This window comes from Massilia rubra (genome assembly GCF_011682065.1).
Taxonomy (GTDB): Bacteria; Pseudomonadota; Gammaproteobacteria; order Burkholderiales; family Burkholderiaceae_D; genus Telluria_A; species Telluria_A rubra.
Genome location: NZ_VUYU01000004.1, coordinates 344,970 through 400,153, shown reverse-complemented (window position 1 = coordinate 400,153; position 55,184 = coordinate 344,970). Strand labels below are relative to the sequence as shown.

Below are 55,184 nucleotides of genomic sequence, written 5' to 3'. Positions count from 1 at the left end.
GCACACCCATTCCCGACGCTCACTGGGCGCAGACGCCACAGCGCGTCAAGGAACGCTTTGACAGTGTCGACTCGGTTGAACTGCTCACCTTGATCAAAGCGCGCCAGGTAAAGAAACGCAATCCGCAGGACGACGAGTACAGTGTCGAGGAGGCGACGTTCAGGGTCGAGCGCGTCTTCAAAGGCAGCTCCCGGCCGGGCGACACGCTGGTGATCACGGCCCACAGCATGTGTGCGGTCAGCGTGGTCAACAAGCCGGCATGGTTGCTTGACGGGCGCACCCTCAAGCCCGCCGTGTTGCCGAAGCAATGGCTGATGTACCGGCATTCGGATGTCGACACCGAAATCACAGAGTCGGATTACACCATGCCAATCGATCGTGCCTCGTATGACCTTCCTATCCTCGCCCAGCTTGCCTTGGCCCATCAACGTGCGGACGGACGCCGCCCCGCAACGGCGCCGCGTGCTTCCCGCTGAACTGGCGCAAGGCCGGTACGCGGGCATGGCGAAAGGACTGCTGCGACTCAATGGCCAGCATGCCGGGCTGGCTGTGCCCGGCCCCGCTCATCAGACGATGTCGGCCGGTCCCTTGCTCTCGCTGCCCTTGTCGGCCACGGTGCTGCCGTCATCGGCCCAACTGTCGAAGGCAGCCATGATGGTGCTGCGGGTCTTCTCGCTCAGTTCGGGCAAGGTGCCGCCGAGCGCCTTGGCGGCGTCCTCGAAGCCCTGCTCCACGGCGGCCCGGATCGACGCCAGCTTGGACGGATCGTCGCCAATCGCCGCTTTGGCGAAGTCGAGAATGCGTCCGGACACCTTGGCGACGCTGAACTCGCCCTCGTCGCCGGTGGCCGCCTTAGCCTCCGCGATCGTAGCCGGGTCGGCAGTAAGTTTTTGCTCGCCGCTGATCACCTTGGCCAGGTTCAACCCTTGCTGCTCGACCGCCGGCAGGATCAGGTTGATGACTTCCTGCGCCTGGCGGTCGGATTCGGCCAGCAGGGCGTCAAGGTCGGGCGGGGCCTGGACCGTCGCCGCGCGCGGGGCGCCGTAGGTCAGGGGCGGCTCGGACGGTCCGCTCAGGGTGACCTTGTCGCTTTTGACAGCCTGGTCGGCCCCGGCGCCCTCGCCGGAACGACGTCCGGCCTCGCGTAGTACGATCGGCGCGGCGCCTGACGGCGCTGTGGTGTTGGGAATGGTAATGCTCATGACCTCTCCTTGTTGGCGCGGTGCGCGCCGTGAATGTGCGATCTTGACGGGAATGGACGGTTATTCACCGTGCTCGTCATTCATTAACGGCAGGAGTGGGGAAAAGTTGAATGAATTGAATATGGCCGGCATGAACAAGCCCCGGCCATTGGAAAATGCGTCAGTCCTGATAATCAGTCCTGCTAATACAGGCCGCCTGATCAACATCGTCCGGCTTACGCCAGATTCAGCGTCCAGGTGGTCACGCCTTCATCGGCATCGGTGGACATGGGCACGTCCTGATTCCAGCTGGCGATATATGTCCATTCCGTATCTTCCAGCCAGGCCAGCGTATCAAAGCTGGTGGCGCGCAGGCGAATGAATTTGACGTACAGATCGACACTATCCTTGATCCACATATCGTCGCCATTAATGCGCAATTGAATTTGCAGGTGACCGCTCAGGCCTTCCGAAAATTCGAATCCATAGCCCGGATAGGGCATCGGAATCATGCCGATTCCAGGTGGCAGTACCGGCGTCAGGTCGTTCCTGCGCGGCAGTTTGGCCGGTCCGCTGTACACGTAGCTGCGGTCGTCGCCGCGTTCGTGGTCATCCAATTCCGCATAATCCAGGTTCAACACCCGGATGACGGTCCCGTTTCTTAAAATGCTGGCTTGCACCAGGTTATCGGTGCCGGCATTGGCAACATCTTTCGTCGCTGCGACCAGCCCGATGGATCCGATCCACATAATAGCCTCCTGAGAATAAATGGCGATGAGCATGGCGTTGAAGGCCACGCCGCAATACATGCGCTGCCGCATTCCATAAAACATCAGGAAGCGAGGTACAGCGCCATCCCATTATTCTGCCGAAGTCAAGCGGTCTGTTTGCGCTAAACTAAGCGCGAACCTGCCATATCGGGAGGCCGGAAGCGAAACTATTTCCATTCGATTTCTTGCGAAACCGAAAATGGCGCCGGAACGCCGTCGACCAACCTCGGTTCAAATCGCCCGTCGCTGAAATAGGCGCTGAGCACCGGCAAAACCAAGTCCACGGCCGTGAAACTGTCGCCGTTCGCGCTGGTAACATATCCAGGACGCAAGCTATTCCACGCGATCTTCACGTCGGAAACCTTGCCCGTCGAATCAACCAGGATGGTCACGCCCATCGCGCCACTGACCTTGCGGCGCGCCAGCAACAGAGGCCGGTGGACGAACGCCTTGCCGGGGGTAAATCCAGGCGGGGTCGGACGCGATACGCGCGACGCGGCGACGCCCTGGAAAGCCCTTGTATATTCAAAATGCGTCACCGCCATCCTGAGCCAGCGCGCATCCTCCACTGTCGCGTCGACGATGGCATGGCTGGTGGTCCAGACGCTGTCGCAGATCACCTGTTCAGTTCGCTCCGGAAGTGGTTTGCCGTCGGAAAAGACGTTCTCGACGATCGCTGCGTCCGCTGCGGGCAAACCCTGTTTCATCTTCTGAAACGCCGCGTGGGCGCGCTCCAGGTATCCCACGGCCACGGGATGGTCGGCCGGCGCCCGCATCCTTGCCAGTTCACTGACATAGGCACGCGCAATGGCGCCGGCGAGCTGATCCTTATGCTCATCGATCAGCGCCTGTTTGCGTACCCGGACCAGCTCGTAGGTCTGGTCGGGCGTGCGGGTCTGGCAGCCCTGGCGCTCGGTTCAGTACAGTGCATTCAACCTGCTCAAGCGAAACAGGACGGAAACGGTCCGATCATCGAGAAACTCGTAGCATGCGGCGCCACGTGCACCGATCAGGGCGTTCCGACCGGCACCACCCGCCCCTTGACGGCATCGATCGGGCATACCATCGGCAAAAACGCATGCTGGCGCGCCGAATAGCCCATCAGCGCGCCGCTGTCGATATCGAAATACCAGCCGTGCAGCACCAGCTTGCCCTCCTCCACCCGGCGCTTGAGCCAGGGATAGGTCAGCAGGTTGTCGAGCGACTGCAAGATGCTGGCTTGCTCGCAGGCCTTGTGCCGCTCTTCCGAACTCTTGTGCGCCAGGTCGCGCATCACGCGCACCCGCACCGGTTCGGCGATGCGCATCCAACGCTCGACGAAGCCGGTCTCCTGCTGCTCCGGCGCGAGCGGTTGCGGCGCCAGCAAGGCGCGGATGCCGCCGCAGCGCGCATGCCCGAGCACGATGACCCGCGCCACTTCGAGGTTGCAGATGGCAAACTCAATGGCCGAACTGACGCCCGGCGGCGCATCCGGCGTGCACGGCGGCACCAGGTTGGCGATATTGCGCACCACGAACATGTCACCCGGCCCGCTGCCGGTCAGCAGCATCGGATCAACCCGCGAATCGCAGCAGCCGATCAGCAAGGTGCTGGGACGCTGTCCACCGCGCAAGCTTTCATAGACGCCGTGTTCGTCGCTGAAGTACTGTTCCTGGAAGCGGCTGAAGCCGCGTACGAATTTTTCGATGTCTTGCATGTCCTGCTCCGTTCAGCCCGCGTACTCGCGCAAGCCGTCGATATTCATGATGGTCACGTTGCGCCCCTGCACGCCGATCAGGCCGTGCACGCTCAGGTCCGCCAGAATGCGCGAAAAATGCTCCGGCGTCAGGTTCAGGCGCGAGGCCACCACCGCCTTGCTCACCGGCAGTGTCAACTGCGCGCCCTGCCCGGTCGCCTCGTCCTGCAACAGGTAGCCGATCACCCGCTGCGTGCCCGATTGCAAGGCCACCGATTCCAGGTCACAGATCAGGCCATGCATGCGCCGGCTCAGGCCGGCCAGCATCTTGCGCGCGAAGCCCGGGTCGTGCGCAATGCCGTCGAACACCGCTTCCTTGGTCACATGCAGCAGCAGCGAGTCGGCCAGCGCCGTGGCCGAGACGATGTAGGGCTTTTCCATGAACATCAGCGCTTCGCCGAAACTGTGGCCGGGGCCGATCAGTTCGATGATCTTTTCGGCCCCGTTGGCCACCCCGGCCGCCAGCTTCACCTGGCCGAAAATGACCAGGTGAAAGCCGCGACAAGCATCGCCGCGCTGGAAGATGATCTCGCCGCGTCCCACATGGCGCTCGCTGGTGCCGGCCGCGATGGCCTCCAGTTCCTCCGGAGACATGGCGTCGAACAGCGGCAGCCGCGCCAGGAAGGTCTGGGGCGCGAATCGGGTCTTTTCCATGACCGCTCCCATCATTAGCAAGGCATGTCGGCGTTGCGCCGCGCGTAGCACCACCACGTGACCGCAATGCACGAGACATAAAACCCGACGAAGCACCACAGCGCCGCGTCCGGACCGCCGGTCATGGCGATCGAGGTGCCGTAGCACTTGGGAATGAAGAACGCGCCATACGCGGCCACCGCCGACGTAAAGCCGAGCACCGCCGCGCCTTCCTTGTTGGCGTCGACGATTGCCTGTTCCTTGGCGGCATGGCCCTTGCCCTCGGCCGCGCGCTGGCGTTCAGTGAGAAAGATCACCGGAATCATGCGGAAGGTCGAGGCATTGCCCACGCCCGTGCCGGCGAACAGCAGCATGAACATCCAGAAGAAGCCGGTAAAGTTGCCGGCCACGTCGCCATGCGGCAGGAACTGGATGACGCCGACCGCAGCCGCGATCATCAGCACGAAGGTCCACAGGGTCACGCGCGCGCCGCCGAGCTTGTCGGCCACGATGCCGCCCACCACCCGCGCCAACGCGCCGACCAGGGGGCCGAGGAAGGCGTAGTCGAGTGGATTAACGTCCGGAAACTGGGTCTTGATCAGCAGCGGAAAGCCGGCCGAATAGCCGATAAACGAACCGAAGGTGCCCGTGTACAGCCAGCACATCAGCCAGTTATGCTTGCGCTTGAAAATGATGGCCTGCTCCGAGAAAGACGCCTTGGCCGAGGCCAGGTCGTTCATGCCGAACCATGCTGCGATCGCGGTCAGCGCAATGAAGGGCACCCAGATGAAGCCGGCGTTCTGCAGCCACATGGCCTTGGTCGCGCCACCCTTGACCCACTGCTGCGCCTCGCCGCCGAGACCACCGAACACGCCGGCGGTGATCACCAGCGGCACCACGAACTGCACCGCCGACACGCCCAGGTTGCCCAGGCCGGCATTCATGCCGAGCGCGTAACCTTTTTGCGCCTTCGGATAGAAGAAGCTGATGTTGGCCATCGACGAAGCGAAGTTGCCGCCGCCAAAGCCGCACAGCAAGGCCAGGATCAGCATGACCGGATAGCTGGTGTTGACGTCCTGCACCGCGAAACCGATGCCGACGGCCGGAATCAGCAGCGAGGCGGTCGAGATCGTTGTCCACTTGCGCCCGCCGAAAATCGGCACCATGAAGGAATAGAAGATGCGCAAGGTCGCGCCGGACAAGCCCGGCAGCGCGGTCAGCCAGAACAGCTGGTTGGTGCTGTACTTGAAGCCGATATTGGGCAGGTTGACCACCACCACGCTCCACACCATCCACACGGCGAACGCGAACATCAGCGCCGGGATCGAAATCCACAGGTTGCGGTTGGCGGTCGCCTTGCCGCTGCTTTGCCAGAAGGCCGGCAGTTCCGGCTCCCACGTGGCGATCACATATTTACTCATTTTGATTTCTCCTTTGAATTAGGGGGCGACCGGGCGTGCACTGTCTTTGAAGCTGAAATGCATCCACACCAGCGACACGCATACCGCGCCGTAGAGCAGCATGAAAGCGGAGGAACGCACCCCGGTCAGGTCGACCAGGGCGCCGAACATAATCGGCAGCACGAAGCCGCCCAGGCCGCCGGCAAGGCCCACCACGCCCGAGACGGCGCCGATGTTGTCGGAAAAATCGTCGCCGATGAACTTGAAGACCGAGGCTTTGCCGACCGCCATGGCCACGCCGACGACGAACAGGAGCACGGTAAACATCACGGGCGTGACGCCAATCTGCAAGGTGGTGCTGCCGGTCACGGTCTTGATGATCATGTTGGTTTGCGGGTACGACAGCAGGAAGAAGCAGACCCAGCACACCCACATGACCCACCAGGTCACCTTGTAGGCGCCGTATTTGTCCGAAATCCAGCCGCCCAGCGCGCGCAGCACGCCGCCCGGCAGCGAAAAGCATGCCGCCAGCAGCGCGGCCAGGCGCATGTCGAAGCCGTATTCGCTGACGTAATACTTGGTCATCCACAAGGCCAGGCCCACATAGCCGCCGAACACGACCGAGTAATACTGGCAGTAGCGCCACACGCGCGGGTCCTTGAGCACCTTCATCTGCTGGGTGAAGGACACCCCGGCCGGCATCTTGTGGCTCGGGTCGCTGAACGAACACAGCCAGAAAGCGACGGCGGTGACCAGCATCGCCACCGCATACACCTTGGGCAGCATCTGCCAGCCGAAGGCGGCGATGATGGCCGGGGCCACGAACTTGGTCAGCGCCGAACCGGAGTTGCCGGCGCCAAAGATACCCATCGCCAGTCCGCGCCGCTCCTTGCCGAACCAGCGCGCCACGTAGGGCGTACCGACCGAGAACGAGCCGCCGGCCAGGCCGACGAACAGGCCCAGCACGAGAAAATGCCAGTAAGCGGTGGCGTACGAAATGAGCCAGATCGGCAGCACGGTGGCCAGCATGAGGATGAAGAACACGATGCGCCCGCCAAAGCGGTCGGTCCAGATGCCGAGCGGCACCCTTACCAGCGAGCCGCTCAGCACCGGCGTGGCCGCCAGCAGGCCGAATTCGGTCTCGTTCAGGCCCAGTTGCGCCTTGATGGGGATGCCCAGTACCGCGAACATCATCCAGATGGCGAAGCAGATGGTGAAGGCGAACGTACTGCTGGCCAGCACCGCGATTTGTTGCTTATTCTGTTGTTGATTCTTGCTAGACACGCTCTTCTCCCGGACCGATGACCTGATACAGGAAGCTTACGTGGTGCCGTAGAGCACGACTATTAGCCTGAGGGCGGGTTATGAAAGGCAATCTGGCTAGAGGACTAGCCCAAAAGAACTAGGGTGCATAGGCGCGGCAAGTCGTGTTGATACAAATCAACGATGCGTTCGCGCGTTTTGAGGTATAACAACAGACCCAGAAACCGTGAGGCAGCATCATGCAAGACTTTGCAACACCCGATTCCCACTGTGACCCAAGCTGCGCCACCCAAGATGCGGCCGGCCTGAACGCCAGTTGCTTTTGCGCCGGACCGTCGGCCGAAGCGCTGGCCGAGGCGCTGCGCAACGACCATGCGGGACCGGAGGTGTACGACCTGATCAGCGAGCGTTGCCCGCATTTGTTCGCGACGCTGCCGGTGTTCGTGTCGCCGGCCCAGTCGGCGCGCATGGCGCAGCTGATCGACGCGGTGCACGCCGTGGTGGCGCTGCCGGCCTACCAGGCTGCGGTACTGGCCGACGCGCCGGCCATCGCCCGCCACGATCCCGGCGCGCGCGGCGTGTTTTTCGGCTACGACTTCCACGTGGGCGACGACGCGGTCGGCCTGATCGAAATCAACACCAACGCCGGCGGCGCCCTGCTCAACGCCGCGCTGGCGCGCGCCGGCCGCGGTTGCAGCGCCATTGGCGACGCCGGCGACGGCGCCGCGCGCGCGCAAGCGCTGGAAGAGGCCATCGTCGCCATGTTCCGCAACGAGTGGCGCCTGGGCGGGCGCAGCACGCCGCTGCGCACGATCGTCATTGTCGACGACGAACCGGAGAACCAGTATCTCTATCCGGAGTTCCTGCTGTTTCAGCAGCTGTTCGCGCGCCACGACATCGAAGCGCTGATCGTCGACCCGTCCATGCTGCGCTGGGAAGCGGGCAGCCTGTGGCGCGGCGACCTGATTGTGGACCTGGTCTACAACCGCCTGACCGACTTCATGCTCGACGCGCCCGAACACGCGGCCCTGCGCGACGCCTACCTGGCCTGCGCCGTGGTGCTCACGCCGCACCCGCGCGCGCATGCGCTGTACGCCGACAAGCGCAACCTGGCGCTGCTGTCCGACGACGTCCGCCTCACTGAGCTGGGCGTGCCCGAAGCGACGCGCGCGATCCTGATCGGCGCGATACCGCATACGGAACTGGTGCGGGCCAGCGAGGCCGAACGCCTGTGGCGCACGCGCCGCGCATGGTTCTTCAAACCGGTGGCCGGCTACGGCGGCCGCGCCGCCTACCGTGGCGACAAACTGACCAGGCGCGCCTGGGAAGACATCCTGGACGGCGACTATGTGGCGCAGGCGATCATGGCGCCGCCGGCCCGCACCGGCGGCAGCGCCGAAGCGCCGGACCGGCTCAAGTTCGACATTCGCAGCTACACCTACGACGGCGCGGTGCAGTGGACCGCTGCGCGCGTGTACCAGGGCCAGACCACCAACTTCCGCACGCCCGGTGGCGGCTTTGCGATGGTGTATACCGCCAATACATAGCTGACGCGCGTAGCTGACGCGCGTAGCTGACGCACGGTCTCCGGCAGCGCCGGGGACGACTTGCCGCGCCAGGACGGCCTTCGCCGGAACCTGCGTCCGGCGTGTCGCCACCGCCCTACTTCCACACGATAATCGCCTTGTCGGCCCGTCCGCCCGGCTTGGCGCTGTGCTCAATCAAGTTCGCCAGCGTCACCCCATCGAGCACCTTTAAATATGCCGCCGTCGCCGCTCCCAGCACGCCCTTGAGCGCGCAGGCCGGCGCCAGCGTGCAGGCGTTACTGCCCGGGTCGAAGCACTCGGCCATGTAAAAATCGGTCTCGCTGTGGCGCACCACGGCGCCGATATTGATCATTTCCGGCTCCAGCTTGAGCCGCAGCCCGCCGTTGCGCCCCCTCACCGTCTCCACCATGCCCGACAAGCCAAGCTGGTAGACCACCTTCATCAAGTGATTCTTCGAGATCCCATGCACGTCGGCGATGTCCTGGATGGTGGCCAGGCGATCGCGGTGCATGCCCAGGTAGATCAGGGTGCGCAAGGTGTAATCGGTATAAGCGGTCAGTCGCATGGCGTTGGCGGATGGTTGGGTGACGGGTCTAATGAGGCATTCAGTATACATGTATTGATCCAGATGGCGTCACACTGCGCAAAAGAAGTATTTAACTTGCTTGTTTAAATAGATGTATCTAGAATCCTTCTTTAACGGAGCGGACTGTACCGCTTCGTTCTAATAACAAGGAAACCACGCCATGCACGCCTCACGCAAACTATGGACCTGGCTCGCAGTCATCTGTGTCCTGTCCTTCGCCGTTCTCGGCTGGGTCGGGACCGAGATCTACCTGAGCGCTCCCCCGATTCCCCAACAAGTCACCAGCCGCCAGGGCGAGGTGCTGTTCTCCGAAGGCCAGGTCCAGCGCGGCCAGCAAGCCTGGCTCTCGGCCGGCGGCCAGCAACTCGGCTCGGTCTGGGGACACGGCAGCTACCTCGCGCCCGACTGGTCGGCCGACTGGCTGCACCGCGAAGCGCTCGCCCTGCGCGAGATCTACGCCACCAAGCAATTCGGCAAGCCGTTCGCGCAGCTCGACTTCGAACAACAGGCAGCCCTGAGCGACCGGCTCAAGCGCGAGATGCGCGCCAACACCTGGGACGCGCGCACCGGCATCATCACCGTCTCGCCGGAACGCGCCCAAGCCGTGCGTGAAGTCGCCGCCCACTACAGCGCCCTGTTCGGCAACGATCCCAAACTCGACGCCCTGCGCGAGCAGTACGCCATGAGCGCGGGCAGCCTGGTCGATCCCGACGACCTGCGCGCCCTGCCGGCGTTTATCTTCTGGTCCTCCTGGTCGGCCGCCGCCGACCGTCCGGGCGAAACGGCCATCAGCTACACCAGCAACTGGCCGCACGAACCGCTGGTCGGCAACGGCCCCACCGCCGGCGCCGGCATGTGGTCGATCGCCAGCGTGATCCTGATGATCGCCGCCATCGCCGGCATGATCTTCTACCACGGCCGCGCCCACGAAGGCGACGACCCCGCGCCCCCCAAGGCCGACCCGCTGTTCGACATGAAACCGACCGCCTCGATGCGCGCCACCCGCAAGTACTTCTGGGTCGTCATCGCCCTGGTGCTGGTACAGGTCGGCATGGGCGTCGTCACCGCCCACTACGCGGTTGAAGGCCAGAGCTTCTTCGGTTTCCCGCTCGGCCAGATCTTGCCGTTCACCGTCAGCCGCACCATCCACACCCAGTTCGCCGTGCTGTGGATCGCCACCGCCTGGCTGGCCACCGGCCTGTATATCGCTCCCGCGATTTCGGGGCATGAACCGAAATACCAGGCGCTCGGCGTCAACGTCCTGTTCTACGCGCTGCTGTTCATCGTGGCCGGCTCCACCATCACCGGCTGGCTCGGCACCCTGCAACACCTGGGCAACGACTTCAGCTTCTGGGTCGGCAACCAGGGCCTGGAATTCACCAGCATGGGGCGCGTGTGGCAAATACTGCTGTTCGTCGGCCTGCTGTTCTGGGTCCTGCTGCTCGGACGCGGCCTGATGCCGGCCCTGCGCACCCCATCGGAAAGCCGCGGCCTGATCGCCATGGTGTTCCTGGCGGCCCTGTGCATCGGCGGCTTCTACGCTACCTCGCTGACCTGGGGTCCGCACACCCACTACGCCATGGTCGAATACTGGCGCTGGTGGCTGGTCCACCTGTGGGTCGAAGGCTTCTTCGAAGTGTTCGCCACCGCCGTCATCGCGCTGCTGTTCACGCGCCTTGGCCTGATCGCCGCGTCCACCGCCAACAGCGCCATCATCCTGGAAACCATCGTGTTCCTGTTCGGCGGCATCCTGGGCACCCTGCACCACCTGTACTTCACCGGCACGCCTACTTTTGTGATCGCCATCGGCGCCATGTTCTCCGCGCTGGAAGTGGTACCGCTGGCGATGATCGGGGTTGAAGCATGGCGCAACTACCAGCGCTCGAAAGCGGCGCCGTGGGTGCAAGCCTACAAATGGCCGATCCTGTGCTTCATCGCCGTCGGATTCTGGAACGTGGTCGGCGCCGGGCTGCTCGGCTTCTCGATCAACACCCCGATCGCGCTGTACTACATGCAGGGCATGAACATGACGGCGGCGCACGGCCACGCAGCGCTGTTCGGCGTGTACGGCATGCTCGGCATCGGCCTGATGCTGTTCTGCCTGCGCGGCCTGACCGAGCGCGCCGCCTGGTCCGACAAGCTGCTCGCACCGATGTTCTGGTGCCTGAACATCGGCCTGGCGATGATGGTCTTCATCTCGCTGGTGCCGGCCGGGATCTACCAGGCCTGGGCCAGCGTCACGCAAGGCACCTGGTTTGCGCGTTCGCCGGAGGTGGTCCACTCGCCGCTGATGGAAACGCTTGTCTGGCTGCGCGTGCCGGGTGACGTGGTGTTTGCGGTCGGCTGCATGTTCCTCGCGCTGTTCGCCCTCAAGCTCGCCACCGGGGCACGCGGCAGCAATGTCGTCATCGGCTCGGTCGCACCAAACAGGCGCTAAGGCGGTTTTCCCCGGCGGGCACTTCCTGCCGGGGTTCGCATCGATTACACTAACAGGAGTAGCAACATGACAAACGCTGTTTTCTCGACCGCCTCCATTGGTCTTTACCCGTTCGACGCGCGCGGCGTCGCCAAGCGCTTCCGGCACGCCGCCATTTTCGGCGCGCTGTCCGCCCTGGAGCCGGGAGAGACCATGCGCTTTTATAACGACCACGATCCGCTGCCGCTGCTGGCGCAGATCGAGGCCCATTTCGGATCGCGCGTGACGATCGCCTACGTGGCGCGCGCGCCGGGCGAAATCATCATCGACTTCGGGATCGCCTGAAGAGAAGGACAAGCATGGGCTACCTCGCCGTCAAACACCTGCATATGAGCTGCGCGGCGCTGAGCATCTTCCTGTTCCTGCTGCGCGGCGTGTGGATGCTGCGCGACTCGCCGCAACTGGGGCGGCGCTGGGTGAAAAGCGCGCCGCATATCGTCGACTCGGTGCTGCTGGCCAGTGCGATTACCATGGTGGTGTGGAGCGGCCAGTACCCGTTTGCCCAGCCCTGGCTGGGCGCCAAGGTGGTGGCGCTGGTGCTCTACATCGGGCTGGGCGTGGTTGCGCTCAAGCCGGGCCGTCCCAAACAGGTGCGCGCCATCGCCTTCGGCGCGGCGCTGCTGACCGTCTCCTACATCGTCGCCGTCGCCCTCACTCGACACGTCTTCATCGTCGGGTAGCGGCCGGCCTGAGCGCCAATCTGACTGCGCTGCCGCCGGATTCGGCAAGCCATCGCGTCGTTGGTTTGCGCGCTCGACATTGCGCGTGACGTAGAGGGTGTAGATATGAAAAAGGCGGTATCGGGATATCGATGCCGCCTTTTGCGTTTCAGGCCTGAGCTTCAGCCAGTGCCTATCAGCAAGTCAGATTAGGACCGGTGGGTACGCCCAAGTTCTGGGTGAAGGTCGTGTAGTAATTCACCCGGGTCTGCATCTGTGCCGGCCCCTGGTACTCGGTGCCGCCTGCGCATTCGCGATTGCCGTTAATGGCATTGATGGTCTGGCCGAAACCGTATCCGCCCACCATCGAGTCATGCGCCGACCTGCCGGCGCGGCCCGGTTGGGTCATCCAGTACCAGACCGCACTTCTCCAGGCGATGGTGGCGTTGGTGGCCAACAGTTCCGGATTGGTCACCAGTTGCTCGCCCAGGCCCATGGCGTTGCCCAGACTGCGGTAGTTCGAGGTCCAGCTGATCTGGATCGGGCCGCGACCGAAGTACTGGTCGACCATGTTGGTGCTCTTACAAGGGACTCGTACCCAGTTCACGTCGCAGTACAAGGGCCAGTTGGCGGTGTTGTATTCCCTGACTGCCCTTAGGTTGTCCGACTCGTGCTGCAGGTTGGCGAAGAAGGCGGCCACTTCCTGCTTGTCCAGGGTAGCGTTGCCCGACTTGGCAAAGCTTGGATAGTAACCTGCCGCAGCGACGAAGTCGGCGTATTGGTAGAACGAACTGCGGCTGGGGAACCATGCTTCGAACTGAGCTTTTGACAGGCCGGCAAAACTACCTGCCGGGTCGGGAGTAGGCGTCGGAGTTGGCGTGCTGCCACAAGTAGTTTGCTGCCAATACCAGGTGCTAATGGTCGGATCAGTACCGTCGGAGCCGTTGGTGCCGCTATTGACGACCTTATAGAAATTGCCGTTAGCTGGGTACTTCACCACGGTGCCCAAGCTGTAGTTCACTCCTGCGGTCCAGGTCTGGGATGAACAGCTTGGGGGCGGTGTCGGCGTGGGTGTCGGTGTCGGCGTCGGAGTCGGCGTGGTGCCGCACGAGCCACTCACCGTCCATGGCTTGCCACTTCCAGCGGCCCCGCTGTTGGTCGATGGATTGTCGCCCTGCGTCCAGTAGGCGGCCGTGTAGTTGATCCCCCCGTAGCTGACCGATTTGCCGCCATCATAGACGGTGGCGCTGTTCCACGCTGCGTTACAGACGCTCGTTGCCGCCAACATCTTGCTTTGGGATGACTGGGTGCCGGTGGACGTATTGTCGCCGCCGCCGCCGCAGGCGGCCAGCGCCCCGCCCAGTACGCTGATGATCAGGCTGTTGATGATTGTTCTGTTCAATTGAGGCTCCATATCAAATTGTCGGGGCACTTGCGTGCCGGAAATAAACCTGGCCGATCCGTGTGCCGCGCGTCACTCCGTGCCCGCGCGATGATGGCGAAAGCGGTTTACGCGACAATTCCGATGTTTTATGTGCAATATCGGTATACCAATATAACACCAATAATCCGATATATGCATGCCAACCTGGAGGAAATTAATACCAAAATGGGCCACTGAGGAAATGAGAGAGACCGTCATGCTGAGCACTTCGAAGGCCGCGTCGTTCAGGTCAATGACCGTAACGTTGCGATGACGAGCGATTGAAGGTGGCCATTGTCGCGGCACGTCGCCAGACTCGGCAGACGTATGGCGAAGTACGACTGCAGCCTGAACTGCAAGCTCAAGGATTTGTCGCTGGCCGCGACCGGATTGCACGGCTGCGGCAAGAATTGACGCTGCGCTGCAAGCAGACGCGCAAATTTACGGCTACAACTAACTCGAATCACGATTTGCCAGCGGCCCCAAATCTTCTCGGACAAGTTTTCAAGCCGGTTGCCCCGAACACCGTGTGGGTGACCGACATCACCTACATTGCCACCAGTGAAAGATGGTTACGTTGCAGGCATCAACGATGTTCCGTTGCAGCCTTACATCAAGCGCAAGATAAAGTTGTTGAGCTTGTGTGCGAATTGAAACGACTGACGGACACTGCCCGGGCAACGCTGACGAGGATACTCGTCAGCGACCCAAGATTGCTGGCGCAATTACTCGATATAATTGGCAGCGCTCGTCGACGGCCGCTGTCGTCGCCGGGTTCATTACGACTGGCGTACGCGCATCCCGGCCTTGACCGATAAGGAAAATACATGAACTGTTTCAGCCACCCGCACAACAATGCCTTTGGAATTTTCCGGGTTTGCGGCAAGGGCGTGTGTTCCGAATGCAGTGTCGATCTCGGTCATGCTCTGGCATGTAAAGGTGTTCACGAAAGCAGAGCGTCTGAGATGCACGCACTTCAGCTGCGCAGCACGAAATTACTAAAGGTTACCCGCAAGTCGATGTTCATCGGACCGCTGTTTTTCGGCTTGCTCGGCCTGTTTTTCCTTGTGGAGGGGTTGGGGCAGGAAATCTATTTTAATTTCGCCACCTATTCCGGAGCAACGTGCGTCCTCCTTGCCGTAGCGAGCTTGATCACCAACATGCGTGCTTATGGTGGAAGCGAACAGAACGATAGCTAAGACGAGGATTTATCCTGGCAAGCGCCGGAACGATGCGCACCTTGCGCATTGGGGCTGAGAGAAAACCCAGGGCGGTGCAAGCAAGACGCGCTGCACACGCGGCAGTTTTGCAAATCACATTAACCAGGATACACGCTGCGAAATTCATCTTCACTCGCGATGTTCTTAAACTGGATAAATTTTATCGTTTTCGCGTAGTAACCCAATAGAAAATGCCCAAGAAGCACAACAATCACCAATGATTTCACGTCGTCGGTGCTTAAGGTTTTGTCGAGCAACTCGAAATCGCATCGCAATTCGTCGTCCCTGGCCTCAAGCGTCGGTATCAGAATGATGTCCGCGGTTCCACGCAGGATGACGAAATAGCTGCCCTCATCCCCATCGTAGAATTCGCCGCTGTAATCGTGAAAATTCAGTGCCATCTGCTTTTATCTCCCCGAAAAACCTCACCCTTGCAGCCGTTGCCGGATCATCGGACGGCTTCTCACCAACCCTGTTCTTCACCCATGCACACGGTCTTCCGGCACCAACGCGCCGTCGGACCGCCAACCGTTCGCCAGATTGCCCCAAAATGTAATCCACATCAAGGAATTTCCCGAACGCAAACCTTAGCATGCTGTTGACGGCTGCCTTTCGCAACGTCCAACAGAAAAAGAAAAGGTCTTATCATGCGCTCGCTTCCTCTCCGTCTCGCCGGCACCTGCCTCGCCACCGCTTCCGCCCTCTTCTCGCTGCACGCCCAGGCCGCCGAAGCGGCGCTGCCGGTCATCCATCAGGAGCTGCTCGCGCCGCCCGCACTGCCGCCGCAAATCACGCGCAAGACCCCGGCGCGCGTGGTCGTCAACCTGACGGTCGAGGAAATCGAGCGCGAAATCGCACCCGGCACGCGCTACACCTTCTGGACCTTCGGCGGCACCGTCCCCGGCAAAATGATCCGCGTGCGCGAAGGCGACACGGTCGAACTCAACCTGCAAAACCTCTCAGGCAACAAGCTGCCCCACAATATCGACCTGCACGCCGTCACCGGTCCCGGTGGCGGCGCCGGGCAAACCCTGATCGCCCCGGGCAATCAAGCCAGCTTCACCTTCAAGGCGCTGGCCCCCGGCCTGTACGTCTACCACTGCGCCACCGCGCCCGTCGGCATGCACGTCGCCAACGGCATGTACGGCATGATCCTGGTCGAACCCAAGGAAGGCATGGCCAAGGTCGACAAGGAATACTACGTCATGCAGGGTGACTTCTACACCACCGGCGCCTACCGCGCCCCCGGCCTGCAAGGCTTCGACCTGCAAAAGGCCATCGACGAGCGCCCCACCTACGTGCTGTTCAACGGCGCCGACGGCGCACTCACCGGCCAGGGCGCGCTCAGCGCCAAGGCGGGCGACAAGGTGCGCATGTTCTTCGGCGTGGGCGGTCCGAATACGGTATCGAGCTTCCACATCATCGGCGCCATTTTCGACAAGGTCTTTGCCGACGGCGGCTCGCGCTTCCAGGAAAACGTCCAGACCACGCTGGTGCCTCCGGGCGGCTCGACCATCGTCGAATTCGTCCCCAAAGTACCCGGCAACCTGACCCTGGTGGACCACTCGCTCACGCGCGCCTTCAACAAGGGTGCGGTCGGCTTGATGGCGATCAGCGGTCCCGAGCGGCTCGATATTTACGGCAAGGGCATCAAGACAGCGCTGAACGGCGCCAAGCCGCCCGCCGTTGCAGCCAAGGCGCCACCGGTGCCCGCACCAACCAGCGCGCAACGCGTGCGCGGCAAGGCGGTCTACGACAACACCTGCGCGGCCTGCCATCTGCCGGACGGCAAAGGCGTTCCGGGAGTGTTCCCGCCGCTGGCCAACTCGGACTTCTTCCAGGAGCGGCCGTACGAAATGGCGCACATCGTGCTGCATGGCCGCAGCGGAGAGCTGGTCGTCAACGGCGAGCATTACAACTCGGTCATGCCGCCGCAAGACCTCGATGACGACGATGTCGCCGCCGTCATCAACTACGTCAGCACCGACATGAACGGCGGCAAAGCCGTCATCACGCCGGCCCAGGTCAAGCAAATGCGCCAGGTCAAAGCCAATTGAACGCGCCATGAAACGCGACCTGACCACGTTCGCCTGCGCGGCGCTGCTGCTGGTGCTGTGCGGCGCCGCCGCAGCCGGCCAGTACGCGGCGCTGCCCGGCGGCGAGCTGCGCTCCGTCATGCCGGCCGACGGCAAGGAGGCGCCGGCCATCGTGGCGCCGTTTTCGATGCGCACGGCGCCGGTCAGCAACGCCGAATTCCGCGACTTCGTGCTCGCGCATCCCGAGTGGCAGCGCGGCCAGGCGCCGGCGGTGCTGGCCGCGCCGACGTACCTGGCCGCGTGGCGCGGTCCGGCGGATCACGGCGCGCTGGCGCCGGATGCGCCGGTCACCAACGTCAGCTGGCACGCGGCGAACGCCTTTTGCGCCAGCGAGGGGGCGCGCCTGCCGCGCTGGCACGAATGGGAATACGCGGCAGCGGCCGACGCCACCCGCGCCGACGCCCGCGACGACCCGCAATGGCTGGAACACATCCTCAACTGGTACGCCCATCCGGCCAGCACGCCGCCCGCGCGGGTGCGCGCCAATCCGCCGGACTACCATGGCCTGTACGACATGCACGGCCTGGTGTGGGAATGGGTCGAGGATTACAGCGCGCTGTTCGTCAGTGCCGACAGCCGCACCCAGGACCCGCGCAAGCAGCTCGATTACTGCGGCGGCGCGGCGCTTTCGCTGGGCGACCGCCGCAACTATGCGGTGCTGATGCGCATTGCCCTGCTGGCGGCGATGGAAGGCGCGCAGGACGGCGGCTACCTGGGCTTTCGCTGCGCACGCGGCGCGGCCACCGATGCACCCAAACCGAAAGACTCTCCATGAACACCTTCAATCCGATGCGCCGCGCGCTGCTGCGCGCGAGCATCCTTGCCGCCAGCTTCATCGCGGCCCCGCTGGCGCACGCCGATGCGCTGCCGCCCGACTCGCTCTACCGCCTGTCGGTCCCGCTCAAGGACAGCCAGGGCCGCCAGTTCGACTGGCGCGCACTGGCCGGCCGTCCGCTGCTGGTGACAATGTTTTACGGCGACTGCAACGCGGCCTGCCCGATCATCATCGAAAACCTGCGCCGCACGGTCGACTTGATCAAACCCGCGCCGGGACGGCTGGCGGTGCTGATGGTCAGCCTCGACCCGCTGTACGACACGCCCGACTCGCTGGCCGGACTGGCAAAATCGCACAAGCTCGATCCCGCCATCTTCCGCCTGGCGGTGGCCGCCAACGAAACCCATACGCGCGCCATGGCCGGCGCGCTGCAGGTCAAGTACCGCGCCGTCACCAATGGCGAGATCAATCACACCACGCGCGTCTGCCTGCTCGACGCCAACGGTAAACTGCTGGCCGCAAGCACGCAACTGAGTCCCCTGCCAGATCCGGCCTTCGTCGCGCAGATCCGGTTGGCGCTCAAATAGGCGCCACGGCCACCAAAAACCAACCTGGATCAAGGATTTTACAAGCGCTCCAAAACTCCGTTGACCACACTACATATAGTATTTAATCTCTCTCCATGCACTACATCTTGTGCCTCATGGAGAGCAAATGATTATTCCACCGCTTCACTTACCCACCCACATCCGCAAGCGCGATGGCGCCGTCAAGCCGTTCGACGCCACCCGCATCGGGTCGGCCCTGGAGCGCGCCGCGCTGGCCAGCGGCGAGTTCGACGCCGACGCCGCCCATCTGCTGACCTGGAACGCGGTCCTGCCCGCGCTGTCCGCACTGGGCATCGACACCCCCGGCGTCGAGCAAGTCCAGGATGCGGTGGAGACCGCCCTGTTTAACGCCGGCCACCGCGCCACCCTGCGCGCCTTCGTGGTCTATCGCGAGCAGCACCACGGCCTGCGGCGCGACCGCAAAAGCCTGATCGACGTCGAAGCGTCGATGAACGAATACCTGGAACAGCGCGACTGGCGCGTCAACGCCAACGCCAACCAGGGCTACTCGCTGGGCGGGCTGATTCTCAATGTGTCGGGCAAGGTGATCGCCAACTACTGGCTCGATCACGTGTATCCGCCCGCCGTGGGCGCCGCCCACCGCAACGCCGACCTGCATATCCACGACCTCGACATGCTGGCCGGTTACTGCGCCGGCTGGTCGCTGCGCACGCTGCTGCACGAAGGCTTGAACGGCGTGCCGGGCAAGATCGAATCGGCGCCGCCGAAGCACATGTCGAGCGCCATCGGCCAGATCGTCAACTTCCTCGGCACCTTGCAAAACGAATGGGCAGGCGCCCAGGCGTTCAGCTCTTTCGACACCTACATGGCGCCCTACGTGCGCGTCGACGGGCTCAGTTACGAGAGCGTCAAGCAGTACATCCAGGAGCTGATCTACAACCTGAACGTGCCGTCGCGCTGGGGCACGCAGACGCCCTTCACCAACCTGACCTTCGACTGGGTGTGCCCGGAAGACCTGCGCGTGCAGGTGCCGCACATCGCCGGCGCCGACATGCCGTTCACCTACGGCGACTTGCAGGTCGAGATGGACATGATCAACCGCGCCTACATCGAGATCATGATGACCGGCGACGCCAAGGGCCGCGTGTTCACCTTCCCGATCCCGACCTACAACATCACCGAGGATTTTGCGTGGAACAGCCCGAACGCGGAACTGCTGTTCGAGATGACGGCGCGCTACGGCCTGCCCTACTTCCAGAACTTCCTCAACTCGGAACTGAAGCCGAACATGATCCGTTCGATGTGCTGCCGCCTGCAACTGGACCTGCGCGAACTGCTCAAGCGCGGTAACGGCTTGTTCGGATCGGCCGAGCAAACCGGCTCGCTCGGCGTGGTGACGATCAACTGCGCGCGCCTGGGCTACCTGCATGCGGACGACGAAGAAGGCTTGCTCGGCGCGCTCGACCGCCTGCTGGACCTGGGCCGCGACAGCCTGGAGATCAAGCGCAAGGTCATCCAGCGCCACATGGACAATGGCTTGTTCCCGTACACGAAGCGCTACCTGGGCACCTTGCGCAATCACTTCTCGACCCTGGGCGTGAACGGCGTCAATGAGATGATCCGCAATTTCACCTGGGGCGAGCACGATATCTCCACCGAATGGGGGCACGCCTTCGCCCTGCGCCTGCTGGACCATGTGCGCGCGCGCATGCTGGAGTTCCAGGACCAGACAGGCCATATGTACAACCTCGAAGCCACACCCGCCGAAGGCACCACCTACCGCTTCGCGCGCGAGGACCGCAAGCGCCATCCGGACATCCTGCAGGCCGGCACCGACGCCATGCCCTACTACACCAACTCCTCGCAGCTGCCGGTCGGCTTTACCGACGACCCGTTCGAGGCGCTGGAGCGACAGGACCCACTGCAGCGCAAGTACACCGGCGGCACCGTGCTGCACCTGTACATGAGCGAGCCGCTATCCTCCGCCGACGCCTGCCGCCAGCTGGTCAAGCGCGCCCTCAGCCGCTTTGGCCTGCCGTACATCACCGTCACGCCAACGTTTTCAATCTGCCCCAAGCACGGTTATCTGGGGGGCAGCCACCCGTTTTGTCCCAAATGCGATCTGGACCTGATCGCGCGCAAGCAACGCGAACTTGCATAAACACTTTGCGTAACCACTAAAGGAGCTATCCATGTCAGACCTGAGCCAAGCCGTATTTTTTGCACCCCAAACCATCACCTTGACCGATGCCGAGCGCCAGCCTTGCGAAGTCTGGACCCGCGTGATGGGTTATCACCGTCCCGTATCGTCCTTCAATACCGGCAAGAAGGGCGAGTTCCACGAGCGTACCTGGTTCACCGAACGCGCCGTTGCGGCGCGCAGCTAGCGTGGGCGCCGGCGCGCTGCGGGTGGGCGGTGTCACCGCCTTTACCGCAACCGATTTTCCCGGCAAGCTGGCGGCCGCGGTGTTCATCCAGGGATGCCCGTGGCGCTGCGGCTACTGCCACAATCCGCACCTGCAGCCGCGCCAGAGCGGACCGCTGGCCTGGGCCGACGTCATGGCCCTGCTGGTGCGCCGCGCCTGCTTGCTCGATGGCGTGGTGTTCAGCGGCGGCGAGCCGACCATGGACCCGGCCTTGCCCTTTGCGATGGCGGCCGTGCGCCAGATGGGGCTTGCGGTCGGGCTGCACACGGCGTGCATCTATCCGCGCCAGTTGAAGGCGGTGCTGCCGCTGGTCGATTGGGTGGGATTCGATATCAAGGCGCCGTTCGCGGCTTACCCGCGCGTGACCGGTGTGTTCGACAGCGGGGCGCCGGCGCGTGCCTGCCTCGAGATGATCGTCGACAGCGGCGTGGCGCATGAGTGCAGGACCACCCTGCACCCGGCCTTGCTGTCGGAAGCCGAGGTTGAAGACCTGGCGGAAACGCTGGCCGGCGCCGGCGTGCGCAATTACGCGATCCAGACCTTCCGCGCGCAGGGTTGCGCGGATGCCGGTTTGAATGCGACGGCGGGTGCTGTCATGGGCGAAGCGGCACTGCAACGCATTGGCGCGCGCTTCGATACCTTCGTACTGCGGCCCGCGTAAACCAGCGGGCAAGTTCCAATCACTTACGATCCGTCGTCCCCGCGAAGGCGGGGATCCATAGCACGTCTGAGCAGAGGTGGTATGGGTTCCCGCCTTCGCGGGAACGACGAATCTAAGGGTGTCGTCCTAAAACCTTGGCATCGGTGTGCAACTGCGAGGCCAATTGATCGGCGTGTGCCTTGTCAAAATCCGCATGCATCTTCTTGCGCACCCCGAGCTCACTGAGCAGCACATGCTTGTCGGGCGTCACCCCATGCTGCGCCAGGCACTGGCGCGCGCACGCGAGCGGACACCCATCGATCGCCAGCACCGGCCGGCCCGAGCGCGCCAGCTTGACCAGCGGCGCCACGCCGCCGCCCACGCCGGCGATGCACGACATTTCAGCCTCCCCGCTGCGATCGAGCGCCAGCGCAAGGTAATTGGCCATCTGCGCCGCGCTCGAACACCCCGAACACGAATACACCAGCGGCAGCGCCGCCCTGTCGGTACCCATCATCGACCTCCTTTACATGGCAGAACCCCGGCGCCAGCGCGCCGGTAGCAAACGCTCCGGATCGAACAGCGCAACGTCAATCGCGTCGAGCGTGTTCTTCACCAGCAGCCCCAGTTCGGTGTCGCCCTCCATGGTCAGGCGACGTGCAAAAAACAGCGTGTCCGGATCTTCGCGCCGCTGCGCCAGCAGCAAAAAGTCGCGCGCGCTGGCTCCGATCGACAGGTCCGGCGCCGGCTGGGCCGCCAGGGCCACGAAGCGCGATCCGCGCCAGCTCACGTCGAAGCGCACGCCGGCGTCAAGCACGCCGATGCTGATCGAGCGCCCCTCCAGCGCGGCGCGCACGTCGCCGGGGAGCTGCGGCCCGAGCACGCGGCTCAAGCCGGCGGCAAACAGCAGCGAGCCGGGAAAACGCGGCAGGCGGCCCAACAAACCGGCCAGCGGGGCCGGAACAGCCGGGTAAACGTGCTGCTTCATGCCGCCTCCCGCTTGTCGAACGCCATGCCCGGCTTGCCGTGCCAGTAGCCGTCGCACGCCGCCGCCGGCATCAACGGCGCCAGCCCGGCCAGCGCCTGCCCCGGGTCGACCTGGCCCCGGCGCGCGCGGTCGAACAGCGCGACCACGGCCTCGGTGTGCTGCGCCTGTGGACTGATGCGCAGCACGTCCACGTCCATCGACGCCAATACCGCCAGTTCGCCCAGCAGGTTGTACACCAGGTGCGACTGGATCTGGGTGCCGTTGAGGATCAAAAAGGTGTCGGCGTCGCGCGTGCGCAGTTCCAGCCCGTCCGGATGGGCCATGCAGCTGAACTGGCAATCGTCCTTGCCCAGGTTGCGATGGCGCGCCGTAAAGCAGCGTGCCGAAAACGCCAGCGGCATGCGGCCATACGCGAATACCTCGGTCTCGAGCCCCTTCGGCCGGCTTTGCTGCATCGCCGCCAGTGCGGCGCGCCCCATTTCGAGCGGCATGACCCAGCGCCGCGCGCCCAGTTGCGCCATCAGCGCCACGCTGTCTTCGTTGTACAGGTTCAGGTGCGGGCCGGCCACGAACGGCACGCTGCCATCGAGGCAGTGCACGGCGCCGATGTCGTTCGCTTCGATCGCAAAGCGCCCGTTCGAGGTGAGCTTGCGCAGGTTGGTCAGGTCGCTGCCCGATTCGAGCAGCGCCTGGGTCGACAGCACCACTTCCTTGCCGGCGTCGGCCAGCATGGCCGCCAGCGACAGCCAGTCGGGCAGGCGCAGCTCGTGGCGGCGCGAGCACACCGTTTCGCCAAGGTAGACGATATCGACCGGGCTTGCCGCCACCGTGTCGTAGAACGCCATCATCGTATCGCGCGGCCAGTAGTACAACACCGGGCCGAGGGCCAGTTTCATCATGCTGCCTCCCTTATTTCCATGAGCGGTGGTAGGCGCCCAGCGTATGCTGCTGCCCCTCGGCCACCTTGTTCAGATCCGCCATCCACGCCTGTTTGGCCGAAAAACGCATCGGACTGGCGCGGTACTGGTCGATCGCCTCGCGCCAGACGCGCGTTACCTGCGCCACGTACGCGGGACTGCGCTGGCGCCCTTCGATCTTGATGGCGCTCACGCCCAGCTCGATCAGCTGCGGCAGCAGTTCCAGGGTATTCAAGCTGGCCGGCTCCTCGATCGCGTAGAACTGTTCGCCGGCGACGTCGAAACGGCCCTTGCACAGGGTCGGATAATTGGCCTGCTCGCCGTCGGCGTAGCGGTCGATCAGGACGCCGCTCAGGCGCGCCTCCAGCCCGGCCGGCGTTTGCTGCCAGCGCACCGCCTTGGCCGGCGAGCACACGCCGTGGGTATTGGGCGATTCGCCCGTGGCGTAGGACGACAGCGCGCAGCGCCCTTCGACCATCACGCACAGGCTGCCGAAGCCGAAGACTTCAATTTCCACAGGCGTATTGCGCACCACTTGCTCCACCTGCGCCACCGACAGCACGCGCGGCAGCACGGCGCGGGCAATGCCGAAGTGGCGATGGAAGAAGTTGATGGCCTCGTAGTTGGTGGCGGAACCCTGCACCGACAGGTGCAGCCGCAGCGCCGGATAACGCTCGGCGGCGTAGCGCATCAGGCCCGGGTCGGCCAGGATGATGGCGTCGATGCCGGCGCCGGCGGCGCGGTCGATGGCGCGCCGCCACAGGGCGCCGGCGGACGGCTGCGGGTAGGTGTTCAGCGCCAGCAGCACCTTGCGCCCGCGCGCATGGCTGTAGGCGATGCCCTGCTCGATGGCCGCTTCGTCGAAGTTCAGGCCCGCGAAATTGCGGGCGTTGGTCGCGTCGCGAAAACCCAGGTAGACGCAGTCGGCGCCGTTGTCCACGGCCGCCTTGAGGGCCGGCAGGCTGCCGGCAGGGCACACCAGTTCGAACGGCGCGGCGCCGTCGGAAGAATTTGACATCATGTTCATTCGTCGTAAGGTGGGGGACTGCACTGTAGCCCGGGGGCAGTCCGAAAATCTTTGACGTGCATCAAGGATTTCCGGACTGCGAAGCGGCGACAATGGCGCCATGCACAAACAGCAGGAGACCACGATGGACACAATCGGAAGCTATCTCGAAGCCGACCATGTGCGCTGCGACGCACTGTTCGCAGACGCGCGCCGCGCCGTGCGCAAGGGCCTGTGGCGCGAGGCAGCACATTGCTTCGCCGCCTTTTGCCACGCGCTCGAACGGCATTTGCTGATCGAGGAGCGGATCATTTTTCCGGCGTTCGAAAACGCCATCGGCGCCGCCAGCGCCCCCACCGCCGCGATGCGCAGCGAGCACCTGCGCATCCGCGGCGTGGCGCAGCGCTTGTCGAATGCGCTGCGCGAGCGCGATACCGATGCGTTCCTCAATCACGCCGACACGCTGGGCATCGTTTTGTACCAGCACAGCGAAAAGGAAGAAGGCGTGCTCTATCCGATGATCGAGCGCGTGCTGGCGCCGAACTGCCACAAGCTGGTGGCGGCCATGCAGGCGTTCGGGGCGATGGACCAGATGGCCAGCGCCGCATGAACGCCGCCGCGCCAACCCCGCAAACCCACCACATCGACGTGCGCGGCCTGGAGCCGCCCGAACCGCTCGAACGCGTGCTCGACGCGCTCGACCGCCTGCCCGAGGGCGACCACCTGTGCATCCTGATCGAACGCGAGCCGCGCCCGCTGTACCGCATCCTGGCGCAAAACGGCTATGGCCACGCCACCTCCGCGCTGCCCGACTACCTGTACGAAGTGCGCATCTGGCGCCGCGTGCCGGCTGCCTGACGCATGCAGCGCACCCTCTCGCTCGAACAATCGCCGCCGCTCGGCGCGGTGCTGCGCTACTTTCTCGCCACCCCGGCGTGCGCCATGCTGGCCGCCGCCCTGCTGCTGTGGCAGGGCGCACCGGCGCTGGTTTCGCGCTGGTCGCCCGCCACGCTGGCGCTGACCCACCTGCTCACCCTCGGCACCCTGGGCATGACCATGGCCGGCGCGCTGATCCAGATCCTGCCGGTGGTTGCCGGCGTGGCGCTGCCGCGCGCGCGCATGCTGGCGCCCGGGGTGCACGCGCTGCTGGGCGGCGGCACGGCGGCCTTGTGCTGCGCCTTCCTGTTCACGCAGCCCTGGCTGTTTCGACTCGCGCTGGTCCTGCTGCTGCCGGGTTTTGCGTGGCTGGTCGGCGCGCTCACGGTCGCCTTGTGGCAGATGCCGCCGCCGGGCGCGATCCCGATGACGGCCACCGTCCGGCTGGCGCTCGCCAGCCTGGTGGTCACGGTGTGCCTCGGCGCGCTGCTGGCATGCGCCTTTGCCTGGCCGGGAGCGGCCACGCCGCTGCCGCTGATGCTGGCCACCGACCTGCATGCGCTGTGGGGTGTGTTCGGGTGGGCCGGACTGCTGCTGGTCGGTGTATCGTTCCAGGTGGTGCCGATGTTCCAGGTCACGCCGCTGTACGACAAGCCGCTGCCGCAGGTGCTGGGCGTGGCGATCTTTTTGCTGCTGGTGCTGTGGAGCGTGAGCGCCACGGCGCTGCGCGCGCGCCTGGCCTGGATCGACACGCTGGCCGGCGCGCTGGTACTTGGCGCCTACGCCGTGTTCGCGCTGGCGACCCTGCGCCTGCTGGCGCGTCGCAAGCGTCCGCAGGCCGACGCCATGACCCTGTTCTGGCGCCTGGCGATGGCCAGCATGCTCGCCTGCGCGGCGCTGTGGGCGCTGCCATCGCAGCTGGCGGGCGACGGTCGCACCCTGGCCATGGGCGTGCTGATGCTGGTGGGTTTTTTGTACTCGACCATCAACGGCATGCTGTACAAGATCGTGCCCTTCCTGGTCTGGCGCGAGCTGCAGGAGCGCGCCGCCGAGGGGCAGCGCGCGCCGGCCATCAAGACGCTCATCACCGACCAGTCGGCGCAGCGCCAGTTCTGGCTGCATGCCGCCGCCCTGGCCCTGCTGCTGGCGGCCTGCTGGTGGCCGGCGCAGCTGGCGCGTCCTGCCGCCGGGGCGATGTTCGCCTCGGCCGGCGCGCTGCTGTTTAACCTGGCGCTGGCGCTGCGGCGCGGTTACAGCGCGATGGCCGTGAGCGTGTCGCGCACGGCCTTGGGCGGAAACTCGGTCGTCCGATAACGCGGCGGGTAGCCGGCGTCGAGCAGTTTCAGTGCGTTGGTCTTGTCTGCCAGCTCATCCCATGGCAGCATCATCGTGTCGAGCAGCTGTCCATTTCCATCGAGCCGGATCAGCGCCACGATGTCGGTTTTCGGCAGCAAGCTCGACACGCCCTCGGTCCAGACGCTCATGGTCAGCACGCTTTGATCGGGGCGTTGCATCACCTGGAAACTGGCGACAAAGATATCGATGCCTTTACGTTCATGGAATTTTTCGAGCAGCTGTTTCTGCCCGGCGTAGTCGGACGCCATCGACTGCGACCACAGCGCCTTGAGCTTGCCAGCCACCGGTTCCCCGGGAACATACTGCACCGCGCGGCCCTTGTGAAAACGGTACATCAGCGCCGACACCTGCCGTCCCTCCTGGTCCGCATAGCGCTGCGCCAGTTCGGCCATCGCCAGCATCCCGGCCGGATTACCGGACGAGGTGGCGATCAGGCGTGCGCGCGTGGGTATCATCATCACCGGATCGGCGCCCAGGTTCAAGCGGTGCACGATGTCCGGCAACAGCAGGCGCGAGGTGTCGTACGAATCGTTCCAGGCGCTGACCAACACGCCCGGCGCCACCTCGTCGAAGCTGGCCACGCTGCGCTCGCGCAGATTGTCCAGCGCCACCGCCAGGCATTCCTCGACGCTCACGCCCCACTGCCTCAGGGTGGCCAGGTCGATCGGCTGGACCGCATGCTCGGTGTCGTAGGCCAGCATGAGCACCGCATCCTCGCTGAACGGGAGCACCGCGTGCGCGTTGTGCTTGTTGTCGTTGTCGGCCAACTGCGTCAGGCGCAGCACCTCGGGCATCGCGCGGCTGCGCAGGATCGGCATCAAGCCGTGCCTGGCCAGGGCGAACGTGGGCGGCATGACCGGCTGCGACAGCGCGGCGCTATAGCTGGCAAGGACCTGGTCACGCTCGCCCTTGCCGGCCCGGCAGTAATCGTTGTATGCGTTGTGCAAGTTGAGCACCAGCGCGTTGTCGGTGCCGATGGTGAGGCTGAACGCCGCCGCATCGAAGCGGATCGGCTGCGTCATGCCGCGCCTTCTGGCCGTGTCGGTCATCAAGGTGGCAAATTTGGCCGCGGTCGGCTTGGTGTTGAAGAGGTCAAAAATTCCCACGGCAGTCTCGTTCATATTATTTACGTGCGGCAATTGTACCTGTCGGATCACCCGGGTGTCGCGGCCATTCTTAATTTTCCCTGATTAAAGAGCCGTGCGGTAACACGGCGTCTGCGAAATGTTATATCTTGACGTTTGGCGCCGAGGTCCCTCCGCGCCGTCTCAACCACGTGGTATAAATGCTCGAATTAACTTCGCTTTCCGACGCTCCTGTCGCCGCCCATCCCGACATTTTGTACGGGCCGGCCGAACCCTCCCTGCTGAAACACGAAATCCTGGCCGACCTGCTCGAAGCGAGCGCCCGCCGCGCGCCCGACCAGCTTGCGCTGATCTACCAGGAACGCCGCCTGAGCTACGCCGAACTGGACCGGCTGGCCGATATCGGCGCCTCGCGCCTGATCGGCCTGGGCGTGCGTCCCGGCCATATTGTCGGCCTGTGGATGATGCGCGGCATCGAGTTGCTGGTTGCACAAGCTGCCATCGCCAAGGCCGGCGCCGCCTGGCTGCCGGTCGACCAGGATACGCCGGTCGAGCGCCTCGCCGTCTGCGTGGACGACGCCAGCGCCGTTGGCGTGGTCACCAGCGCCGCCTTTGCCGCGCAACTGGCCGGCGGCCCCACCGCCGCCTGGTGCGCCGAAGACTTGCTGGCCCCGCTGGCGGACGGCGAACGGCTGCAACGCCGGGGCGAGGTCTCGCCCGACGTGCCCGCCTACGTCATCTACACCTCGGGTTCGACCGGCAAGCCGAAAGGCATCCTGATTTCCCAGCGCAGCATTTGCCACTTCTTGCGCAGCGAAAACGCGGTGCTAGGCGTGCGCGCCGAGGACCGCGTGTACCAGGGCTTTTCGGTGGCCTTCGACATGTCGTTCGAGGAAATCTGGATTTCCTACCTGGTCGGCGCCACGCTCTGGATTGGCCCCAAGGAAATTGCCGGCGACCCGGAAACGTTGCCGCGCATGCTGTCCGCCAACCGCGTGACCGTGTTGCACGCCGTGCCGACCCTGCTGGCCCTGTTCGCCGAAGACGTGCCCGGCTTGCGCCTGATTAATCTGGGGGGCGAAATGTGCCCCGAATCCGTGGTCGAGCGCTGGGCCGCGCCCGGCCGCCAGATTTTTAACACCTACGGACCGACCGAGGCGACCGTCTCGTGCAGCCTGGCGCGCCTGGAGCCGGGGCGCACGATCACCATCGGCACCCCCTTGCCCAACTACGGCCTGCTGGTGATCGGCACCGAAGGCCCGGTCCTGGCGCTGCAACCGCGCGGCGCCACGGGCGAGTTGTGCATCACCGGTCCGGGCCTGGCCGCCGGCTACCTCGGCCGGCCCGACCTGACCGATGAGAAATTCCTGGCCAACCCCTGGGCCAGCGGGCCGCACGACGCGCGCCTGTACCGTACCGGCGACCTGGCGCGCATCGATGCCGACGGCGAAGTGCAGTGCCTCGGCCGCACCGACGACCAGGTGAAAATCCGGGGCTTCCGGGTGGAATTGGGCGAAATCGAAGCGGTGCTGGCCCAGCAAGCGGGGGTGGGCACGGTGGCCGTGCTGCTGCGCAAGGACGACGGCATCGACCAGCTGGTCGCTTACGTGGTAGCCGCCGCCGGCGCCAGCGACGAGTCGGTATCGAGCCCCACCCTGCGCCGCGCGCTGGGAGAGCATTTGCCGGCCTATATGGTCCCGAGCCGCTACGAGATCTTGCCGCTGATGCCACGCTTAACGTCGGGCAAGATCGACCGCAAGGCGCTCAAGGCCATGCCGCTGGCCACCCTGGCCGCCGCCGATGGCTCGGACCAGCCCGAAACCCCGGCCGAGGAAGCCCTGTTCAAGGCCCTGGCCGGCCTGTTCCCCGGCCAGCCGATCCGGCGCGAAGCCGACTTTTTTACCGACCTGGGCGGCCATTCCCTGTTCGCCGCGCGGCTGGCCTCGGCCTTGCGCACCGATCCGGCGTTTGCCCACGTCACCGTGCGCGATATCTATCAGCAACGCCAGATCGGCAAGATCGCCATCGCCCTGATGGATGCGCCGGCCGCCGGCGCGGCCGAGCAGGATTGGACGGCGCCGTCCGCCACCCGGCGCTGGATCTGCGCGGCCGGCCAGGCGCTGGCCATTCCACCGCTGGTCACCCTGCGCATGGCGCAGTGGCTGGCGCCGTTCTTCACGTATCACTTTTTCACAGGAGAAGCGGGCGACTCGGTGGCGCGCGCGGTGGCCGCCTCGATCGGCGTATTCCTGTTCGCCACCGTGATGGAATTCGTCATCGCGATCGCCGGCAAATGGCTCATCGCCGGGCGCCTCAAGGCCGGGTCTTACCCGCTGTGGGGCTGGACCTATTACCGCTGGTGGCTGGCCGACCGCCTGGTCGAGTCGGCCCCGGTGTACCTGCTGAGCGGATCCTCGCTGTACGTCTGGTGGCTGCGCGCGCTTGGCGCACGGGTCGGTAGCGAAGTGCTGGTCGGCTCGATGACCCTGCGCGCGCCGGACTTGCTCGACATCGCCGATGGCGTGAGCATCGGCAACGCCGTGAACCTCGAAAACGCGCGCGTCGATCGCGGCCGCCTGCTGCTGGGCGCCATTGCGCTTGGCGAAAACGCCTCGGTATCGTCCTACGCCGTCATGGAAGGCAACACCTCGGTCGGCGCGCTCGGCCACCTCGAAGGACAGGCCGCGTTGGCCGATGGCGCCAGCGTGCCGGCGGCGCGCGTGTGGGGCGGCTCGCCCGCGCGCGACCAGGGACCGTTCGTGTCGACCCTGCCGCCGCGACCGAAGGTCAGCCCTGCGCGCCTGGCGGGCGAAGCGGTCTTCTTCGTGTTCGGCATCTTGCTGGTGACCACGGTGTTCTTCATGCCGGTGTTCCCGAGTTTTGTCTTGATCGACTGGCTCGATGAAATGGAAGTCATGCCCTGGCTGCAAGGCAACCAGGTCATGACCCAGCTGGTGCGCTATTTCCTGCTGGCGTTTCCGGCTTCCGCCGTGCTGATCGTGCTGACCGCGCTGGTCTCGGCCGCGATCCGCTGGGGCGGCTTGCCGCGCCTGAAACCGGGTCGCTCCGCCGTCCACAGTAATATCTATTGTGCAAAATGGCTGGTGAGCCATATCCAGGAATCCAGCCTGAACGTGCTGCACGGCATTTATGCGACCGTGTTCGCGCCCTTCTGGTATCGCCTGCTGGGCGCCAAGGTCGGGCGCGATGCCGAGATTTCGACCGCGCTCGGCGTGGTGCCCGACATGCTGACCCTGGGCGACGAAACCTTCATCGCCGACGCCGTCATGCTCGGCGACGAACACATCGACGGCGGCTGGATGACCATGCAGGCGACCGTGGTATCGCACCGCAGCTTCGTCGGCAACGGCAGCTATATTCCGGATGGCACCATCCTGCCGGAACGGGTGCTGGTCGGCGTGCACACCCATGCGCCGGACAACGCGCGCATGGCCAGCGGCGATACCTGGCTCGGTTCGCCGGCGATCCACTTGCCGGCGCGCGAGCAGGTCAGCGGCTATCCCGAATGGCTGACCTACCGGCCATCGGCGCTGCGCCGCGTCGGACGCACCCTGGTGGAAACTTTCCGTATCGTTGCCCCGCACGCGCTGGTGATTGCGGTCGGCTACACGGTGGTGCTCGACGTCATGCCGACCGCCGCCGCCGGGCTGTGGGGCGAGGTGATCGCCGACCTGGCGCTGGCCGGCCTGGTGTACGGCATCGGCAACTTCGTGTTCGTGCTCACGCTCAAATGGCTGCTGCTGGGCCACTACCGCAAGCGCTCGGCGCCGATGTGGACGCCGTTCGTTTGGCTGTCGGAAGGCGTCACCAATCTGTACGAAGGCATTGCCGTACCGAACTTCATGCGCTATCTGCGCGGCACGCCCTGGCTGCCGGTCGCGTTCCGCTTGTTGGGATGCAAAATGGGGCGCGGCGTGTATCTGGACACCACCGATATCACCGAGTTCGACTGCGTCTCGATCGGCGACTACAGCGAGCTCAACGCGTTCGCCTGCCCGCAGACCCACCTGTTCGAAGACCGCGTGATGAAGATTGATCATGTCGAGATCGGCAGCAAGGTCACGATGGGGCCGCGCAGTGCCGTGCTCTACAGCGCCAAAATCGGCGACAACGCCCGCCTCGGCCCGCTAACCCTGGTGATGAAGGGCGAGCACATTCCCGCAGGCACCAGTTGGGCGGGTTGCCCGGCGGCGCCCGCGCGTGTTGCAAGTGCGGCCTCGGCAACATAAACTGTCAGACTCATTCCTGTTACCAGAAAGCACCCCATGGCGAACCGCGCATACCTGTTAAACACCTCAGTCCTGACCAGCAACCCGTTTGCACTGGCCCGTGATCTGGACAAGCCGGGAAACAGCTATGCGGAGGTTGCCGAAGCGTCCTACGCGATCCCCATCCCCTGGTTTTTCTGCTTCAAGGCGGACGATCTCCAGATGGTGACGGTCGAGCTCGATGAAGATGAGGACGAGGACGAAGAAGCGATCGAAGTCGGCTTGCCATGCACCACCGTCGCCAAGGCGATTGAAAACATGTCGCAAGCGCTGCCGCACTTCGAAGCGATCGCCGGCGATCCGGCATTGGGCAAGGCATATTGGCAACACGCCATGGATGCGCTCAAAGCCCTGCCGCTTCCGTATTTGACCATGAATCCGCTCGAGATCATGTTCATGGTCGACCCGCTCGACTACGCCGAGGAAATGGCGCAGGCATTCGAGGGCGATGCGGCGGCCATCGCGCAGATCAAAAACCTCGCGGGCTACACCGATGGTATTGCGCCCTACGCACCGGACGTGGCGGGGGGTGTGCACGGCGCCGGCCTGGACGATGTCCACCGCGCCAATTCGGTCGCGCTGCACGGCGGCTTCCACGCCTCGCCCCACTGACACGGACGATGAAGGGCGAGCATCTTCCGGCAGGCGCCAGCCGGGCCGCATGCCCGGCGGCGGCCGCCACCAGCGTCCCCTGACTTGATCCGCCTCAAACCGGGGTCAGACCCTAATAGAGTTAACTTAAGACCCGTCATTCCCGCGTAGGCGGGAATCCAAGGCATCTTAGCTGAGCGACGGTGCCTTGGATTCCCGCCTACGCGGGAATGACGGGTTTTTACCGGCATTAGGGTCAGACCCCGGTTTGAGCTGGATCAAGGGTTGAGCGGCTTGGCCAGGCTGGCCACCAGCGCATCGGCCAGTTCCAGCACCACCGCGTGGCGCTTGCGCGCTTCGGAGCGCTTTTTCGACTGGATTTGTTCCATGTCGGGTTCCGGCACTGGCTCGCAGGCAATCGTATAATCGCCATCGGCACGCCGCTCGGCTCCCAGCTCGTTCCACATCTGGTCGTAGTCGGCCATCACCTTGCCGCGGCGAATCGCACCGTGTACGACCCGGTTCGCATTCCCAACCAGCCGCACGCGACTGCAACCGACAGCATGGCCCAGCTGCCGCACCAGGGTCACCAGCAAATGCTTGGGCCGCGCGCCGTGCAACTCGCGCGTTGCCGTGCGGATCGCTTCGAGCCCGTCGCTGCCCTTCGGACCCTGGATGCAGCCGATGCACACGATCTGCTGGCCCTCGTCTTCCGCAAAGGTGAACGCCAGCGAAAACACGGGCGTGCCGCCATCGCACAACTGCAACACCAGCTCGCCTTCGCGTTCCATGGTGGACACGGCGCGCAGTTGCAGCTCATATATTGAGCCGGTTTTGCCCTCGACCGATCCGAGCGCTACGCCGGCGCGAGCGGCCGCGACGATCAGCGGCCCCATTCCACGGCTGAACACAAAGCCGTAATGCGTCGCCAACACGCGCAGGCGCGCCTCGGCGCACAGCACATTGCTCATGTAGGGGCGATAGATTTTGTACAGCAGCTTCGGCGAATCGCGCACCAGGTCGCAAAAGACCGGATGCGCATTGAGCACGCGCAACCACTGATCGGTGACGCGCCGATGCATCAGCGCGCGCGCCTGCAGCTTGACGCGCTCGCGCCAGTATTGCAATGCGGGCAAGGTGTCCGGAACGCCTGAACGGAGGCTGATCGTCGGCGTCAGGAAAACTGTCTCCAGCCCTCCTGCGAAAGGGCCTTCTTGAAAATTCATTGCTGGACTCCGCTAACAATCAGAAATGATGCAAGCGGGTGTTTCCAATGAAAAACTACCGTTGCAGTGATCTTCTATTGTAAATTAAAAGCGTGGCGGTAAATACATTTAATTTCCGTTTGGATATATAAGGACGCCATGATCGACGTGTCGGATATCAGCAGCCGCAAGAGCGGCCACTTGCGCGTGGCGCAGGCTCGCGGTTATCCTTGCCCCATATGATATTCAGCATACATTTCTCACATTCAACAATGTGCGCGCACGACTGCGGAGGGCACGCATGATCGAGATCGACGGTGTATGGTTCGATCGGTCTATCCACCATTTTACTTTCGCCCGAAGCCACCAGATCGCTCGCATGGACGAGCTGGAGAAGCTGTGCGAGCTAAGCCACCTGCGCTCTGCGTGCTTTAGCGGTACCAACCTCGACGATGCCGGGCTGGCCCATCTTGCGAAAGCGAAAAGCATTGAGGACCTGAACCTGCAGTGGACGGAGATCAGCAACCAGGGCCTGGCACATCTTGCCGCCCTGCCACGCCTGACTAGTCTGAGGCTGAAGGAAAATGATCAGCTCACCAACGACTGCATCGTCCACCTGCTAAAGCTCGACAACCTGGTCGATCTGCAAATCCACGGGACCTCGATCGACCAGTCCGGCCTGGACCGACTGGCGCCGATGACGCAATTAGAGCATATCTGCATCACCTTGGACGGAGACAATTTTTCACGCCCGGCGCTGCTGGCATTGTCGCGACAAATGCCCACGTGTTCGATATTGGTCAAGGGCAATGGCGAATTTTATGATGGCAGCTTCGATGGCAAATGGTAGCCATGCCCATGCCTTCAAACTCATCCAATTCTGGGCGGCAACAAATTTACTTGCGGCAGTTCAAGTAAAATGATGCTTTACCCGACCGGCCGGCAGGAATGACCTCTCACGACACCGATATTGTTCCCCTGCCAACTTACCAACGCCTGTTCGGCCCGGTGACCCAGGCACGCCTCATCCGCCTGTTCCTTCTCTATCTGCTGATGCTCGGCGCAGGAATGGCCTTGCTGTTCCTGACGCACCAGGACCAGCTGCGCATCCTGGGCATGGGCCTGATCCTGCCCGGCGGCGGCTTTCTCGCCCATGCCGACATCTGCACCGCCAGCGGCGTCGGCCACCTGCTCGCGGCGGCCGCCGGCATGGCCACCTTCGCCTTCGCCCTGCTGGTCTGGTTCGGCACCGGCAATATCCTCGCGCCGCCCGTGGCCTGGCTGGGCATGGCCGCCGGCGCGGCCACCATGCGCCACGGCGCGCTGCGGGCAGCGACGATCGACATGGTGCTCTCCGGACTAGTCCTCGCTTTCGTGGCGCTGGCCCTGGCCATGGCCGCCCGCTTCGCCCTCGCGCGCCGTCAGCGCAAGATCGACAACGCCTGGCTTGCCGGTCAATCGGAGCGCTTGAACCACATTTTCAACGCCGCTCCCGACACCGGCGATGCGCCCGAAATGTCGCTCGATCACCTGCGGCGCCTGCGCTTTGCCCTCGACCGCGCCCTGCAACCGCTCGACCAGTTCGACGGCTTCGAAAAAATCGACCAGTTCCAGACTGCCGCCACGCGCTACCAGTTGAATTTTCTCGCCTACGGCGTGGCGCTCACGCAAGCGCGCTACACGCCGGCGTTTCGCGGCTATATGCACGAGGCGCAGATCGCGCTGCTCGACAAACAGGCGCAGCACCGGGTCTGGTCGTACTGGGGACTGGAAAACCTGTGGGGCAACCTGCGGGCCGACCCGGACCCGATCGCACGCGAGAACATCATGTACACCGGTTTCGTGGCGCTGCAAATGGCGCTGTTCAGTGCCAGCACCGGGCGCCGCGATTTCTCCGAAAGCGGCCGTTTTACGCTCACCCATCCGTCGGGGCGGCGCTACGCGCACGATGCCGGCTCGCTGGTGCGGCGCCTCGAACACGAATATACGACCTCGCCCTACTACCTGATCGCCTGCGAGCCGAATTGGGTCTACCCGCTGTGTAACACCATCGGCGCGAGCGCCATCATGGCCTTCGACGCCCAGCATGGCGAGCAGCGCTGGCCGGCCCGCGCGCACGACTTCCGCCACAACCTGGAAGCCGAATTCCTCGACGGCTTCGGCCGGTATGTCCCATGCAAGTCGGCGCGCACCGGCCTGGCCCTGCCGGCTATCGGCGGCGCGATGCCGCTGGCGATGCCGTGCTTCTTCCTGAACGTGGTCGCCCCCGACCTGGCGCGCCGCCAGTGGCTGCTGCTGCGACGCCAGTTGTTCGGGCGCGATGGCGCCTTGCGCCGCCGTGCCTTCTGGCCTATCGATACCGGCAACTACGGCTTCTCGCGCGCCAGCGCCTACAGCGCCACCGCGCTGGCGGCTGCGGAACTGGGCGACAGCGCCGTCTACGACGCCTGCATGGCCGCGCTGGAAGCGCAGTGCCCGAGTGTGCTCAAGGATGGCGTGATCCACCGCATGCGCGCCTCGGTCTGGGCGCACGGGGTCGAGTTGATGGCGCGGGCCGGCACGCGCGATGGCTTTCGCCAGGTGATTGGCGATCCGCCCCTGGTGGCGGGGCCGCAGCTCGATGCGCTGGCGTATCCCGACATCCTGGTCGCCAGTGCGCATGCCGACGGCCATGGCTTGCGCGCGGTGCTGTATGCCGACGGCATCCACGTGATTGGCCTCGTCGGCCTGCGGGCGTACGGCCAGTACCTTGCCAACGATGTAAGCGTCACGGCCGACGCCAGCGGCAAGGCCAGCGTGAGCATGGCGCTCGCCGGGCGCACAAACCTGCACGTTCAAGTCCAGGGAGGCAGATAATGGCATGCTGCGTCCTTCTGGCCGCTGTGCTGGGCGGCATTGCCGCAGTCACGTCGTGGCTGGCCAGGCCGGCGCGCCGGCCCGGCAAGGCGCAGGACTGGCGCTTGATCAAACCTACGGATACACCATGAACGAAACCAAAAACGTCGCTACTCCGCAGCGCTTTTCGCTGGCGGCCCGCTCCAAAAGCTTCGGCTACGCCATTGCGGGCATTGTCTTCATGCTCAAGACCCAGCACAACGCGTGGCTGCACCTGGCCGCCAGCGTGATCGTGGTCGGCCTTGGACTGTACTTCAATGTCAGCAGCGCCGACTGGCGCTGGCTGGTCGCGGCGATGGTGGCGGTGTGGGTGGCCGAAACCATCAACACGGCGGTCGAATACGTGTGCGACGTCGTCTCGCCCGGCTACGCCATCGCGGTCAAGCACGCCAAGGACATCGGCGCCGGCGGCGTGCTCATTGCCGCCGCCGGCGCGGTGCTGATCGGCGCGCTCACCTTCTGGCCCTACCTTTAGGGCGCCTCTCATTACCGGTAAATGTCGCGTGGTCGCCGGTCGCGATGCCGGCAGTGGCATGTTGAGAAAAGCGATGGACAAATCAGAGATTGAACAATTAAAGAAGCGATGGACTACCCAACAAATATGCCAGGGTGAAGAAGCGCTCGTCGGGAAATCTACCTTCCCTTTTCCCGTGATGGATGATGGGTTCGTTGATTTGCGTGGAATTGCGATCACGCAATTCATCAAGAACGTAACGATAAATTCTGTCGATCTTTCTGGAGCGGCACTTGAACGAACTGGCCAGTTTGGGATGTGCAAGGTTGAGAAAGTGCGATTTTGCTTTGCGTCGCTGCAAACGCATTTAGGAAAAATCTTCAATTCGTGCGACTTTACGTCGGCGAATTTATCAGGTGCTGTATTGCGGGGTGAATTCTCTAAATGCGATTTTTCCATGGCAAATTTAACATCCGCGATAGGGACTGAGGTTCGATTCGTCAACTGCATTTTTGTGAAGACGAACTTCAGAAACAGGCCCTTGGCGCCCATCTCGGTCAGGCCGGCAAACACATGCTCGATCCGCGCGCGGGTCTCAGCTCAGAAGACCAGTACTTGGTCAGTTCAGAACAATCTGATTCCGCTCCTCAAAAGCTTATAGAGATCTCAACGCTATGAACATATTACAAATCGCGATAGGAGTCGCAATGATCCTGCCAGGGGTGTTCGCGCTGGCGGCGTTCGTTTTCTACACAGTACGATACACGGGGCTACGACGAGGTCGTAAAGATACTTTCTTTGATTATTTGCATGATTTCACGGGGGGCTGGTTGCGCTTAATAACGCGCGCCGATCCACCCGAGGAGCAATACTACTTTCGAAGAATGATACTTGCCTTCGCTCTCTTCGTTGTCTATATAGCGGTCATTAAGGCAGTCGTAGGGTAGGTATCGTTTTGAAAGCGGCGCCAACCAAGGCGTCTACTTGCACGTCGAGGGCAGTGGATCACGGCGCGGACAAACCACCAAGGCCGGGACGGTAGAGCACGACTCGGCCAGGTCCGGGCGGAATGTTGAGGCCGCTTTCATATTTGTTGAGTTGTTGGAAGCGCACCTCAACCTTGGCCGCTAGTACTACAGGGGCTGGACCGGTTTTTCGCGGCGCCCTTTAGACGCTGCGCACGGCGGCATCCCGACGTTCGCTGTAGCGGTCCACCAGGTAATCGCTGCGCTCGCGCAGTAGCAAGGTGAATTTGAACAGCTCTTCCATCACATCGACCACGCGGTCGTAAAACGGCGATGGCTTCATGCGCCCCGCCTCGTCGAACTGCTCGTAGGCCTTGGGCACCGACGACTGGTTCGGTATCGTCACCATGCGCATCCAGCGCCCCAGCAAACGCAAGGTGTTGACGGTATTGAACGACTGCGAGCCGCCCGACACCTGCATCACCGCCAGCGTGCGTCCCTGGGTCGGCCGGGTGGAACCGACTTCCAGCGGAATCCAGTCGATCTGGTTTTTCATCACCGAGGTAATGGCGCCATGCCGCTCCGGGCTGCACCACACCTGCCCTTCCGACCAGAGCGACAATGCGCGCAGCTCGGCCACCTTGGGATGGGTGACCGCTTCGCTGTCGGTCATGGGCAGGCCGTGCGGGTCGAAAATGCGCACGTCGGCGCCCATGTGCGCCAGGATGCGCGCCGCTTCTTCGGTCAGGAAGCGGCTGAACGAGCGCTCGCGCAGGGACCCGTACAGCAGCAGGATGCGCGGCGGATGATCGAAAGGCGCCGGCGGCGCCAGTTTATCCAGCGTCGGCAGGTCGAACTGCGCTTCGCCCAGGTTGGGCAGGCTCATGTCCTTGATGTCCATTCAGGCGTCCTTCGGCGGCAAGATATCGAGCACCAGATCGCCGGGACGGCACAGGCGCACGCCCAGCGGCGTGACCACGAACGGGCGGTTGATCAGGGTCGGATGGGCCACCATGGCGTCCAGCAGGGCATCGTCGGCGGCATTGGCCAATCCGAGGTCGGCGTATTCCTGCTCCTTGGTGCGCATGGCGTCGCGCACCGCCAGGCCCGCACGCGAGATCAGCTCTTTCAGCACGGCGCGCGTGGGCGGGTCGACCAGGTAATCGATGATCTTCGGATCAAAGCCGCTGGCCTGGATCAGTTCAAGGGCGCGGCGCGAGTTACTGCAGCGCGCGTTGTGGTAAATCGTAATGGTCATGGCGGATTCGCGCGCGATGCGGCTCGTTTTGATGATTCAATAATAGTCGAAATGACCCATCAAGACAAGCCGCCGCCGTGGGCGGGCCAGTCATCCGGCGTCGAGCAGGCCCTGTTCGCGGATAAAGGCCACCACGGCGTCCACACCTTCGCCGCTGCGCAGGTTGGTGAAAATGAAGGGGCGCTCGCCGCGCTGGTGCTTCGCGTCGCGCGCCATGATCGCGAGATCGGCCCCCACGTGCGGCGCCAGGTCGGTCTTGTTGATGATCAGCAGATCCGAACGCGTGATGCCCGGACCGCCCTTGCGCGGGATCTTCTCGCCGCCGGCCACGTCGATCACGTACAGGGTCAGGTCCGACAGCTCGGGGCTGAAGGTGGCGGCCAGGTTGTCGCCGCCGGACTCGATCAGGATCAGGTCCAGCTCGGGAAAATCGGCCTGCATGCGCGCGATGGCTTCCAGGTTGATCGAGGCATCTTCGCGGATTGCGGTGTGCGGGCAGCCGCCGGTTTCCACGCCCATCAGTCGCTCGGCCGGCAGCGCACCGGCGCGCAGCAGGATGTCCATGTCTTCGCGGGTGTAGATGTCGTTCGTGATGACCGCCATGTCGTATTGATCGCGCATGCTTTTGCAGAGCATTTCGCACAAGGCGGTCTTGCCGGAACCAACCGGACCGCCGATGCCGACCCGCAGGGGATTCGATGTCATTTTCTGTCTCTCTTCCTGGTTAATCATGATCGGTACAACCTGCCGTGCTGCGCCTCGTGCCGCATCGACAGCATCGACAGGCCGGGCGACCAGTTCGACATCTCCTCGTCGCCCAGCGTTTGCGCGCGCCGCGCCGCTTGTTCGATGTTTGCGCGCAGCGACAGCAGCATGCGCTGGCCCGCCACCTGCCCCAGCGGCACCGACTTGACGCACACCAGCACCTGGTTTTCGATCCAGGAGAACAGCATCGCCAGCAGCGCTTCTTCGTGCGGTATGCCAAGGGCGTCGACCGCGCAGGCAAAGGCGGTCGGCAGCGCCACCTCGGGGCCGAGCGAGGCCACGTCGGCCACGCCCAGCTCCGCGATCAGGCGCGTGAGCGAGTAGCCCATCTGGATGGTCTCGGCGCGGAACTCGGCACTGTCGCGCGAGGCCAGGAAACGCTCGCTCCACAGGGCCACCGAGGCGTCGTCATGCGCCTCGAAGGCCTTAAGCAGGCGCCAGAACAGCGGCGCATCCCACTGCGCCACCACCTCGTCCAGGTGACGCGCGATCCAGGCGCGGGCGCTGTCGGCTTCCGTCACCAGGCCCGCCTCGAACGCCGCTTCCAGCCCTTGCGAATAGCTGTAGCCGCCGATCGGCAGCGCCGGGCTGGCAAACTGCAGCAGGTGCAGCAGCGCGCTGGCGTTCATGCCGACGCCGGGTCGCCCGGCCGGTGTATCTTCTGGCGCAGCGGCACGGGAGCGAGCGGATGGCCATCGTGGCCGTGGCTGTGCCCTCCACCCGAATACGCCCCCGCTTCCGGCTCGAACGGCGCGCTCTCTTGCTCCACGCGCGCGCCCAGGCCCTCCACCATCTCCTTGAGCACCGGATCGACCCGGATGCGCAAGAAGCCATCGCCGATCTGGGCCTGCGTATGCCGGTTCCCCAAATGAAAAGCGCAGCGCGCCATGATCAGGGGCGTGCCGCAACGGACCACGTAGGTCGGTTCGCTGGCGGCGAGAACGCGCACCACGCGCCCTTCGGCTCCCGTCAAGAGCTCGCCGTCGCGCAGCACCGTGCCGCGCACCATGAACAGCGCCACCTCCTCGCCGGACGCCAGGCGCGCGCGCAGGCGGCACTTTTCGCGCTGGTCGTAGGCCAGCACCAGCTCATCGTCGACGCGTTCGGCCTGCGCCAGCTTGGTATGCAATGTCATCATCACGGGACTCTCTCAGAACAAAAAATAGCGCTGCGCCATCGGCAGCACGACTGCGGCTTCGCAGACCAGCAACTGGCCGTCGGCGCGCACTTCGTAGGTTTCGGGATCGACTTCCATGCGGGGCGTGGCGCCGTTGTGGATCATGTCGCGCTTGCGCAGGTGGCGCATGCCGTGCACGGGAATGAGCGTCTTGCTCAAGCCCAGTTGCCGGCCGATACCCGCGTCGTAGGCGGCTTGCGAGACGAACGTGAACGACTTTTTCAGGCCGCCGCCAAAGGCGCCGAACATCATGCGGTAGTGGACCGGCTGCGGCGTCGGGATCGACGCGTTCGGGTCGCCCATCTGCGCCGCCGCAATCATGCCGCCTTTGAGAATGATCGACGGCTTTACACCGAAAAACGCCGGCTTCCACAGTACGATATCGGCGATCTTGCCCACTTCCAGCGAGCCGACCGCGTGCGAGACGCCATGCGTGATGGCCGGGTTGATCGTGTATTTGGCGATATAGCGCTTGACGCGAAAGTTGTCGTTGCGCGCCGTGTCGGGTGCGAGCGGGCCGCGCTGCTGCTTCATCTTGTGGGCGCTCTGCCAGGTGCGCATGATCACTTCGCCCACCCGGCCCATCGCTTGCGAGTCGGACGACATCATCGAGATCGCCCCCAGGTCGTGCAAGATATCCTCGGCGGCGATGGTCTCGCGCCGGATGCGCGACTCGGCGAAGGCCACGTCTTCGGCTATGGCCGGGTCGAGGTGATGACACACCATCAGCATGTCGAGATGCTCGTCGAGCGTGTTGACGGTGAAGGGCCGGGTCGGATTGGTCGACGACGGCAGCACGTTGTCCTGGCCGACGGCGGCGATGATGTCGGGCGCATGGCCGCCGCCCGCCCCTTCCGTATGGAAGGTGTGGATGGTGCGATCCTTGAAGGCGCCCAGCGTGCTTTCCAAAAAGCCGCCTTCGTTGAGGGTATCGGAATGCAGCGCCACCTGCACGTCCATGCGCTCGGCCACCGCCAGGCAGTTGTCGATGGCGGCCGGGGTGCTGCCCCAGTCTTCGTGGAGTTTGAGGCCGATCGCGCCGGCCAGCACCTGTTCCTCCAGGGGTCCCGGCAGGCTGACGTTGCCCTTGCCCATGAAGCCCAGGTTCATCGGAAAGGCATCGGCCGCCCCGAGCATCGCGTGCAGGTGCCACGGTCCCGGCGTGCAGGTGGTGGCCGCGGTGCCGGTCGCGGGACCGGTGCCGCCGCCGATCATGGTGGTGATGCCGCTCATGAGCGCTTCTTCGATCTGCTGCGGGCAGATGAAATGGATGTGGGTATCGACCCCGCCGGCGGTGACGATCATGCCTTCGCCGGCGATGATTTCGGTGGCGCCGCCGATGGCCATCGTCACGCCTGGCTGCACGTCCGGGTTGCCGGCCTTGCCGATGGCGGCGATCAGGCCGTTTTTGAGGCCGATATCGGCCTTGACGATGCCCCAGTGGTCGACGATGACGGCGTTGGTGATGACGGTATCCATCACGTCGGCATGCAGCCGCTGCGACTGCCCCATGCCGTCGCGGATGGTTTTACCGCCGCCGAACTTGACTTCCTCGCCATGGATGGCGAAGTCGCGTTCGATCTCGATGAACAGGTCGGTATCTGCAAGGCGGATGCGGTCGCCCGTGGTGGGGCCGAACATGTCGGCGTAGGCGCGGCGGCTGATCGAGGGCATCTCAGTCGCTCCCGTGCGGTGGCAGTTCGCCCATCACCAGGCCGTTAAAGCCGAACACCATCCGGTCGCCACCGAGTGCGACCAGTTCCACCGTGCGCCGCTGGCCCGGCTCGAAGCGCACCGCGGTGCCGGAAGCGATATTGAGCCGCATGCCAATTGCCGCGCTGCGCGCGAAGTGCAGCGCGGTATTGACCTCGAAGAAGTGAAAGTGCGAGCCGACCTGGATTGGCCGGTCGCCGCTGTTGGCCACGACCACGGTGCGGGTGGCGCGGCCGGCGTTCAGTTCAATGTCGCCATCGGCAAGCAGGTATTGGCCAGGTATCATGCTCATCTCGCTCTCAGGGAATGGGGTTGTGGACGGTCACGAGCTTGCTGCCGTCCGGGAAAGTCGCCTCGACCTGGATATCGGGGATCATCTCGGCGATGCCGTCCATGACGTCGGCGCGCGTCAATATCGCGGCGCCTTCGGACATCAGCTGCGCCACCGTCTTGCCGTCGCGCGCGCCCTCCATGATGGCCGCGCTGATCAACGCCACGGCTTCCGGATAATTGAGTTTGAGGCCGCGCGCCATGCGCCGTTCGGCCAGCAAGGCGGCGGTGAAGATCAGCAGTTTGTCTTTTTCGCGCGGGGTCAGGTCCATGGATTGTCGTCTCTCTTTTCAGGTGTTCCAGATGCGCGGCAGCGGCGCGGCGCACCCGAGCAGGTGCGGGCGCAACATCTGCCACACCCCGAACATGGCGCGACGCGCGCTTTCGCTGTCTTCGCCCAGGTAACGTGCGACAAAAACCGACTTGATTTGGGTCACGCCGAGCGACGGATCGAGCGCGCGCATGGCATCGATCAGCGCGGCGCCGGCCGGCCTGCCCACGCCGACCAGGGTGGCGCACACGCTCGCGCCGTTCAGTCCAAGAGGGCTGTGCATGGCCGCGCCGCCGCCGCGCAGCGCACCCTGCTCCCACCACAGCAGCTTGCCGCCACGGCGGATCTGCGTGTGCTGGGTAATGACGCCGCTCTCAAAAGTCTCGCCCGAGGCGCGCCGGCCCAGGCACAGGATGTCGCAGCCGATGTAGCTGGCATCAAGCGCCAACTCGACCCGTTGTTCGAGCGCCACATGGGCGCCATTGAAGAAAATGGCTTCCTGCGGCATCCATTCGACGGCCGCGCCGGCGCCGGCGTCGATCGTCACATCCTGGCGCGAGACCTTGCCGTTGGCCCGGTACCACTTGGCGGCGCCGGGCGAGGTCAGGAACGCATGCGTGGACGCCCCGGCGGACACGCTCACCGACAGCCGGTCGCCGCCCACCACGCCACCGGGCGGATGGACGATGATCGCGTGGCAGATACGCGCGCCTTCCGGATACAGCGGCTTTTGCACCCGCAGCGGCCCGCTGTGGACGCGCTCCATCAGCCGCGTGGTGCCGGCATCGTCGGCGAAGCCCAGCCGCAGGCTCGCTTGCCATGCAGTGTGGGTCGGTTCGGTCGGGTGGCAATCTCGCATACCTTTGCAGGAGCAGGATGCGTGCCAGCGCACGCGGCACGTTCATGGTGCGGCGTGCCCACAGCGGGTGATCAGGCGCACCGCCACGGCGCGCGCGCACCACGCTGGTGCGCTAGAACTTGACGCCCATCGACAGCGCCAGCACGTCGCGGTCCACCTGCGTGTTGTAGACGCCGCCCCACACCGGCGCATAGGCCACTTCGGCCACATAACGCTTCAGGTATTCCATACGCACGCCCGTGTTCATGGTGCGCCGGCCTTCGTTGAGAATGAAGTCATGCGACCAGCCCTTCACGTCGTGCTGCAATTGCGCCCATGCGTGCAGGTTCAGTCCCGGCCCCACCTGCGCCATGCGCGCGTCGACCCGTATGCGGTACGCATACGCGCTTGGCGTGACATATCCATCGCTGCTGCACTGGCGGGCGGCGTCGATGGACGTGACGATGCACGTGCCGTTAACCGGTCCATTGCCGTACTGGTCGACCCGTCCGTAGCGCCGCACGGACGGATCGGGTAGCGCGGCGACATGCTTGACCACGACTTCGCCAAGGGTGCTCAGAGCGACGCCGCCGACGCGCGGCCAGTCCCGCTGCATGCCCGCCTGAAGCTGGACGGTGCGGTAGCGGTCATAGGTGTGATACAGCGCGCCAGGCGCCAGCGCATCGACCTCCTTGCGCAGGAGCGATGGAAAGGCGGGATTGAGCAGTGCCGGCAAAGTGTCGCCTGGCGGCAGCTGCATGGGCTGGTTGGCGCGCCATGCCAATTCCCCGAACACGCTGCCGTGCGCGCGCCGGTGCATCACAGTGAGCGCCATCATGGCAATGTCGCCCGCGTATTCGGTGAAGTAGCGCATGTTCTTGCCATCGGGATCTCCTGCGATCGTGCCCAAACCGGGCCGCTGCGCCTTGCGCACGCCCGGCAAGGGGGTGCTGCCGGTGTAGCGCGCGTAATACAAGCCCACATCCATCGCCAGCGGCAGCGACTTCCACGTCAGCGCCGCTCCGTACTGTCCGCCGTCGACCGATGCCGGATTGTCCATGCGTTCGACATAGGCGCGCCCCGCCAGGCGCGTCCGGTCGCTCGCTGTCATCGGCCCTGCGAAAGCCAGGTTGCAGCCTTGCGCCATGTAGTCGGTGCCGGACCAGAAGGTGCCGCACAGGTCCAGCGCGGACGGACGGAAGCGGGTCTGGTAAAAGCCCTCGACCCCGAATCCGCCGGCAGCCTGCGCGCGCGCGAACAGCATCGGCGCCGGCACCAGCGTTTCCTGCGGCACGGCGTCGGCACGCCGGCGCGCCGGGAAGTCGACTGCGTTGAGCGCAGCCAGGCCGCCCGGAAAGCCGCTGCGCTCCCCCCACGAGAGCGACTGCTGTCCGAAGCGCGTCAGCACGCGCACGTCGTCGACTTGGGTGTTGTGCGCAATGAACGCATCGCCCAGCGCCACCCCCGAAAAACGCGACAGCCGCGCGCCGCCGGCGTCGCCCAGCGGCTGGCCGGCCGCGTAGCCGTTGATGCTGTTGCCCCACGCGCGCGCATGGTCGCCCAAGGCGAAGTCGTGCCACGCCTTGACGCGCACCAGCGCGCTGAAGTTGCCTTCAAAAGCGGCCAGCTCCACATAGCCCTTGAGCGCGCGCGTGACGGCGTCGCCGCGCCGGAAATTCAGGTTGGCGTCATCGCTGTTCTGGCCAGCGCTGGCAAGGCCGGACAGTCCGACCGCTTGCGCATTGTATGCAACGAGCATATGCGGGGCCGATTCCTCGGTACGGAAGCTGGCGCCGAAGCTGAGCCGGCCGCTCACTTGCGTCTCCAGCGCGCACGCCGGCAGCGCGCTCGCCAAAGCGGCGACCGTGAAAGCGACGTGAACGTGCCGACGCCCGGTGCAATGCATGTTTGGCCTGTGGTAGGTTACGGTAAGCCGTCAGTGGCCGAATTTTTACTTTTGGTTACAACTCAAATTTACCACGCGCTACGAGCGCTTGTCACGCGTACTTACTCACCCCACACATCGGCCTCGGTAAAGCCCAGTTCCGCAAAATCCTGCGCCCGGTCTTCGGCTTCGCCACGGCTGTAGAATTCATCGAGCTGGGGCGGTTCGATGGCGGTCCCGGCGAGCATCGCGTGGACCTGGCCACGGTGGTGGACCTGGTGCTGGAACAGGTGCGCCAACAGGCGCGCGGGCGTGTCGAGCATGAGCCCGTGGTCACGCAGGATGCCGACGTCGCGCGCGAGCGTGGCCTCGTCGAGCTGGCGGCAGTAGGCGATCAGGCGCTGGTCGCTCGACTTTTGCGCGGCCCACAAATCGGCGCAGGCGGCGAATGGTTCTTCCGGTTCGAAGAAGGCGGCGCAATAGTCGGGATGCGGTTCGTCGCCACGCGCCGCCCGCTCCATGGCGTCGATGTAGAACCAGTCGACCGTCAGGTTATGATTCAGGGTCCCTTTGATCGACGGAAAAAAGCTGGTGCGCGTGGCGAGTTCGAATTCTTTCTGCGACAGCTCGGCGCATGCGCGCAACAGGCGGTGATTGGCCCAGGCGTTGTTGTAAGCCTGGGCGATCAGGTAGCGAAGAAATTGGTTCATGGTGTCAGTCAGTAAAAGTGAAGCCGGTCAGGCGGGTGGGCCATACAGCGCCTCGGCGCGCTGGAACAGGATCCACGACGTGGCGATGTATTTGTCGCCGCTGCGCGCCACATGGCCTTTGTGCGAATGGGTGAAGCCGGCCGGCGCGATGATCAAGCGGCCCTGGCGCGCCTCGATTTTGCGCCGCTGGTAGTAGAACTCCGTCTCGCCGCCGTCGTCCACGTCGTTCAGGTAGAACTGGAACAACAGCGCGCGGTGCAGGCTCTCGCAGCTGGCGTTCTGCGGATAGATCTCGGAATGCCAGTGATGATAGCCGCCGCTGGCCTGCACGTACTTTTGCACGTTGATCTGGCCGGCGCGGTACATCATGCGCATCAGCTCATCGATGTGGGCGGTGCCGCACTCGTCGAAATTCTCCGGCGACAGCACCACCGGCTCGCCGGTACCGGGGTGAATCACCTGCGGCGACAGCGCGCCGATGAGCATCATGCGGTATTTGTCCATGTAGGCGCACAGGTGCTCGCGCACGGCCTGCATCATGATGGCCGCCACGTCCTGCCATTCTTCGTGGGCCGAGATGGTCAGGTCGTAGCTGTCTTTCTTGCTGGTGTCGACGCCGTTGCCGGTCTTGCCGCGCACGACCTTGTCGCTGGCGTCGAAGCGCGCCATGACGGCGGCGCACTGCTCGCCGGTCAGCGCGTTATCGTAAATCTCGATGAAGTCGTCCATCGTCGGTCCCCGGATCTGGTTTTTCTGGTACCGGCATAATATACAAAGTGTGCTGCGAGGTCATTAAGTAGTCTTGAAATCTATTGAGAGTCCAGCTCAACAACCTCTCATCAAGGTGTCGACGTGCTCGCGTGACTCGTTGCCAATCCGATCGACAAAGCGTCGTCAGAACCACCATGCCTGTTTCCACAGCATGTCGACATCCACGTTGCGCAAGGACGAGCCACTATTCAACAGTACACCTCAGGCGCAGCTGCCACAGGCAAACTGGGCACTGCGGTCGGTGGCGATCCTTGCTCCTGTACAATTATCACGACTTTGCTAAGATTGAACTCGATTACGTACTAAAAATAGAATGAAAAAATTACTTACATGCGTTGCTTTGGTTGCCGTCAATTTCGCCTCGACGGTTGTTGCTGCTGCTCCGCTAGATGACGCAGTTACTGCCCACGAACGAGGTGACTACGCAAGTGCACTGTCGATTTATCGCCCGCTGGCCACTCAAGGAAATCCATTCGCTCAATCGGCACTTGGTACGATGTTCGAGGCGGGGCATGGTGTTGCCCAAGATTACGCAAAGGCAGCCAAGTGGTACCGCATGGCGGCAGTTCAGGGAAATTTGCAGGCACAAAATAATCTTGGTGTCTTGTATAGCAGCGGAAAAGGTGTTTCGCAGGATTTCTCAGAGGCGATCAAATGGATTCGACGTGCGGCAGACAAGGGGCATTCTGAGGCGCAATTCAATATCGGGATGATAAATGTACAAGGCAATGGTGTTAAGCAGAATTATCCAGAGGCGGTAAGATGGTATCGATTAGCGTCAGCCCAGGGTGATCCGCGGGCTCAATATAATCTGGGATTGATGTATGGATTAGGACTTGGCGTTGAAAAACACCGCGTTTTGGCCTATATGTGGCTCAGCGTTGCTGCCGAATCGCTCTACGGCACCTCTTTGGAAACACGCGCCACTATAAAACAAAACATGTCGACATCAGAAATCGAACTGGCACAACGGATGGCGTCGGAGTGCCGCTTACGAAAATTCAAGCAGTGTGAGTGAGGCGGTCGCTCATTCGACTTCGCAATAAATGTCGCCTGCCTGGTTGGCTGACTTACACTACGACACGCCAATGAAGCCCGAACGGAAGCACGCGCGGGCCGAACACAAAGTGCAGCACGCGGCGCCGGCCCTGCCCGAGCGCCTTGGACGACGCATGCAGCAGCAGCGGGCGCATCACCAGCGTGCCGCCCACGCCGGCAAGGCACGCCACCGGCGGCGTAGCCGCGCGCGCGGCGGCGGCATCAGGCGGCGCAAGCACGCCGGCGCGGTGCGATCCCGGCACCACCAGCAGCGGCCCGTCGTCAAGGCCACACGGGTCGAGGTGCACGCGCACGGCCACCAATGTGTCGAGCAGCGCCGGCGGCGCCTGCACGAACAGCGTGCCTTCCTTGACCGACCAGCCGCGCAACGCAGGCGCATCGACGCGCGCCGCCACCGGTATGCTCAGGTCCTGGTGCAGCGGCACCAGCCAGTTGCGGCCCGCCGATTTTTCAAAGTAGGTGCACTGCACCGCGACCGCGTCCGGATCAAGCAAGGATGCCAGCGCGGGTTCGGCGCGCAGTCGCCGGGCCAGGTCGGCGCACCACGGCTGCGCCAGCAGGCAGCGCGTGCCGCCCGACGCGGCGGCAGCCGGCTGCGCCAGCTCCGCAAGGCGCGCGCAGTCGGCGGCCGGCAGCACCTCGGGCACGAGCGCGTAGCCCAGTTGCCCGAAGCGCGCCTTCATTTGGCGGCCAGCGCGTCCGACGCCATCGCCGCGCTCAAAAAAATCTGGCCATGAAGGACGCCCGGCAGCTCGCTCGTTTTCAGCCGGTCCATCACCGGCCCCTTGACCTCGGCCAGGTGCAGGCCAATGCCGCGCCGGCGCAGCGCCAGATTAAGTTCGCCCAGTCCGAACAGGGCCGACGTATCGATCGAGCTGACCGCCGTCATGACCAATACCAGGTGGCGGGCGGCCGGATGCAGCGCCAGTTCGTCTTCGATGCGCGCGTTGACCGCTTCCACATTGCCGAAAAAGAGATTGGCGTCGATGCGCAGCATCAGCACATCGGGCACGGTGCCGGCCGGGTAGCGTTCGATATTCCTGAAATGCTCGGTGCCGGCGATCCGCCCCAGCACCGCGATATGCGGACGGCTGGCGCGCCAGATTAAAGTGCCGAGCGAGAGCAGCACGCCGAGAATGACGCCGTAGTCGATGCCCAGTGCAATCACGCCGCCGGCGGTCGCCAGCAGGGCCAGCGCGTCGCCGCGGTCGTAGCGCCAGGCGGTGCGCAGGGTGTCCAGCTCCAGCATGCCCAGTACCGCCACGATGATGGTGGCCGCCAGCGCGGGCAGCGGCAGCAACGCCAGCCATCCGGTCGGCGCGACCAGCGCCAGTGCCAGCAGCACGCCGGTGATGATGCTCGCCAGCGGCGTGTTGGCGCCGGCCGCGAAATTCACGCCGGAGCGCGACAGGCTGCCGGTGACCGGCAAGCCGCCCGTGAGCGCGCTGCCGATATTGGCCACGCCCAGGCCGACCAGCTCCATATTACTTTGCAGTTTTTCCTGGCGCTTGAGCGCGAGCGTTTGCGCGGCCGACATCCCCAGCAAGAAGATCATGAAGCCGATCAGCAGCGCCGGTTGCACCAGCGCGCGCCAGTGGGCGCCTGAGGTGGCCAGGTTCAGGCCGGGCAAGCCGGAAGGGACCTCGCCGGTGCTCTGCACGCCCAACGCCGGCAAGTCGACCAGGCTCGATAGCAGCATGGCGCCCAGCACCACCAGCATGGGCGCGAGGCGTGCGCCGATGTCGGCCACGTTGGCAGCCAGGCCGGCGCGGCGCAGCAGCGGCGCCAGGTAGCGTTTGGCCAGCAGCAGCACGACGATGGCGCCGCCGCCAAGCAGTGCGCTGGGCATGTGCACCTGCGGCAGAGCGCCGCCGGCGAGCACCTTCACCTGGCCGATGGCGATGACGATGGCCGCGCCAATGGTGAAGCCGCTCATCACGGGACGCGAAAAGAAATTGGCCACGTAGCCGAGCCGCAGCAGGCCGCACAGCAGCAGCACGGCGCCGGAAGCGAGGGCCAGTTGGGCGGCCAGCACGATGTACAGGCCGGAACCGGGAGCGGCCAGCGGCGCCAGCGCGGCGGCCGTCATCAGCGAGATGATCGCCATCGGCCCGACCGACTGGGTCATGCTCGATCCGAAGATCGCGTACAGAATGGGGGGAAGGATGCTGGCATAGATGCCGGCCACCGGCGGCAAGCCGGCCACCAGGGCGTAGGCCATCCCCTGGGGGATCATCATGAGGGCGACGACGATGCCGGCGCTGATATCACCGGCCAGCGACGCGCGCCGGTAGTTTCTTACCCACTGCAGCATGCCCACTTGATCTGTTTATCCTTTTGCCGGTGATGGCGGATTATACAGTAGCCGCCCGCCGTCGCTGCGGCGCCTACGACATCGCCAGCTCCACGCAATTGCGCCCCGCGCGCTTGGCCCGGCTCAGGGCCGCATCGACCCGCAGCATCAGCGAGTCCGCGCTTTCCTGGTCGGCCAGCTGCGCCACGCCCAGCGAAATGGTCAGCCTGTCGCAGCCGGCGATATCGGTCTGCGCCACCGCCACCCGGATCTTCTCGGCGATTTTCAGCGCATCGATGGCGCTGGTATGCGGCACGATAATCAGGAACTCCTCGCCGCCCGAGCGGATCAGCACATCGCTGGTGCGCAGCGCGGCCTGGGTGACCGCAGCCACCGTGCGCAGCGCCGCGTCGCCCACCGGATGGCCGAACTGGTCGTTGATGGCCTTGAAACGGTCGATGTCGAACCCGATCAGCGCCGCCGGCACCTTGTACCTGCGGGCGCGCTTGATTTCCAGTTCGAGCAGGTGCTCGCCGTGGCGCCGGTTGGCCACGCCCGTGAGCGCGTCGACCGTGGCCATGTGCGTCACGCGCCCCAGCAAGGCTTCGTTCTCGCGGCTGACCGCCGCCATGCGCAAGCCAAAACCGGCCAGCTGCGCGAGCGCCACGAAGGAATCGAGTTCCTCGGCGCTGAACTGGCGCGCGCGGCCGAACATCAGACACAGCGAGCCGGCCAGCGCACTGCCCGGCGCGGAACCGAGCGGCAGCCCCACCACCATGTCGACGCCCTTGTCGACCAGCGAGAGCGCCAGTTCCGGCTCGCCCGCCTTGGCGGGCGCGTCGAGCAGGCACATTTCGTTGCTGCAGGCGGCCACCAGGCCCGGGAAAGCGTGCCGCAGCGGCGACTGCAGCAGCCTGTCGCTGCGGTGAAGCACGCGCGCCAGGTTCAGGCCCGTGGGCGAATACTGCGCTTCGAGCTGCAGGTCGCCCGGCACGTCCATGCGAAACAGCGACGCGTGCACCGCGCCGGAAGCGTCGCACAGGGCCACGCAAATCTGTTCGGCCACGGTGGCCAGGTCGTCGACATCGACCAGCGCCTGCTGCAAGCGCGTGCGCAAGGCGAGCAGCGCGCGCAGGTCGTCCGCATGCGTGACGCTCGCCTCGGGCGCCTGCAACTGGGCGCCGATGGCGGCGCGCAGTTCGCCCTCGTCGAGCGGCGTGATGGCGTAAGCGAGCGGGCCAAACTTCATCAGCGCGGGCAGCCAGCCGGCGCTGATGAACGGGCACAGGATCAGCACCGGCGCACCGGCGCGGCGCGCGATCAGTTCACCGAGCGCGTCGAGATCGAAGCTGCGATCGAATCGCTCGAGATCGATAATCAACAGGTCGACCCGCTCCTGGCCCAGCAGCACGGTGGCCTGCTCGCTGCCGTCGGCGATGAACAGGCGCGCGAACATGTCGGCATACATGCCCTGGAAATCGACTCGACGCTGTCCTACCGGATTCAGAAAAAGTCCAATCTGCTGCGCCATCGAATCTCCTTGAGCACTAAAGTATGCGGCATAAATACGCAGTGGCAACACACCTTGCGTCCATCCGTTTCACAGTTTGCCATAAAGCACCAACTCAGCAAACACCAACACGTGCGCAGTGTGCGCGGGCGCACCGTCATCATGCCACCACGGTCCGATACTGCCCGTTCTAACGGAGGAAGCACCATGCCAAATACAGATGAGAACGGAATGAGTTCGCAGGTCGAAGCGGTCGCCGACAAGCAGCGCGCGATCCAGGGCAGGCAGGATCAGAAAGACGCCTCGGGCGGCAAGGAAGAAAGCAAGCAAGCGGTGCAAACGGGCGGCCCGGCGCAGCCGGCGCCGCCGCTGCCGTCGCAGCACCTGGTCAAACCGGGAATCGAAGCGTCGATGGAGCTCAAACCGCGCTTCATGGCCGAAGGCTACAAGGGCAGCGGCAAGCTGCAGGGGCAAGCCGCGATCATCACCGGCGGCGACTCCGGCATCGGGCGCGCGGTGGCCGTGCTGTTCGCGCGCGAAGGCGCCGACGTGGCCATCTTTTACCTGAACGAACATGAAGACGCCGACCAAACGAAGCGCTGCATCGAAGCCGAAGGGCGGCGCTGCATCACGGTGGCGGGCGACGTCAAGGACATGGCGTTCTGCCAGGACGCGGTGGACAAGGTGGTGGCCGAATTCGGGCGCCTCGATGTGCTGGTCAATAACGCCGCCTTCCAGGAGCACGCCGCATCGCTGCTGGACCTGACCGAAGAGCGCTTCGACGAAACCATGCGCACGAATATATACGGCTACTTCCACATGGCCAAAGCCGCCCTGCCCTACCTCAAGCGCGGCGCGGCGATCATCAATACCGGCTCGGTGACCGGGCTGCAGGGCTCGGGCAAGCTGCTCGACTACTCGGCCACCAAGGGCGCGATCCACGCGTTCACGATGTCGCTGGCCTCGAACCTGCTCGATCAGGGCATCCGCGTGAACGCGATTGCGCCAGGCCCGGTCTGGACCCCGCTCAACCCGGCCGACCAGTCGCCCGACAAGATCGCCAAATTCGGACAGGACACCGACATGCGCCGTCCGGCCCAACCGGAAGAGCTCTCGCCGGCGTACGTGTTTTTGGCCTCGTCGGTATGTTCGGGCTACATCACCGGCATCGTGTTGCCGGTCACCGGCAGCGTGGGCGGATAAGGAAAGGACCGGCTATGGGACGCAGTCTGTGGAAAGGCGCAATCAGCTTCGGGCTGGTGCATATTCCGGTCGAGATGCATCCGGCCGTGAGCGACAACGCGCTTGACTTGACCATGCTCGACCGCCGCGATTTCTCGCCGGTCGGCTTCAAGCGCTACAACAAGGGCAACAACAAGGGCAACAACAAGGAAGTCGTCTGGGACGACATCGTCAAGGGCTACGAGTACAGCGACGGCGAATACGTGGTGCTGTCCGAGGAAGACCTGCGCCGCGCCAATCCCGAGGCCACCGGCACCATCGACATCCTCGCTTTCGTCGACGCCGAGACGGTGCCGCTGCTGTATTACGAGCAGCCCTACTACCTGGCGCCCGGCAAGGGTGGCGACAAAGTCTATGCGCTGCTGCGCGAGACCTTGAAAAAAGTCGGCAAGATCGGCATCGCCACGGTGGTCATCCGCGTCAAGCAGCACCTCGCGGCGCTGGTGTGCGAAGGCGACACGATCGTGCTCAACACGCTGCGCTACAGCGACGAGATCCGTCCCACCGATGAACTCAAGATCCCGACCGCCAGGTCGAAAACCGCCGCCATCTCCGACAAGGAGCTGAAAATGGCGATGGCGCTGGTCGAGGGCATGAGCGAAGACTGGAAGCCGGAGCAGTACCACGACACCTATCGCGAAGACATCCTCGCGCTGGTCGCGAAGAAGGTCAAGGCCAAACAGACCAAGACCATCACCATGCCGGACAAGGAAAAGGCGCCGGCTGCCAAAAGTAACGTCATCGACCTGGTGGCGCTGCTCCAGCAAAGCCTGGGCAAGAAGCCCGGCAAGGCCAGTGCCCCCGTCGAAGAGAGCGAGGACGAGGAAGAAGCGCCAGCCGCCAAGCCGCGCAAGGCCGCTTCAAAAACCCCGAGCCGCGCCAAGGCGCCGGCCAAAGCCGCGACCAAAGCCGCCGCCAAGCCGGCGGCCAAAGCCAAGGCGGCGCCAGCCCGGCGCAAGGCCGCGTGACTTGACAGGAGCCGCATGGACGATATGTTTGCTTTACTCGAGTGGCCGGCGATGGCGATCAGCCTGGCCGCCGCGTGGTGGATGGGTTCGAAAAAGGCCGGCAAGCGCATCGTCGCCTTCTGGATGCTCATCATCGGCAACCTGATGTGGATCGCGTGGGGCTGGGGCGAAGCCGCCTGGGCGCTCATTGCGCTCAACGTCGGCCTGCTGGCCCTGAACGTGCGCGGCATCCGCAAGAACGAGGATGGCTGACCGGGACCGGCCAGCGGACGAGTCATAAAAGTGTGCGGGGCCTGACTGCTAGATAGATCTATTTTCATGTTATAATGTCAACATCTACTTGACAGGACATCACCATGAAATTCGCT

Annotated in this window: 57 protein-coding genes and 1 pseudogene (2 of these 58 cut by a window edge); 27 read left to right on the top strand and 31 right to left on the bottom strand. The window is 64.3% G+C overall.

Translation table 11 applies throughout. The features are described 5' to 3' along the window. On the top strand, nt 1-476 hold the 3' portion of the coding sequence (locus F0185_RS08585; protein WP_167223409.1) for a hypothetical protein. Its footprint begins 64 nt before the window's first position; the window shows 476 of its 540 coding nt (coding positions 65-540); its start codon lies beyond the left edge, outside the window; it ends in the stop codon at nt 474-476. A gap of 90 nt (nt 477-566) precedes the next feature. On the opposite strand, the gene F0185_RS08580 is transcribed toward F0185_RS08585, so the two are convergent. The 7 genes from F0185_RS08580 to F0185_RS08550 all read right to left on the bottom strand — a co-directional run bounded on the left by F0185_RS08580 (nt 567) and on the right by F0185_RS08550 (nt 7,003). Continuing rightward, nucleotides 567-1,202 (bottom strand): hypothetical protein, encoded by a 636-nt coding sequence (locus tag F0185_RS08580; protein WP_167223407.1) that lies wholly within the window; start codon nt 1,200-1,202, stop codon nt 567-569. 215 nt (nt 1,203-1,417) lie between these two features. After that, nucleotides 1,418-2,014, bottom strand: coding sequence for a hypothetical protein (locus F0185_RS08575; protein WP_167223405.1), 597 nt, complete (start codon nt 2,012-2,014; stop codon nt 1,418-1,420). 104 nt (nt 2,015-2,118) lie between these two features. After that, nucleotides 2,119-2,727 carry an energy transducer TonB gene (locus F0185_RS08570; protein WP_167223404.1) on the bottom strand — a complete coding sequence of 203 codons (609 nt, stop codon included), beginning with the start codon at nt 2,725-2,727 and terminating at the stop codon, nt 2,119-2,121. A gap of 233 nt (nt 2,728-2,960) precedes the next feature. Next, a complete protein-coding gene (locus F0185_RS08565) occupies nt 2,961-3,647 on the bottom strand; it encodes a carbonic anhydrase (RefSeq protein ID WP_166884618.1) in 687 nt (228 codons plus the stop codon). 12 nt (nt 3,648-3,659) lie between these two features. Next, entirely contained in the window at nt 3,660-4,340 is a 681-nt protein-coding gene (locus F0185_RS08560) for a Crp/Fnr family transcriptional regulator (RefSeq protein ID WP_166884616.1), read from the bottom strand. A gap of 14 nt (nt 4,341-4,354) precedes the next feature. After that, nucleotides 4,355-5,740 carry a NarK family nitrate/nitrite MFS transporter gene (locus tag F0185_RS08555; protein WP_167223402.1) on the bottom strand — a complete coding sequence of 462 codons (1,386 nt, stop codon included), beginning with the start codon at nt 5,738-5,740 and terminating at the stop codon, nt 4,355-4,357. An 18-nt stretch (nt 5,741-5,758) separates the two neighbouring features. Next, on the bottom strand, nt 5,759-7,003 hold the full coding sequence (locus F0185_RS08550) for an MFS transporter (protein WP_370663989.1): 1,245 nt from the start codon (nt 7,001-7,003) through the stop codon (nt 5,759-5,761). A gap of 218 nt (nt 7,004-7,221) precedes the next feature. On the opposite strand from F0185_RS08550, the gene F0185_RS08545 reads away from it, so the two are divergent. Continuing rightward, nucleotides 7,222-8,529 carry a hypothetical protein gene (locus F0185_RS08545; protein ID WP_167223400.1) on the top strand — a complete coding sequence of 436 codons (1,308 nt, stop codon included), beginning with the start codon at nt 7,222-7,224 and terminating at the stop codon, nt 8,527-8,529. 115 nt (nt 8,530-8,644) lie between these two features. Here the strand turns inward: F0185_RS08545 and F0185_RS08540 are convergent, their stop codons facing one another. Continuing rightward, nucleotides 8,645-9,094: an RrF2 family transcriptional regulator gene (locus F0185_RS08540; RefSeq protein ID WP_167223398.1), complete on the bottom strand. Its 450-nt coding sequence runs from the start codon at nt 9,092-9,094 to the stop codon at nt 8,645-8,647. Between the two features lie 181 nt (nt 9,095-9,275). Here F0185_RS08540 and F0185_RS08535 point away from each other — a divergent pair, with 181 nt between their 5' ends. The 3 genes from F0185_RS08535 (at nt 9,276) to F0185_RS08525 (ending at nt 12,271) form a co-directional block, all read left to right on the top strand. Beyond that, nucleotides 9,276-11,552 (top strand): nitric-oxide reductase large subunit, encoded by a 2,277-nt coding sequence (locus F0185_RS08535; RefSeq protein WP_167223396.1) that lies wholly within the window; start codon nt 9,276-9,278, stop codon nt 11,550-11,552. A 66-nt stretch (nt 11,553-11,618) separates the two neighbouring features. Then, on the top strand, nt 11,619-11,876 hold the full coding sequence (locus F0185_RS08530; protein ID WP_166884607.1) for a DUF2249 domain-containing protein: 258 nt from the start codon (nt 11,619-11,621) through the stop codon (nt 11,874-11,876). A 14-nt stretch (nt 11,877-11,890) separates the two neighbouring features. Beyond that, nucleotides 11,891-12,271, top strand: a complete 381-nt coding sequence (locus tag F0185_RS08525) for a SirB2 family protein (RefSeq protein WP_167223394.1) — start codon at nt 11,891-11,893, stop codon at nt 12,269-12,271. 175 nt (nt 12,272-12,446) lie between these two features. Here F0185_RS08525 and F0185_RS08520 read toward each other — a convergent pair whose 3' ends face one another. Next, complete coding sequence (locus F0185_RS08520; protein WP_167223392.1) at nt 12,447-13,652, bottom strand: glycoside hydrolase family 19 protein; 1,206 nt, start codon at nt 13,650-13,652, stop codon at nt 12,447-12,449. Between the two features lie 290 nt (nt 13,653-13,942). On the opposite strand from F0185_RS08520, the pseudogene F0185_RS34740 reads away from it, so the two are divergent. Both F0185_RS34740 and F0185_RS08510 read left to right on the top strand, forming a co-directional pair. Beyond that, nucleotides 13,943-14,270: pseudogene (locus F0185_RS34740) on the top strand (IS3 family transposase); the annotation flags it as partial. 230 nt (nt 14,271-14,500) lie between these two features. Beyond that, the gene (locus F0185_RS08510) at nt 14,501-14,872 is read left to right on the top strand and encodes a hypothetical protein (protein WP_167223388.1); all 372 of its coding nucleotides are present in this window, start codon (nt 14,501-14,503) and stop codon (nt 14,870-14,872) included. Between the two features lie 119 nt (nt 14,873-14,991). Here F0185_RS08510 and F0185_RS08505 read toward each other — a convergent pair whose 3' ends face one another. Beyond that, entirely contained in the window at nt 14,992-15,294 is a 303-nt protein-coding gene (locus F0185_RS08505) for a hypothetical protein (RefSeq protein ID WP_167223386.1), read from the bottom strand. Between the two features lie 246 nt (nt 15,295-15,540). On the opposite strand from F0185_RS08505, the gene nirK reads away from it, so the two are divergent. From nirK to F0185_RS08475, 6 genes are all read left to right on the top strand, one after another. Next, the gene (nirK, locus tag F0185_RS08500; protein WP_167223384.1) at nt 15,541-16,950 is read left to right on the top strand and encodes a copper-containing nitrite reductase; all 1,410 of its coding nucleotides are present in this window, start codon (nt 15,541-15,543) and stop codon (nt 16,948-16,950) included. 7 nt (nt 16,951-16,957) lie between these two features. Further along, nucleotides 16,958-17,764 (top strand): formylglycine-generating enzyme family protein, encoded by an 807-nt coding sequence (locus tag F0185_RS08495; protein ID WP_167223382.1) that lies wholly within the window; start codon nt 16,958-16,960, stop codon nt 17,762-17,764. Beyond that, a complete protein-coding gene (locus F0185_RS08490; RefSeq protein ID WP_167223380.1) occupies nt 17,761-18,351 on the top strand; it encodes an SCO family protein in 591 nt (196 codons plus the stop codon). Before F0185_RS08495 ends, F0185_RS08490 begins: the two co-directional genes overlap by 4 nt. Before the next feature lie 127 nt (nt 18,352-18,478). Beyond that, a complete protein-coding gene (locus F0185_RS08485; protein WP_167223378.1) occupies nt 18,479-20,494 on the top strand; it encodes a ribonucleoside triphosphate reductase in 2,016 nt (671 codons plus the stop codon). Between the two features lie 31 nt (nt 20,495-20,525). Further along, nucleotides 20,526-20,720 (top strand): anaerobic ribonucleoside-triphosphate reductase, encoded by a 195-nt coding sequence (gene nrdD, locus F0185_RS35165; RefSeq protein ID WP_167223376.1) that lies wholly within the window; start codon nt 20,526-20,528, stop codon nt 20,718-20,720. Then, complete coding sequence (locus F0185_RS08475) at nt 20,704-21,420, top strand: anaerobic ribonucleoside-triphosphate reductase activating protein (RefSeq protein ID WP_187362471.1); 717 nt, start codon at nt 20,704-20,706, stop codon at nt 21,418-21,420. Before nrdD ends, F0185_RS08475 begins: the two co-directional genes overlap by 17 nt. 112 nt (nt 21,421-21,532) lie before the next feature. Here F0185_RS08475 and F0185_RS08470 read toward each other — a convergent pair whose 3' ends face one another. The 4 genes from F0185_RS08470 to ubiU are packed head-to-tail and all read right to left on the bottom strand — an operon-like array spanning nt 21,533 to nt 24,325. After that, the gene (locus tag F0185_RS08470) at nt 21,533-21,913 is read right to left on the bottom strand and encodes a putative zinc-binding protein (protein WP_167223374.1); all 381 of its coding nucleotides are present in this window, start codon (nt 21,911-21,913) and stop codon (nt 21,533-21,535) included. A gap of 12 nt (nt 21,914-21,925) precedes the next feature. Further along, nucleotides 21,926-22,387: a ubiquinone anaerobic biosynthesis accessory factor UbiT gene (gene ubiT / locus F0185_RS08465; protein WP_167223372.1), complete on the bottom strand. Its 462-nt coding sequence runs from the start codon at nt 22,385-22,387 to the stop codon at nt 21,926-21,928. Next, nucleotides 22,384-23,286, bottom strand: coding sequence for a ubiquinone anaerobic biosynthesis protein UbiV (gene ubiV, locus F0185_RS08460; protein ID WP_370663988.1), 903 nt, complete (start codon nt 23,284-23,286; stop codon nt 22,384-22,386). The genes ubiT and ubiV overlap by 4 nt, the downstream gene beginning before the upstream one ends. Nucleotides 23,287-23,296: 10 nt before the next feature. Continuing rightward, nucleotides 23,297-24,325 (bottom strand): ubiquinone anaerobic biosynthesis protein UbiU, encoded by a 1,029-nt coding sequence (gene ubiU, locus F0185_RS08455; protein ID WP_441295224.1) that lies wholly within the window; start codon nt 24,323-24,325, stop codon nt 23,297-23,299. Between the two features lie 130 nt (nt 24,326-24,455). On the opposite strand from ubiU, the gene F0185_RS08450 reads away from it, so the two are divergent. The 3 genes from F0185_RS08450 to F0185_RS08440 are packed head-to-tail and all read left to right on the top strand — an operon-like array spanning nt 24,456 to nt 26,500. Then, a complete protein-coding gene (locus tag F0185_RS08450; RefSeq protein ID WP_166884585.1) occupies nt 24,456-24,920 on the top strand; it encodes a hemerythrin domain-containing protein in 465 nt (154 codons plus the stop codon). Then, complete coding sequence (locus F0185_RS08445) at nt 24,917-25,168, top strand: DUF2249 domain-containing protein (RefSeq protein ID WP_167223370.1); 252 nt, start codon at nt 24,917-24,919, stop codon at nt 25,166-25,168. The genes F0185_RS08450 and F0185_RS08445 overlap by 4 nt, the downstream gene beginning before the upstream one ends. 3 nt (nt 25,169-25,171) lie before the next feature. Continuing rightward, the gene (locus F0185_RS08440) at nt 25,172-26,500 is read left to right on the top strand and encodes a permease (RefSeq protein ID WP_187362470.1); all 1,329 of its coding nucleotides are present in this window, start codon (nt 25,172-25,174) and stop codon (nt 26,498-26,500) included. On the opposite strand, the gene F0185_RS08435 is transcribed toward F0185_RS08440, so the two are convergent. After that, nucleotides 26,437-27,648 carry a DUF1444 domain-containing protein gene (locus tag F0185_RS08435; protein WP_167223368.1) on the bottom strand — a complete coding sequence of 404 codons (1,212 nt, stop codon included), beginning with the start codon at nt 27,646-27,648 and terminating at the stop codon, nt 26,437-26,439. The two genes, F0185_RS08440 and F0185_RS08435, sit on opposite strands and share 64 nt — an antisense overlap. A gap of 179 nt (nt 27,649-27,827) precedes the next feature. Between F0185_RS08435 and F0185_RS08430 the strand changes: the two genes are divergently transcribed. Continuing rightward, the gene (locus F0185_RS08430) at nt 27,828-31,877 is read left to right on the top strand and encodes a Pls/PosA family non-ribosomal peptide synthetase (protein ID WP_167223366.1); all 4,050 of its coding nucleotides are present in this window, start codon (nt 27,828-27,830) and stop codon (nt 31,875-31,877) included. Nucleotides 31,878-31,913: 36 nt separating this feature from the next. After that, on the top strand, nt 31,914-32,528 hold the full coding sequence (locus F0185_RS08425; protein ID WP_167223364.1) for a hypothetical protein: 615 nt from the start codon (nt 31,914-31,916) through the stop codon (nt 32,526-32,528). A 257-nt stretch (nt 32,529-32,785) separates the two neighbouring features. Here F0185_RS08425 and F0185_RS08420 read toward each other — a convergent pair whose 3' ends face one another. Continuing rightward, nucleotides 32,786-33,643, bottom strand: a complete 858-nt coding sequence (locus F0185_RS08420; protein ID WP_167223362.1) for a VirK/YbjX family protein — start codon at nt 33,641-33,643, stop codon at nt 32,786-32,788. A 370-nt stretch (nt 33,644-34,013) separates the two neighbouring features. Here F0185_RS08420 and F0185_RS08415 point away from each other — a divergent pair, with 370 nt between their 5' ends. The 4 genes from F0185_RS08415 (at nt 34,014) to F0185_RS08400 (ending at nt 37,722) form a co-directional block, all read left to right on the top strand. Next, complete coding sequence (locus F0185_RS08415; protein ID WP_167223360.1) at nt 34,014-34,562, top strand: leucine-rich repeat domain-containing protein; 549 nt, start codon at nt 34,014-34,016, stop codon at nt 34,560-34,562. 98 nt (nt 34,563-34,660) lie between these two features. Further along, on the top strand, nt 34,661-36,568 hold the full coding sequence (locus tag F0185_RS08410) for a linalool dehydratase/isomerase domain-containing protein (protein WP_167223358.1): 1,908 nt from the start codon (nt 34,661-34,663) through the stop codon (nt 36,566-36,568). 127 nt (nt 36,569-36,695) lie between these two features. Then, entirely contained in the window at nt 36,696-37,082 is a 387-nt protein-coding gene (locus tag F0185_RS08405) for a diacylglycerol kinase family protein (RefSeq protein ID WP_166884570.1), read from the top strand. A gap of 73 nt (nt 37,083-37,155) precedes the next feature. Continuing rightward, the gene (locus F0185_RS08400) at nt 37,156-37,722 is read left to right on the top strand and encodes a pentapeptide repeat-containing protein (protein ID WP_167223356.1); all 567 of its coding nucleotides are present in this window, start codon (nt 37,156-37,158) and stop codon (nt 37,720-37,722) included. A gap of 506 nt (nt 37,723-38,228) precedes the next feature. Here the strand turns inward: F0185_RS08400 and arsH are convergent. The 12 genes from arsH to F0185_RS08340 all read right to left on the bottom strand — a co-directional run bounded on the left by arsH (nt 38,229) and on the right by F0185_RS08340 (nt 47,702). Beyond that, the gene (gene arsH, locus F0185_RS08395; protein ID WP_167223459.1) at nt 38,229-38,912 is read right to left on the bottom strand and encodes an arsenical resistance protein ArsH; all 684 of its coding nucleotides are present in this window, start codon (nt 38,910-38,912) and stop codon (nt 38,229-38,231) included. 15 nt (nt 38,913-38,927) lie between these two features. Next, nucleotides 38,928-39,284, bottom strand: coding sequence for an arsenate reductase (glutaredoxin) (gene arsC, locus F0185_RS08390; protein WP_167223354.1), 357 nt, complete (start codon nt 39,282-39,284; stop codon nt 38,928-38,930). A gap of 90 nt (nt 39,285-39,374) precedes the next feature. Continuing rightward, on the bottom strand, nt 39,375-39,989 hold the full coding sequence (ureG, locus tag F0185_RS08385; RefSeq protein ID WP_167223352.1) for an urease accessory protein UreG: 615 nt from the start codon (nt 39,987-39,989) through the stop codon (nt 39,375-39,377). A gap of 23 nt (nt 39,990-40,012) precedes the next feature. Next, a complete protein-coding gene (locus F0185_RS08380) occupies nt 40,013-40,678 on the bottom strand; it encodes an urease accessory protein UreF (protein WP_167223349.1) in 666 nt (221 codons plus the stop codon). Next, on the bottom strand, nt 40,675-41,187 hold the full coding sequence (gene ureE, locus F0185_RS08375; protein ID WP_167223347.1) for an urease accessory protein UreE: 513 nt from the start codon (nt 41,185-41,187) through the stop codon (nt 40,675-40,677). Before ureE ends, F0185_RS08380 begins: the two co-directional genes overlap by 4 nt. Before the next feature lie 12 nt (nt 41,188-41,199). Next, complete coding sequence (gene ureC / locus F0185_RS08370; protein ID WP_167223345.1) at nt 41,200-42,900, bottom strand: urease subunit alpha; 1,701 nt, start codon at nt 42,898-42,900, stop codon at nt 41,200-41,202. 1 nt (nt 42,901) lies between these two features. After that, on the bottom strand, nt 42,902-43,225 hold the full coding sequence (locus F0185_RS08365) for an urease subunit beta (RefSeq protein WP_167223457.1): 324 nt from the start codon (nt 43,223-43,225) through the stop codon (nt 42,902-42,904). 13 nt (nt 43,226-43,238) lie between these two features. Continuing rightward, the gene (locus F0185_RS08360) at nt 43,239-43,541 is read right to left on the bottom strand and encodes an urease subunit gamma (protein WP_054262719.1); all 303 of its coding nucleotides are present in this window, start codon (nt 43,539-43,541) and stop codon (nt 43,239-43,241) included. An 18-nt stretch (nt 43,542-43,559) separates the two neighbouring features. Beyond that, complete coding sequence (locus F0185_RS08355) at nt 43,560-44,399, bottom strand: urease accessory protein UreD (RefSeq protein WP_167223343.1); 840 nt, start codon at nt 44,397-44,399, stop codon at nt 43,560-43,562. A gap of 112 nt (nt 44,400-44,511) precedes the next feature. Further along, nucleotides 44,512-46,284, bottom strand: a complete 1,773-nt coding sequence (locus F0185_RS08350; protein ID WP_229476828.1) for a DUF1302 domain-containing protein — start codon at nt 46,282-46,284, stop codon at nt 44,512-44,514. 101 nt (nt 46,285-46,385) lie between these two features. Beyond that, complete coding sequence (locus F0185_RS08345) at nt 46,386-46,973, bottom strand: DinB family protein (protein WP_167223340.1); 588 nt, start codon at nt 46,971-46,973, stop codon at nt 46,386-46,388. Nucleotides 46,974-47,000: 27 nt separating this feature from the next. Continuing rightward, nucleotides 47,001-47,702 carry a 2OG-Fe(II) oxygenase gene (locus tag F0185_RS08340; protein ID WP_167223338.1) on the bottom strand — a complete coding sequence of 234 codons (702 nt, stop codon included), beginning with the start codon at nt 47,700-47,702 and terminating at the stop codon, nt 47,001-47,003. A 355-nt stretch (nt 47,703-48,057) separates the two neighbouring features. On the opposite strand from F0185_RS08340, the gene F0185_RS08335 reads away from it, so the two are divergent. Next, the gene (locus F0185_RS08335) at nt 48,058-48,762 is read left to right on the top strand and encodes a tetratricopeptide repeat protein (RefSeq protein WP_167223336.1); all 705 of its coding nucleotides are present in this window, start codon (nt 48,058-48,060) and stop codon (nt 48,760-48,762) included. Nucleotides 48,763-48,814: 52 nt separating this feature from the next. On the opposite strand, the gene F0185_RS08330 is transcribed toward F0185_RS08335, so the two are convergent. The 3 genes from F0185_RS08330 to F0185_RS08320 all read right to left on the bottom strand — a co-directional run bounded on the left by F0185_RS08330 (nt 48,815) and on the right by F0185_RS08320 (nt 52,627). Beyond that, nucleotides 48,815-49,486 (bottom strand): phytanoyl-CoA dioxygenase family protein, encoded by a 672-nt coding sequence (locus tag F0185_RS08330; protein ID WP_167223334.1) that lies wholly within the window; start codon nt 49,484-49,486, stop codon nt 48,815-48,817. Continuing rightward, nucleotides 49,483-51,117, bottom strand: a complete 1,635-nt coding sequence (locus F0185_RS08325) for a SulP family inorganic anion transporter (protein ID WP_167223455.1) — start codon at nt 51,115-51,117, stop codon at nt 49,483-49,485. Before F0185_RS08325 ends, F0185_RS08330 begins: the two co-directional genes overlap by 4 nt. Nucleotides 51,118-51,190: 73 nt before the next feature. After that, nucleotides 51,191-52,627, bottom strand: a complete 1,437-nt coding sequence (locus F0185_RS08320; protein WP_167223332.1) for a GGDEF domain-containing protein — start codon at nt 52,625-52,627, stop codon at nt 51,191-51,193. Between the two features lie 186 nt (nt 52,628-52,813). Here F0185_RS08320 and F0185_RS08315 point away from each other — a divergent pair, with 186 nt between their 5' ends. The 4 genes from F0185_RS08315 to F0185_RS08300 form a co-directional block, all read left to right on the top strand. Further along, on the top strand, nt 52,814-53,809 hold the full coding sequence (locus F0185_RS08315; protein ID WP_229476826.1) for an SDR family oxidoreductase: 996 nt from the start codon (nt 52,814-52,816) through the stop codon (nt 53,807-53,809). A 14-nt stretch (nt 53,810-53,823) separates the two neighbouring features. Beyond that, complete coding sequence (ku, locus tag F0185_RS08310; RefSeq protein ID WP_167223330.1) at nt 53,824-54,816, top strand: non-homologous end joining protein Ku; 993 nt, start codon at nt 53,824-53,826, stop codon at nt 54,814-54,816. 15 nt (nt 54,817-54,831) lie between these two features. Next, nucleotides 54,832-55,068, top strand: coding sequence for a hypothetical protein (locus tag F0185_RS08305; protein ID WP_167223328.1), 237 nt, complete (start codon nt 54,832-54,834; stop codon nt 55,066-55,068). A 104-nt stretch (nt 55,069-55,172) separates the two neighbouring features. Next, nucleotides 55,173-55,184, top strand: the start of a protein-coding gene (locus tag F0185_RS08300; RefSeq protein ID WP_167223326.1) for a hypothetical protein. The gene runs 339 nt beyond the window's last position; 12 of the gene's 351 nt are visible here — the first part of the coding sequence; the start codon lies at nt 55,173-55,175; the stop codon falls past the right edge of the window.

Bases quoted from the DNA above. Each gene is read 5' to 3' on its own strand.
- F0185_RS08580 (WP_167223407.1), bottom strand. From the start codon at position 1,202: ATGAGCATTACCATTCCCAACACCACAGCGCCGTCAGGCGCCGCGCCG.
- F0185_RS08575 (WP_167223405.1), bottom strand. From the start codon at position 2,014: ATGTTTTATGGAATGCGGCAGCGCATGTATTGCGGCGTGGCCTTCAAC.
- F0185_RS08570 (WP_167223404.1), bottom strand. From the start codon at position 2,727: ATGCGGGCGCCGGCCGACCATCCCGTGGCCGTGGGATACCTGGAGCGC.
- F0185_RS08565 (WP_166884618.1), bottom strand. From the start codon at position 3,647: ATGCAAGACATCGAAAAATTCGTACGCGGCTTCAGCCGCTTCCAGGAA.
- F0185_RS08560 (WP_166884616.1), bottom strand. From the start codon at position 4,340: ATGGAAAAGACCCGATTCGCGCCCCAGACCTTCCTGGCGCGGCTGCCG.
- F0185_RS08555 (WP_167223402.1), bottom strand. From the start codon at position 5,740: ATGAGTAAATATGTGATCGCCACGTGGGAGCCGGAACTGCCGGCCTTC.
- F0185_RS08545 (WP_167223400.1), top strand. From the start codon at position 7,222: ATGCAAGACTTTGCAACACCCGATTCCCACTGTGACCCAAGCTGCGCC.
- F0185_RS08540 (WP_167223398.1), bottom strand. From the start codon at position 9,094: ATGCGACTGACCGCTTATACCGATTACACCTTGCGCACCCTGATCTAC.
- F0185_RS08535 (WP_167223396.1), top strand. From the start codon at position 9,276: ATGCACGCCTCACGCAAACTATGGACCTGGCTCGCAGTCATCTGTGTC.
- F0185_RS08530 (WP_166884607.1), top strand. From the start codon at position 11,619: ATGACAAACGCTGTTTTCTCGACCGCCTCCATTGGTCTTTACCCGTTC.
- F0185_RS08525 (WP_167223394.1), top strand. From the start codon at position 11,891: ATGGGCTACCTCGCCGTCAAACACCTGCATATGAGCTGCGCGGCGCTG.
- F0185_RS08510 (WP_167223388.1), top strand. From the start codon at position 14,501: ATGAACTGTTTCAGCCACCCGCACAACAATGCCTTTGGAATTTTCCGG.
- F0185_RS08505 (WP_167223386.1), bottom strand. From the start codon at position 15,294: ATGGCACTGAATTTTCACGATTACAGCGGCGAATTCTACGATGGGGAT.
- nirK (WP_167223384.1), top strand. From the start codon at position 15,541: ATGCGCTCGCTTCCTCTCCGTCTCGCCGGCACCTGCCTCGCCACCGCT.
- F0185_RS08495 (WP_167223382.1), top strand. From the start codon at position 16,958: ATGAAACGCGACCTGACCACGTTCGCCTGCGCGGCGCTGCTGCTGGTG.
- F0185_RS08490 (WP_167223380.1), top strand. From the start codon at position 17,761: ATGAACACCTTCAATCCGATGCGCCGCGCGCTGCTGCGCGCGAGCATC.
- F0185_RS08485 (WP_167223378.1), top strand. From the start codon at position 18,479: ATGATTATTCCACCGCTTCACTTACCCACCCACATCCGCAAGCGCGAT.
- nrdD (WP_167223376.1), top strand. From the start codon at position 20,526: ATGTCAGACCTGAGCCAAGCCGTATTTTTTGCACCCCAAACCATCACC.
- F0185_RS08470 (WP_167223374.1), bottom strand. From the start codon at position 21,913: ATGGGTACCGACAGGGCGGCGCTGCCGCTGGTGTATTCGTGTTCGGGG.
- ubiT (WP_167223372.1), bottom strand. From the start codon at position 22,387: ATGAAGCAGCACGTTTACCCGGCTGTTCCGGCCCCGCTGGCCGGTTTG.
- ubiV (WP_370663988.1), bottom strand. From the start codon at position 23,286: ATGATGAAACTGGCCCTCGGCCCGGTGTTGTACTACTGGCCGCGCGAT.
- ubiU (WP_441295224.1), bottom strand. From the start codon at position 24,325: ATGATGTCAAATTCTTCCGACGGCGCCGCGCCGTTCGAACTGGTGTGC.
- F0185_RS08450 (WP_166884585.1), top strand. From the start codon at position 24,456: ATGGACACAATCGGAAGCTATCTCGAAGCCGACCATGTGCGCTGCGAC.
- F0185_RS08445 (WP_167223370.1), top strand. From the start codon at position 24,917: ATGAACGCCGCCGCGCCAACCCCGCAAACCCACCACATCGACGTGCGC.
- F0185_RS08440 (WP_187362470.1), top strand. From the start codon at position 25,172: ATGCAGCGCACCCTCTCGCTCGAACAATCGCCGCCGCTCGGCGCGGTG.
- F0185_RS08430 (WP_167223366.1), top strand. From the start codon at position 27,828: ATGCTCGAATTAACTTCGCTTTCCGACGCTCCTGTCGCCGCCCATCCC.
- F0185_RS08425 (WP_167223364.1), top strand. From the start codon at position 31,914: ATGGCGAACCGCGCATACCTGTTAAACACCTCAGTCCTGACCAGCAAC.
- F0185_RS08415 (WP_167223360.1), top strand. From the start codon at position 34,014: ATGATCGAGATCGACGGTGTATGGTTCGATCGGTCTATCCACCATTTT.
- F0185_RS08410 (WP_167223358.1), top strand. From the start codon at position 34,661: ATGACCTCTCACGACACCGATATTGTTCCCCTGCCAACTTACCAACGC.
- F0185_RS08405 (WP_166884570.1), top strand. From the start codon at position 36,696: ATGAACGAAACCAAAAACGTCGCTACTCCGCAGCGCTTTTCGCTGGCG.
- F0185_RS08400 (WP_167223356.1), top strand. From the start codon at position 37,156: ATGGACAAATCAGAGATTGAACAATTAAAGAAGCGATGGACTACCCAA.
- arsH (WP_167223459.1), bottom strand. From the start codon at position 38,912: ATGAGCCTGCCCAACCTGGGCGAAGCGCAGTTCGACCTGCCGACGCTG.
- arsC (WP_167223354.1), bottom strand. From the start codon at position 39,284: ATGACCATTACGATTTACCACAACGCGCGCTGCAGTAACTCGCGCCGC.
- ureG (WP_167223352.1), bottom strand. From the start codon at position 39,989: ATGACATCGAATCCCCTGCGGGTCGGCATCGGCGGTCCGGTTGGTTCC.
- F0185_RS08380 (WP_167223349.1), bottom strand. From the start codon at position 40,678: ATGAACGCCAGCGCGCTGCTGCACCTGCTGCAGTTTGCCAGCCCGGCG.
- ureE (WP_167223347.1), bottom strand. From the start codon at position 41,187: ATGATGACATTGCATACCAAGCTGGCGCAGGCCGAACGCGTCGACGAT.
- ureC (WP_167223345.1), bottom strand. From the start codon at position 42,900: ATGCCCTCGATCAGCCGCCGCGCCTACGCCGACATGTTCGGCCCCACC.
- F0185_RS08365 (WP_167223457.1), bottom strand. From the start codon at position 43,225: ATGATACCTGGCCAATACCTGCTTGCCGATGGCGACATTGAACTGAAC.
- F0185_RS08360 (WP_054262719.1), bottom strand. From the start codon at position 43,541: ATGGACCTGACCCCGCGCGAAAAAGACAAACTGCTGATCTTCACCGCC.
- F0185_RS08355 (WP_167223343.1), bottom strand. From the start codon at position 44,399: ATGCGAGATTGCCACCCGACCGAACCGACCCACACTGCATGGCAAGCG.
- F0185_RS08350 (WP_229476828.1), bottom strand. From the start codon at position 46,284: ATGCATTGCACCGGGCGTCGGCACGTTCACGTCGCTTTCACGGTCGCC.
- F0185_RS08345 (WP_167223340.1), bottom strand. From the start codon at position 46,973: ATGAACCAATTTCTTCGCTACCTGATCGCCCAGGCTTACAACAACGCC.
- F0185_RS08340 (WP_167223338.1), bottom strand. From the start codon at position 47,702: ATGGACGACTTCATCGAGATTTACGATAACGCGCTGACCGGCGAGCAG.
- F0185_RS08335 (WP_167223336.1), top strand. From the start codon at position 48,058: ATGAAAAAATTACTTACATGCGTTGCTTTGGTTGCCGTCAATTTCGCC.
- F0185_RS08330 (WP_167223334.1), bottom strand. From the start codon at position 49,486: ATGAAGGCGCGCTTCGGGCAACTGGGCTACGCGCTCGTGCCCGAGGTG.
- F0185_RS08325 (WP_167223455.1), bottom strand. From the start codon at position 51,117: ATGCTGCAGTGGGTAAGAAACTACCGGCGCGCGTCGCTGGCCGGTGAT.
- F0185_RS08320 (WP_167223332.1), bottom strand. From the start codon at position 52,627: ATGGCGCAGCAGATTGGACTTTTTCTGAATCCGGTAGGACAGCGTCGA.
- F0185_RS08315 (WP_229476826.1), top strand. From the start codon at position 52,814: ATGCCAAATACAGATGAGAACGGAATGAGTTCGCAGGTCGAAGCGGTC.
- ku (WP_167223330.1), top strand. From the start codon at position 53,824: ATGGGACGCAGTCTGTGGAAAGGCGCAATCAGCTTCGGGCTGGTGCAT.
- F0185_RS08305 (WP_167223328.1), top strand. From the start codon at position 54,832: ATGGACGATATGTTTGCTTTACTCGAGTGGCCGGCGATGGCGATCAGC.